The 57,671-nt window shown below is 51.8% G+C and carries 54 protein-coding genes, 2 tRNA genes, 3 rRNA genes and 1 pseudogene (2 of these 60 only partly in view); 23 read left to right on the forward strand and 37 right to left on the reverse strand.

The window, feature by feature from the left end; translation table 11 throughout:
• Both C2U43_RS24865 and C2U43_RS24870 read left to right on the forward strand, forming a co-directional pair.
• Window positions 1-160: the 3' end of an AzlC family ABC transporter permease gene (locus C2U43_RS24865; protein WP_048215195.1), read on the forward strand. The gene continues 500 nt to the left of window position 1, outside the view; the window shows 160 of its 660 coding nt (coding positions 501-660); its start codon lies off the left edge, out of view; the stop codon is at window positions 158-160.
• Window positions 160-483 (forward strand): AzlD domain-containing protein, encoded by a 324-nt coding sequence (locus tag C2U43_RS24870; protein WP_003825260.1) that lies wholly within the window; start codon window positions 160-162, stop codon window positions 481-483. Before C2U43_RS24865 ends, C2U43_RS24870 begins: the two co-directional genes overlap by 1 nt.
• Window positions 484-525: 42 nt before the next feature.
• Here the strand turns inward: C2U43_RS24870 and C2U43_RS24875 are convergent, their stop codons facing one another.
• Entirely contained in the window at window positions 526-738 is a 213-nt protein-coding gene (locus C2U43_RS24875) for a DUF1471 domain-containing protein (protein ID WP_003825262.1), read from the reverse strand.
• Window positions 739-867: 129 nt separating this feature from the next.
• Between C2U43_RS24875 and C2U43_RS24880 the strand changes: the two genes are divergently transcribed.
• Together C2U43_RS24880 and C2U43_RS24885 are read left to right on the forward strand one after the other, a co-directional pair.
• Window positions 868-1,389, forward strand: a complete 522-nt coding sequence (locus tag C2U43_RS24880) for a Crp/Fnr family transcriptional regulator (RefSeq protein ID WP_032945571.1) — start codon at window positions 868-870, stop codon at window positions 1,387-1,389.
• 58 nt (window positions 1,390-1,447) lie between these two features.
• On the forward strand, window positions 1,448-1,954 hold the full coding sequence (locus tag C2U43_RS24885; protein WP_048237092.1) for a YgjV family protein: 507 nt from the start codon (window positions 1,448-1,450) through the stop codon (window positions 1,952-1,954).
• Here C2U43_RS24885 and fdhD read toward each other — a convergent pair.
• Window positions 1,921-2,757: a formate dehydrogenase accessory sulfurtransferase FdhD gene (gene fdhD, locus C2U43_RS24890; protein WP_103285934.1), complete on the reverse strand. Its 837-nt coding sequence runs from the start codon at window positions 2,755-2,757 to the stop codon at window positions 1,921-1,923. The two genes, C2U43_RS24885 and fdhD, sit on opposite strands and share 34 nt — an antisense overlap.
• Before the next feature lie 194 nt (window positions 2,758-2,951).
• Between fdhD and fdnG the strand changes: the two genes are divergently transcribed.
• From fdnG to fdhE, 4 genes are read left to right on the forward strand one after another with little or no spacing between them, the layout of a single operon-like run.
• A complete protein-coding gene (gene fdnG, locus C2U43_RS24900) occupies window positions 2,952-6,002 on the forward strand; it encodes a formate dehydrogenase-N subunit alpha (protein WP_158654566.1) in 3,051 nt (1,016 codons plus the stop codon).
• Window positions 6,003-6,014: 12 nt separating this feature from the next.
• On the forward strand, window positions 6,015-6,917 hold the full coding sequence (gene fdoH, locus C2U43_RS24905) for a formate dehydrogenase O subunit beta (protein ID WP_103285936.1): 903 nt from the start codon (window positions 6,015-6,017) through the stop codon (window positions 6,915-6,917).
• Window positions 6,914-7,549: a formate dehydrogenase cytochrome b556 subunit gene (fdoI, locus tag C2U43_RS24910; RefSeq protein ID WP_003028686.1), complete on the forward strand. Its 636-nt coding sequence runs from the start codon at window positions 6,914-6,916 to the stop codon at window positions 7,547-7,549. Before fdoH ends, fdoI begins: the two co-directional genes overlap by 4 nt.
• Complete coding sequence (fdhE, locus tag C2U43_RS24915) at window positions 7,546-8,475, forward strand: formate dehydrogenase accessory protein FdhE (RefSeq protein ID WP_003028685.1); 930 nt, start codon at window positions 7,546-7,548, stop codon at window positions 8,473-8,475. The genes fdoI and fdhE overlap by 4 nt, the downstream gene beginning before the upstream one ends.
• Window positions 8,476-8,518: 43 nt before the next feature.
• On the opposite strand, the gene nadS is transcribed toward fdhE, so the two are convergent.
• Window positions 8,519-8,806, reverse strand: coding sequence for a NadS family protein (nadS, locus tag C2U43_RS24920; protein ID WP_038635893.1), 288 nt, complete (start codon window positions 8,804-8,806; stop codon window positions 8,519-8,521).
• Window positions 8,807-9,118 (reverse strand): hypothetical protein, encoded by a 312-nt coding sequence (locus C2U43_RS24925; RefSeq protein ID WP_048237094.1) that lies wholly within the window; start codon window positions 9,116-9,118, stop codon window positions 8,807-8,809.
• A gap of 220 nt (window positions 9,119-9,338) precedes the next feature.
• On the opposite strand from C2U43_RS24925, the gene C2U43_RS24930 reads away from it, so the two are divergent.
• From C2U43_RS24930 to C2U43_RS24940, 3 genes are all read left to right on the forward strand, one after another.
• Window positions 9,339-10,268, forward strand: a complete 930-nt coding sequence (locus C2U43_RS24930) for an alpha/beta hydrolase (protein ID WP_103285937.1) — start codon at window positions 9,339-9,341, stop codon at window positions 10,266-10,268.
• An 84-nt stretch (window positions 10,269-10,352) separates the two neighbouring features.
• Window positions 10,353-10,664 (forward strand): type II toxin-antitoxin system HigB family toxin, encoded by a 312-nt coding sequence (locus tag C2U43_RS24935; RefSeq protein ID WP_103285938.1) that lies wholly within the window; start codon window positions 10,353-10,355, stop codon window positions 10,662-10,664.
• A complete protein-coding gene (locus tag C2U43_RS24940) occupies window positions 10,661-11,107 on the forward strand; it encodes a helix-turn-helix domain-containing protein (RefSeq protein ID WP_008786999.1) in 447 nt (148 codons plus the stop codon). Before C2U43_RS24935 ends, C2U43_RS24940 begins: the two co-directional genes overlap by 4 nt.
• Window positions 11,108-11,124: 17 nt before the next feature.
• On the opposite strand, the gene fabY is transcribed toward C2U43_RS24940, so the two are convergent.
• The 10 genes from fabY to yihU all read right to left on the reverse strand — a co-directional run bounded on the left by fabY (window position 11,125) and on the right by yihU (window position 20,800).
• On the reverse strand, window positions 11,125-12,066 hold the full coding sequence (fabY, locus tag C2U43_RS24945; protein ID WP_003825286.1) for a fatty acid biosynthesis protein FabY: 942 nt from the start codon (window positions 12,064-12,066) through the stop codon (window positions 11,125-11,127).
• Window positions 12,067-12,110: 44 nt separating this feature from the next.
• A complete protein-coding gene (dtd, locus tag C2U43_RS24950; protein WP_003825289.1) occupies window positions 12,111-12,548 on the reverse strand; it encodes a D-aminoacyl-tRNA deacylase in 438 nt (145 codons plus the stop codon).
• Window positions 12,545-13,417 (reverse strand): virulence factor BrkB family protein, encoded by an 873-nt coding sequence (locus tag C2U43_RS24955; RefSeq protein ID WP_008786998.1) that lies wholly within the window; start codon window positions 13,415-13,417, stop codon window positions 12,545-12,547. The genes dtd and C2U43_RS24955 overlap by 4 nt, the downstream gene beginning before the upstream one ends.
• Window positions 13,411-14,010, reverse strand: a complete 600-nt coding sequence (yihX, locus tag C2U43_RS24960; RefSeq protein ID WP_103285939.1) for a glucose-1-phosphatase — start codon at window positions 14,008-14,010, stop codon at window positions 13,411-13,413. Before yihX ends, C2U43_RS24955 begins: the two co-directional genes overlap by 7 nt.
• Window positions 14,011-14,100: 90 nt before the next feature.
• Complete coding sequence (locus tag C2U43_RS24965; RefSeq protein WP_103285940.1) at window positions 14,101-14,991, reverse strand: aldose epimerase family protein; 891 nt, start codon at window positions 14,989-14,991, stop codon at window positions 14,101-14,103.
• Window positions 14,992-15,021: 30 nt separating this feature from the next.
• Entirely contained in the window at window positions 15,022-16,347 is a 1,326-nt protein-coding gene (locus C2U43_RS24970) for an MFS transporter (protein ID WP_020996120.1), read from the reverse strand.
• Between the two features lie 104 nt (window positions 16,348-16,451).
• Entirely contained in the window at window positions 16,452-17,885 is a 1,434-nt protein-coding gene (locus C2U43_RS24975) for an MFS transporter (protein ID WP_008786994.1), read from the reverse strand.
• Between the two features lie 69 nt (window positions 17,886-17,954).
• Window positions 17,955-18,965 carry a zinc-dependent alcohol dehydrogenase gene (locus C2U43_RS24980; RefSeq protein WP_008786993.1) on the reverse strand — a complete coding sequence of 337 codons (1,011 nt, stop codon included), beginning with the start codon at window positions 18,963-18,965 and terminating at the stop codon, window positions 17,955-17,957.
• A gap of 31 nt (window positions 18,966-18,996) precedes the next feature.
• Window positions 18,997-19,884 carry an aldolase gene (locus C2U43_RS24985; RefSeq protein WP_008786992.1) on the reverse strand — a complete coding sequence of 296 codons (888 nt, stop codon included), beginning with the start codon at window positions 19,882-19,884 and terminating at the stop codon, window positions 18,997-18,999.
• Between the two features lie 25 nt (window positions 19,885-19,909).
• Entirely contained in the window at window positions 19,910-20,800 is an 891-nt protein-coding gene (gene yihU / locus C2U43_RS24990) for a sulfolactaldehyde 3-reductase (RefSeq protein ID WP_008786991.1), read from the reverse strand.
• A gap of 172 nt (window positions 20,801-20,972) precedes the next feature.
• Here yihU and C2U43_RS24995 point away from each other — a divergent pair, with 172 nt between their 5' ends.
• Together C2U43_RS24995 and C2U43_RS25000 are read left to right on the forward strand one after the other, a co-directional pair.
• Window positions 20,973-21,869 (forward strand): sugar kinase, encoded by an 897-nt coding sequence (locus tag C2U43_RS24995; protein ID WP_008786990.1) that lies wholly within the window; start codon window positions 20,973-20,975, stop codon window positions 21,867-21,869.
• Between the two features lie 39 nt (window positions 21,870-21,908).
• Window positions 21,909-22,697: a DeoR/GlpR family DNA-binding transcription regulator gene (locus tag C2U43_RS25000; RefSeq protein WP_008786989.1), complete on the forward strand. Its 789-nt coding sequence runs from the start codon at window positions 21,909-21,911 to the stop codon at window positions 22,695-22,697.
• A gap of 67 nt (window positions 22,698-22,764) precedes the next feature.
• Here the strand turns inward: C2U43_RS25000 and typA are convergent, their stop codons facing one another.
• Entirely contained in the window at window positions 22,765-24,588 is a 1,824-nt protein-coding gene (gene typA, locus C2U43_RS25005) for a ribosome-dependent GTPase TypA (protein WP_008786988.1), read from the reverse strand.
• 379 nt (window positions 24,589-24,967) lie between these two features.
• Between typA and glnA the strand changes: the two genes are divergently transcribed.
• The 4 genes from glnA to C2U43_RS25030 all read left to right on the forward strand — a co-directional run bounded on the left by glnA (window position 24,968) and on the right by C2U43_RS25030 (window position 29,352).
• Window positions 24,968-26,377, forward strand: coding sequence for a glutamate--ammonia ligase (gene glnA / locus C2U43_RS25015; protein WP_008786987.1), 1,410 nt, complete (start codon window positions 24,968-24,970; stop codon window positions 26,375-26,377).
• A gap of 282 nt (window positions 26,378-26,659) precedes the next feature.
• Window positions 26,660-27,709, forward strand: coding sequence for a nitrogen regulation protein NR(II) (gene glnL / locus C2U43_RS25020; RefSeq protein WP_008786986.1), 1,050 nt, complete (start codon window positions 26,660-26,662; stop codon window positions 27,707-27,709).
• Window positions 27,710-27,719: 10 nt separating this feature from the next.
• A complete protein-coding gene (gene glnG / locus C2U43_RS25025) occupies window positions 27,720-29,129 on the forward strand; it encodes a nitrogen regulation protein NR(I) (protein WP_003825317.1) in 1,410 nt (469 codons plus the stop codon).
• Window positions 29,130-29,241: 112 nt separating this feature from the next.
• Window positions 29,242-29,352 carry a YshB family small membrane protein gene (locus C2U43_RS25030; protein ID WP_020996121.1) on the forward strand — a complete coding sequence of 37 codons (111 nt, stop codon included), beginning with the start codon at window positions 29,242-29,244 and terminating at the stop codon, window positions 29,350-29,352.
• A gap of 87 nt (window positions 29,353-29,439) precedes the next feature.
• On the opposite strand, the gene hemN is transcribed toward C2U43_RS25030, so the two are convergent.
• The 3 genes and pseudogenes from hemN to C2U43_RS29885 form a co-directional block, all read right to left on the reverse strand.
• On the reverse strand, window positions 29,440-30,813 hold the full coding sequence (gene hemN / locus C2U43_RS25035; RefSeq protein ID WP_103285941.1) for an oxygen-independent coproporphyrinogen III oxidase: 1,374 nt from the start codon (window positions 30,811-30,813) through the stop codon (window positions 29,440-29,442).
• A 188-nt stretch (window positions 30,814-31,001) separates the two neighbouring features.
• Window positions 31,002-31,508, reverse strand: a complete 507-nt coding sequence (yihI, locus tag C2U43_RS25040; RefSeq protein ID WP_249424195.1) for a Der GTPase-activating protein YihI — start codon at window positions 31,506-31,508, stop codon at window positions 31,002-31,004.
• Between the two features lie 169 nt (window positions 31,509-31,677).
• Window positions 31,678-31,863 (reverse strand): annotated as a pseudogene (locus C2U43_RS29885) (hypothetical protein).
• 209 nt (window positions 31,864-32,072) lie between these two features.
• Between C2U43_RS29885 and yihA the strand changes: the two are divergent.
• Window positions 32,073-32,705, forward strand: coding sequence for a ribosome biogenesis GTP-binding protein YihA/YsxC (gene yihA, locus C2U43_RS25045; protein ID WP_008786982.1), 633 nt, complete (start codon window positions 32,073-32,075; stop codon window positions 32,703-32,705).
• Window positions 32,706-32,824: 119 nt separating this feature from the next.
• On the opposite strand, the gene C2U43_RS30260 is transcribed toward yihA, so the two are convergent.
• The 3 genes from C2U43_RS30260 to C2U43_RS29890 form a co-directional block, all read right to left on the reverse strand.
• Window positions 32,825-32,872 carry a spot 42 RNA, inhibition of DNA synthesis gene (locus C2U43_RS30260; RefSeq protein ID WP_071892919.1) on the reverse strand — a complete coding sequence of 16 codons (48 nt, stop codon included), beginning with the start codon at window positions 32,870-32,872 and terminating at the stop codon, window positions 32,825-32,827.
• Between the two features lie 166 nt (window positions 32,873-33,038).
• A complete protein-coding gene (gene polA, locus C2U43_RS25050) occupies window positions 33,039-35,825 on the reverse strand; it encodes a DNA polymerase I (protein ID WP_057066644.1) in 2,787 nt (928 codons plus the stop codon).
• A gap of 215 nt (window positions 35,826-36,040) precedes the next feature.
• On the reverse strand, window positions 36,041-36,376 hold the full coding sequence (locus C2U43_RS29890; protein ID WP_233899654.1) for a hypothetical protein: 336 nt from the start codon (window positions 36,374-36,376) through the stop codon (window positions 36,041-36,043).
• On the opposite strand from C2U43_RS29890, the gene C2U43_RS25055 reads away from it, so the two are divergent.
• Window positions 36,270-37,124 carry an acyltransferase gene (locus tag C2U43_RS25055; RefSeq protein ID WP_233899652.1) on the forward strand — a complete coding sequence of 285 codons (855 nt, stop codon included), beginning with the start codon at window positions 36,270-36,272 and terminating at the stop codon, window positions 37,122-37,124. The two genes, C2U43_RS29890 and C2U43_RS25055, sit on opposite strands and share 107 nt — an antisense overlap.
• Before the next feature lie 13 nt (window positions 37,125-37,137).
• Here the strand turns inward: C2U43_RS25055 and dsbA are convergent, their stop codons facing one another.
• From dsbA to C2U43_RS25070, 3 genes are all read right to left on the reverse strand, one after another.
• Window positions 37,138-37,761 carry a thiol:disulfide interchange protein DsbA gene (dsbA, locus tag C2U43_RS25060; protein ID WP_003028621.1) on the reverse strand — a complete coding sequence of 208 codons (624 nt, stop codon included), beginning with the start codon at window positions 37,759-37,761 and terminating at the stop codon, window positions 37,138-37,140.
• Window positions 37,762-37,777: 16 nt separating this feature from the next.
• Window positions 37,778-38,764, reverse strand: a complete 987-nt coding sequence (locus tag C2U43_RS25065) for a serine/threonine protein kinase (protein ID WP_103285944.1) — start codon at window positions 38,762-38,764, stop codon at window positions 37,778-37,780.
• 76 nt (window positions 38,765-38,840) lie between these two features.
• Entirely contained in the window at window positions 38,841-39,110 is a 270-nt protein-coding gene (locus C2U43_RS25070) for a YihD family protein (protein ID WP_003028616.1), read from the reverse strand.
• A gap of 69 nt (window positions 39,111-39,179) precedes the next feature.
• On the opposite strand from C2U43_RS25070, the gene mobA reads away from it, so the two are divergent.
• Entirely contained in the window at window positions 39,180-39,764 is a 585-nt protein-coding gene (mobA, locus tag C2U43_RS25075) for a molybdenum cofactor guanylyltransferase MobA (protein ID WP_103285945.1), read from the forward strand.
• Window positions 39,746-40,264, forward strand: a complete 519-nt coding sequence (gene mobB, locus C2U43_RS25080; RefSeq protein ID WP_103285946.1) for a molybdopterin-guanine dinucleotide biosynthesis protein MobB — start codon at window positions 39,746-39,748, stop codon at window positions 40,262-40,264. The genes mobA and mobB overlap by 19 nt, the downstream gene beginning before the upstream one ends.
• A 268-nt stretch (window positions 40,265-40,532) precedes the next feature.
• Here mobB and rrf read toward each other — a convergent pair.
• The 9 genes from rrf to pepQ form a co-directional block, all read right to left on the reverse strand.
• Window positions 40,533-40,648: ribosomal RNA gene (rrf, locus tag C2U43_RS25085) — 5S ribosomal RNA — on the reverse strand.
• A 91-nt stretch (window positions 40,649-40,739) separates the two neighbouring features.
• A 23S ribosomal RNA gene (locus tag C2U43_RS25090) occupies window positions 40,740-43,646 on the reverse strand.
• 208 nt (window positions 43,647-43,854) lie between these two features.
• Window positions 43,855-43,930: transfer RNA gene (locus tag C2U43_RS25095), tRNA-Ala, on the reverse strand.
• Between the two features lie 105 nt (window positions 43,931-44,035).
• Window positions 44,036-44,112 (reverse strand) — tRNA-Ile (locus C2U43_RS25100).
• A gap of 71 nt (window positions 44,113-44,183) precedes the next feature.
• Window positions 44,184-45,725, reverse strand: a 16S ribosomal RNA gene (locus C2U43_RS25105).
• Together the 16S, 23S and 5S rRNA genes with 2 tRNA genes alongside form the textbook arrangement of a ribosomal RNA operon.
• Window positions 45,726-46,103: 378 nt before the next feature.
• Entirely contained in the window at window positions 46,104-46,649 is a 546-nt protein-coding gene (hemG, locus tag C2U43_RS25110; RefSeq protein WP_032945724.1) for a menaquinone-dependent protoporphyrinogen IX dehydrogenase, read from the reverse strand.
• Between the two features lie 11 nt (window positions 46,650-46,660).
• Window positions 46,661-48,112: a Trk system potassium transporter TrkH gene (gene trkH, locus C2U43_RS25115; RefSeq protein ID WP_003017848.1), complete on the reverse strand. Its 1,452-nt coding sequence runs from the start codon at window positions 48,110-48,112 to the stop codon at window positions 46,661-46,663.
• A gap of 38 nt (window positions 48,113-48,150) precedes the next feature.
• Window positions 48,151-48,765, reverse strand: a complete 615-nt coding sequence (locus C2U43_RS25120) for an IMPACT family protein (RefSeq protein ID WP_003017851.1) — start codon at window positions 48,763-48,765, stop codon at window positions 48,151-48,153.
• On the reverse strand, window positions 48,765-50,096 hold the full coding sequence (gene pepQ, locus C2U43_RS25125; RefSeq protein ID WP_103285947.1) for a Xaa-Pro dipeptidase: 1,332 nt from the start codon (window positions 50,094-50,096) through the stop codon (window positions 48,765-48,767). Before pepQ ends, C2U43_RS25120 begins: the two co-directional genes overlap by 1 nt.
• Before the next feature lie 188 nt (window positions 50,097-50,284).
• Between pepQ and fadB the strand changes: the two genes are divergently transcribed.
• Together fadB and fadA are read left to right on the forward strand one after the other, a co-directional pair.
• The gene (fadB, locus tag C2U43_RS25130) at window positions 50,285-52,474 is read left to right on the forward strand and encodes a fatty acid oxidation complex subunit alpha FadB (RefSeq protein WP_103285948.1); all 2,190 of its coding nucleotides are present in this window, start codon (window positions 50,285-50,287) and stop codon (window positions 52,472-52,474) included.
• Window positions 52,475-52,483: 9 nt separating this feature from the next.
• Window positions 52,484-53,647, forward strand: a complete 1,164-nt coding sequence (gene fadA / locus C2U43_RS25135; protein ID WP_003828895.1) for an acetyl-CoA C-acyltransferase FadA — start codon at window positions 52,484-52,486, stop codon at window positions 53,645-53,647.
• Between the two features lie 213 nt (window positions 53,648-53,860).
• Here fadA and C2U43_RS25140 read toward each other — a convergent pair whose 3' ends face one another.
• The 4 genes from C2U43_RS25140 to ubiD all read right to left on the reverse strand — a co-directional run.
• A complete protein-coding gene (locus tag C2U43_RS25140; protein ID WP_103285949.1) occupies window positions 53,861-54,841 on the reverse strand; it encodes a LacI family DNA-binding transcriptional regulator in 981 nt (326 codons plus the stop codon).
• The gene (locus tag C2U43_RS25145) at window positions 54,838-55,764 is read right to left on the reverse strand and encodes an ROK family protein (RefSeq protein WP_103285950.1); all 927 of its coding nucleotides are present in this window, start codon (window positions 55,762-55,764) and stop codon (window positions 54,838-54,840) included. Before C2U43_RS25145 ends, C2U43_RS25140 begins: the two co-directional genes overlap by 4 nt.
• Before the next feature lie 228 nt (window positions 55,765-55,992).
• Window positions 55,993-56,694 carry an NAD(P)H-flavin reductase gene (gene fre, locus C2U43_RS25150; RefSeq protein WP_003828903.1) on the reverse strand — a complete coding sequence of 234 codons (702 nt, stop codon included), beginning with the start codon at window positions 56,692-56,694 and terminating at the stop codon, window positions 55,993-55,995.
• Window positions 56,695-56,734: 40 nt separating this feature from the next.
• Window positions 56,735-57,671, reverse strand: the 3' portion of a protein-coding gene (gene ubiD, locus C2U43_RS25155; protein ID WP_103285951.1) for a 4-hydroxy-3-polyprenylbenzoate decarboxylase. 557 nt of this gene lie beyond the right edge of the window; the window shows 937 of its 1,494 coding nt (coding positions 558-1,494); its start codon lies off the right edge, out of view — the gene reads right to left on this strand; its stop codon occupies window positions 56,735-56,737.

The following is a 57,671-nucleotide window of genomic DNA, read 5'->3' on the forward strand; positions in this document are numbered from 1 at the left end:
TGCAATTTTATTAGCCTTAGTGGTCCCGGCCTTTAAAAACCGCACCACGCTGATTCGCGCCTGTAGCGGCGCCGGGTTGTCGCTTGCCGCCATCCCCTTTGCGCCGGTCGGTTTACCTGTTCTGCTCTCACTGTTTGGCTTACTGACGAGGAAAAAATAATGGGCAACATGACGCTGTTTATCGTCGGTATCGCCATGTTATCTCTGGGAACATATTTAATGCGTTTAGGAGGAGCGAAGCTTGGGAGCCGTTTAGCGTTCTCGGAACGCTCGCAGGCGCTGCTTTCCGACGCCGCAACGGTATTACTGTTCTCCGTTGCGCTGGCGACTACCTTTTACGAAGGCGAACACTTCGCTGGCATGGCGCGCGTGCTGGGCGTGGCTTTTGCGGTATTTCTCGCATGGCGCAAGATGCCGCTAATCGTGGTGATCGTCGCTGCCGCAGTGGTGACCGCATTGCTGCGAATGGCGGGTATAAACTAAAAAAGCGCCTCAAGGGCGCTCTTTCGACAGTACTAAGGTATCTTATTTCAGCAGTTCGGCGGTCATGTGCACGCGGTTACCGGTGTATGCCTGAGTGATTTTGTAATCGCTGGCGCCTGCACGTTCAGCCTGAGCGGCGATTTTTGCTTCAGCGCTTTCCAGCGTAGAACCGGTTGCGGTCACTGTCTGAGCAGCGAAAGAACCGAAAGAAGTAGCCAGAGCGATAACTGCGACAAAAGTTTTGATGCTTTTCATGATATAGACCCTTTAACTTAGTTGTTTGAGTAAGGCACCGTGCCTTGATGTGATAAATAATAGGCTGATACCCGAACAACTGAAAGCGGAAGGATTTGCCAGTCTTATTCAAATTATTTGAGAGATAAGATGTTACGTAATCAGGAATCACAATGGCTTGCTGGCAGCCGTAGAAAAACGCAACTGGCGGGTAATTGGTTACTTCGTCAGGGTGAACCACAAAGTAAAATTCATCTTTTACATCATGGTGTGGCTCGTGCGGTTTATCACGCGGACAACGGCGTTGAAAGGGTTAAAGAGTTCTACTTTGCCGGGGAATACTGCTTTCTGTACCTGAACTGGCTAACTAACACACCTGCCGATTACAGCCTACAAATGATCGCCGCGGGAGAAACCACTGAAATACCCTTGGCTTTGCTTGATGCGCCGGAAAATCAGGATATTAAGACTCAGCTACTGGTCCAGCAATTGATCTACAAAGAGAAAAAAGAGCAAATGCTGCTGCTCAATACCCCAGAGCAACGCTATCAGTACGTACAAACACACTTCCCGGACTGGGAGTCACAGCTCACCCAGCGCGATCTTGCCAGCTATATCGGCATTACCCCCGTTAGCCTGTCCCGTATTCGCCAGCGTCTTAACAAAGGTTAACGCCTTACGGTGATGCGTCGATTATTGTCCCGTCACTCTTTAATAGATGGCGACCACAATGAACGCATTTCTTCTTTCTCAGATGCTGGCTGGCATCAGCTTCTTACTGGATATTTCCGCTTTTCATTTTCAACGCCGGGCTATCACTTTAACGCTGCTCACCAGTTCTACGTCTCTGTTAGCTATCCATTTCTATCTTTTGGATCAACACGCTGCGGCTGGGTTAATGATCATTGCCGCATGCCGCTACGCGACAGCCATAGTCACCTTTCACCGCTGGGTGATGTGGGGATTTATGCTAGGGTCGCTGCTGTGTAGCATTTATCTTTGGCAAAATCTGTCGAGTATTTTGCCGCTGATGGGAAGCCTGCTGATGACCTTTGCGTCATTTCAAAAACGCAGCGGAAAATTACGGGGATACACCTTGTGTGGCAGCCTGTGTTGGCTGCTGAACAATGTGATTGTTGGCTCGCCAGTTGCCGTAATCATGGAACTGGCATTTTCCGGCAGTATTCTGGCCGCCTGGTGGCGTCACTGCGCGACCAGACGTTGCGGATGCGTATAGATCGTCGCCCTGCCCGGTTTGCAAAAACCCACCAGCGTCAGGTTACAACGTTCGGCAACTTCCACGGCGAGCGTTGTCGCCGCAGAAACAGCAAACAGGATCTCCACACCGCACATCGCCGACTTCTGCACCATCTCATAACTGGCGCGGCTGGAGACTAATACCGCGCCCTGTTGCCAGGTTTCCCCTTCGATTGCACGTCGTCCCAGCAGTTTATCCAACGCAACATGACGTCCAACATCTTCATGCCCGCCCGCCAGATGACCTGACGGCTGTACCCAGGCAGCCGCGTGCGTGCAGCCTGTCAGTTGCCCCACGGGTTGAAAATCGTTGAGATGTCGTAAAGCGTTATCAAGATTCGCCAGATCGAATGTCTGGGTAAACGGCAGCGGCTGGACCGGCTTGCCAATGTCATTGAGCTGCTCCACGCCACAAACGCCGCAACCGGTGCGACCGGCCAGCGCGCGACGACGCTCCTTCAGCCCCATAAAGCGACGGCTGGACAGTTCAACCTGCACTTCCAATCCGTTGCAGGAAGGCACTACGTCCATTCCGTAGATATCCTGCGGGGACTCAATAATGCCTTCAGAAAGTGAAAAACCCACCGCGAAATGCTCAAGATCTTTCGGTGATGCCATCATCACCACGTGCGAAATCCCGTTGTATACCAGCGCTACAGGCACTTCTTCAGCTACCTCATCAGGCTGAGGATGTTGCAAATCCTCGCGTTTCCAGAGGGTCAACTGACGCGATCCTGTCAGAGATGTCACATTCTTGATGTTTTCTTGAATAATCTTATTCACTTTCTTTTAACCATATTGGAACACACATACCAACATTGTGGTATTCTTTACAAACCCCTCCTGGACGGAGGGAAATTCACCCAATTCTGGACCTTTGCGGTCCCGTCCGCAAAGAAAAATAACAACCACTTCCCTCGCGTTCGCGTTATAGAAAAGCGAAGGGAACGTGACAATGTCGAAACAAGGAGCGAACCATGCAGGTCAGCAGAAGGCAGTTCTTTAAGATCTGCGCTGGCGGTATGGCAGGCACCACGGCAGCGGCACTGGGCTTTGCACCCGGCGTAGCGCTCGCGGAAACACGGCAATATAAACTGCTGCGCACCCGCGAAACCCGTAACACCTGCACTTACTGTTCCGTTGGCTGTGGACTGTTAATGTACAGCCTCGGTGACGGCGCAAAAAACGCCAAAGCATCCATCTTCCATATCGAAGGGGACCCGGATCACCCGGTGAACCGTGGCGCGCTGTGCCCGAAAGGGGCAGGACTTGTGGACTTCATCCACTCCGAAAGCCGCCTGAAATTCCCGGAATATCGCGCACCAGGCTCAGATAAGTGGCAACAGATTAGCTGGGATGAGGCATTTGACCGCATCGCTAAGCTGATGAAAGAAGACCGCGACGCTAACTACGTTGCACAAAACGCTGAAGGCGTAACCGTTAACCGCTGGCTTTCCACCGGAATGCTGTGTGCTTCCGCTTCCAGTAACGAAACCGGCTATTTAACGCAAAAATTCTCCCGCGCGCTCGGTATGCTCGCGGTCGACAACCAGGCACGCGTCTGACACGGACCAACGGTAGCAAGTCTTGCTCCAACATTTGGTCGCGGTGCGATGACCAACCACTGGGTCGACATTAAAAACGCCAACCTCGTCGTGGTGATGGGCGGTAACGCCGCTGAAGCTCACCCGGTCGGATTCCGCTGGGCGATGGAAGCCAAAATTCACAACGGCGCGAAGCTGATTGTTATCGATCCACGCTTTACGCGAACCGCTGCGGTGGCTGATTTCTATGCGCCGATTCGTTCCGGTACTGACATTGCTTTCCTGTCAGGCGTTTTGCTGTACCTGCTGAACAACGAAAAATTCAACCGCGAATACACTGAGGCCTATACCAACGCCAGCCTGATCGTGCGTGAGGATTACGGTTTCGAAGATGGCCTGTTCACCGGCTACGACGCGGACAAACGCAAGTATGACAAAACCAGTTGGAACTACGAGCTGGATGAAAAAGGCTTCGCCAAACGCGATGTCACCCTGCAACATCCGCGCTGCGTGTGGAACCTGCTGAAACAGCACGTCTCCCGCTACACGCCGGACGTCGTAGAAAACATCTGCGGTACGCCAAAGGCCGACTTCCTGAAGGTCTGTGAGTACATCGCAGAAACCAGCGTCAAAGATAAAACCGCGTCGTTCCTGTACGCCCTGGGCTGGACGCAACACTCCGTGGGTGCACAGAACATCCGTACCATGGCGATGATCCAGTTGCTGCTTGGCAACATGGGGATGGCAGGCGGCGGTGTTAACGCCCTGCGCGGTCACTCCAACATTCAGGGCCTGACCGACTTAGGCCTGCTGTCACAAAGCCTGCCAGGTTATATGACGCTGCCAAGCGAGAAACAGACTGACCTGCAAACTTACCTTGCTGCCAACACGCCAAAACCGTTGCTGGAAGGTCAGGTGAACTACTGGGGCAACTACCCGAAATTCTTCGTTTCGATGATGAAAGCCTTCTTTGGCGATAAAGCAACAGCGGAAAACAGCTGGGGCTTCGACTGGCTGCCGAAGTGGGATAAAGGGTACGACGTCCTGCAGTACTTCGAGATGATGAACCAGGGCAAAGTGAATGGCTATATCTGCCAGGGCTTTAACCCGGTTGCGTCATTCCCGAATAAAAACAAAGTTGTGGCTTCACTGTCCAAACTGAAGTTCCTGGTCACTATCGACCCGCTCAACACCGAGACCTCCACCTTCTGGCAGAACCACGGTGAGTCGAATGATGTTGACCCGTCGAAAATCCAGACCGAAGTATTCCGTCTGCCGTCCACCTGCTTCGCCGAAGAGAACGGTTCTATCGTTAACTCCGGTCGCTGGCTGCAGTGGCACTGGAAAGGCGCGGATGCCCCGGGGATTGCCGTTACCGATGGCGAAATCCTCGCCGGTATCTTCCTGCGTCTGCGCAAGATGTATGCCGAGCAAGGTGGCGCGAACCCGGAACAGGTGCTGAGCATGACCTGGAACTACTCCACCCCGCACGAACCGGCTTCGGAAGAAGTGGCGATGGAGAGCAACGGTAAAGCGCTGGCCGACATTACCGACCCGGCAACCGGTGCGGTTATCGTCAAGAAAGGCCAACAGCTTAGCTCGTTCGCCCAACTGCGTGACGATGGCACGACCTCCAGCGGCTGCTGGATTTTTGCCGGTAGCTGGACGCCGGAAGGCAACCAGATGGCACGTCGCGATAACGCCGACCCGTCAGGCCTTGGTAATACGCTGGGCTGGGCCTGGGCATGGCCGCTGAACCGACGCATTCTGTATAACCGCGCCTCCGCTGATCCGCAGGGGAATCCGTGGGATCCAAAACGTCAGATCCTGAAATGGGATGGGGCGAAGTGGAGCGGGATGGATATTCCGGACTACAGCGCCGCCGCACCTGGCAGCAACGTAGGGCCGTTCATCATGCAGCCGGAAGGGATGGGGCGCCTGTTTGCTATCGATAAGATGGCGGAAGGTCCGTTCCCGGAACACTACGAGCCGTTTGAAACACCGCTGGGGACTAACCCACTGCACCCGAACGTTATCTCTAACCCTGCCGCGCGCATCTTTAAAGGTGACGAAGAAGCACTGGGTAAAGCAGATAAGTTCCCGTACGTCGGTACAACCTACCGTCTGACCGAGCACTTCCACTACTGGACCAAGCATGCGCTGCTGAATGCCATCGCTCAGCCGGAACAGTTTGTGGAAATTGGCGAGAAGCTGGCGAATAAGCTCGGTATCTCCCACGGCGATACCGTCAAAGTCTCCTCTAATCGCGGCTACATTAAGGCCAAGGCGGTGGTGACCAAACGTATTCGCACGCTGAAGGCTAACGGTAAGGATATCGACACAATCGGTATTCCGATTCACTGGGGCTACGAAGGTGTGGCGAAAAAAGGCTTTATCGCTAACACGTTAACGCCATTCGTCGGTGATGCGAACACGCAGACGCCGGAATTTAAGTCCTTCCTCGTGAACGTGGAAAAGGTGTAACGGAGACGACCTATGGCTTATCAATCGCAAGACATCATTCGTCGTTCCGCCACTAACGGTTTCACCCCCGCGCCTCAGGCGCGGGACCATCAGGAAGAAGTGGCGAAGCTTATCGACGTCACCACCTGTATCGGCTGTAAAGCGTGTCAGGTGGCGTGTTCTGAATGGAACGACATCCGTGATGAAGTGGGCAACAACGTTGGGGTGTACGACAACCCGGCTGATTTGACCGCCAAATCCTGGACGGTGATGCGCTTCTCGGAAGTGGAACAAAACGACAAACTGGAATGGCTTATCCGCAAGGATGGCTGTATGCACTGCGCCGATCCGGGATGCCTGAAGGCGTGTCCGGCTGAAGGCGCAATCATTCAGTATGCCAACGGTATCGTCGACTTCCAGTCTGAGCAGTGCATCGGCTGTGGCTACTGCATCGCGGGCTGCCCGTTCGACGTGCCGCGCCTCAATCCGGAAGACAACCGCGTCTACAAATGTACGTTGTGCGTTGACCGTGTTGTGGTCGGGCAAGAACCGGCCTGCGTGAAAACCTGCCCAACCGGCGCCATTCATTTCGGCACCAAAGAGTCGATGAAAACGCTGGCAGGCGAGCGCGTGGCGGAGCTGAAAACGCGTGGTTACGAAAACGCGGGTCTGTACGATCCGGCGGGTGTTGGCGGTACGCACGTAATGTACGTATTGCACCATGCGGACAAACCGAATCTGTATCACGGCCTGCCGGAGAACCCGGAGATCAGCGCAACCGTTAAGTTCTGGAAAGGCATCTGGAAACCCCTCGCAGCCGTCGGCTTTGCAGCGACATTTGCGGCCAGCATCTTCCACTACGTCGGCGTAGGCCCGAACCGTGCGGAAGAGGAAGAAGACAATCTGCATGATAAAGACGACGAGGTGCGCAAATGAAACGACGTGACACCATCGTGCGCTACACGGCGCCGGAACGCATCAACCACTGGATCACCGCCTTCTGCTTCATTCTGGCGGCGGTGAGCGGGATGGGCTTTCTCTTCCCGTCTTTTAACTGGCTGATGCACATCATGGGCACTCCACAACTGGCGCGAATTGTGCACCCGTTTGTCGGCGTGATCATGTTTGCCTCGTTTATCATCATGTTTTTCCGTTACTGGCACCACAATCTAATCAATCGGGATGATATCTTTTGGGCGAAGAATATTCGTAAGATTGTCGTCAACGAGGAAGTAGGTGACACGGGACGTTATAATTTCGGCCAGAAATGCGTATTCTGGGCGGCGATTATCTTCCTGGTCCTGTTGCTGGTGAGCGGAGTGGTCATCTGGCGTCCGTATTTTGCGCCTGCTTTCTCAATCCCGGTGATCCGATTCGCGTTAATGCTGCATTCATTTGCCGCAGTAGCGTTAATTGTGGTTATCATGGTGCACATTTACGCCGCCCTTTGGGTGAAAGGCACCATTACCGCGATGGTGGAAGGATGGGTTACCAGTTCATGGGCGAAGAAACATCACCCACGCTGGTACCGTGAAGTCCGCCAGAAACAGGAAAAGTCATCTGAATGAGTATTCGCATAATCCCGCAAGATGAGCTGGAGAAGAGCGAGAAACGCACGGCGGATATGATTCCGCCGTTATTATTCCCCAGACTCAAAAATTTGTATAACCGCCGCGCTGAGCGCCTGCGCGAGCTGGCCGAGAACAACCCGCTGGGCGACTACCTGCGCTTTGCCGCGCTGATTGCCCACGCGCAGGAAGTGGTGTTGTACGACCATCCGCTGCAGATGGATCTGACCGCTCGCATCAAAGAAGCGAACGATCAGGGCAAACCGCCGCTGGATATCCACGTTCTGCCACGCGACAAGCACTGGCAAAAACTGCTGCAATCGTTAATTGCTGAGCTGAAACCAGAAATGAGCGGCCCTGCGCTTGCCGTGATCGAAAATCTGGAAAAAGCCTCAGAGCAGGAACTGGAGCTGATGGCCAGCGCGCTGTTTGCCTCTGATTTCGCCTCCGTCAGCAGCGATAAAGCGCCGTTCATTTGGGCTGCCCTGTCGCTCTACTGGGCGCAGATGGCAAGCCTGATCCCCGGCAAAGCCCGTGCGGAATACGGTGAACAGCGTCAGTACTGCCCGGTGTGTGGTTCAATGCCGGTCTCCAGCATGGTGCAAATCGGTACCACTCAGGGGCTGCGTTATCTGCACTGCAACCTGTGTGAAACCGAGTGGCACGTGGTGCGCGTGAAATGCAGCAACTGCGAGCAAAGCCGTGATTTGAACTACTGGTCGCTGGATAACGAACAGGCGGCAATTAAAGCTGAAAGCTGCGGCGACTGTGGGACTTACCTGAAGATTCTCTATCAGGAAAAAGACCCTAAAGTTGAAGCCGTGGCTGACGATCTCGCTTCACTGATGCTGGACGCGCACATGGAGCAAGAGGGCTTTGCCCGCAGTTCCATCAACCCGTTCCTGTTCCCAGGTGAAGGGGAGTAAGTTTTAAGATCTTCCCCCGGCAATTGAACCAAACTGCCGGGGATTATCTTAGTGCCTGAATGACATGTTTTGGATCATTGGCAATAGCACGTAACAACGCTTTTGCTGGACCGGTCGGTGAACGACGCCCTTGCTCCCAATTTCGCAACGTATCCACGCTTACCGATATCAAATCTGCGAAACGAGTCTGTGATAATCCTGAAGACTGGCGAATTTCCTTTATTTTCATGGCGTCAATATGAAAGGTACGGGAAGGTTGTCGCGTTCCTTCAGCGATCTCATTCATCTGAACCATACTTTGAGTTAATCGCTCAAATAGTGCCTTATCCATTTACCACCTCTCATTCAACATACGCAGCAGCACTTTTTCTTGTGGAGTCAGATCATCCTTGATCCCTTTCTGATAAATCAGCAACAATCGAATTTGTGATTTTCTGATTTGATGAAAGTAAATAATCCTCACACCGCTACGTTTGCCTTTCCCTCGCGCTCTCCAGCGAACCTTTCTCAGTTCGCCCGTTTCTTGTATCAGATCGCCACAATCTGGCTGAATCGCAAGGAATATTTGTAATCTACGGTATTCATCATCATCCAGTAATTTTTTGACGTCTTCAGTGAAGATTTCCGTTTCTATGAATAGCATTTTGAGTACGCCATTGGACTATATTAATAGAAATTAACTATACGTCAATGGCGTATAGTGCATTTTCCTCACAATACAGAATTCAAACAGCAGAAACCAATGACGGTATTTAATCTGCGAACCACTTTCCAGAATCATAACCACCCCCATTTTTCCCATTTTCATTCTTAGTTATCCAGGTTATAAACCTGTATATCCATACAGATAAGGAGATGTGAAAATGGCACTGGAAAGCGGGATTGCACAGCTGGTTGAGGCATTTATCGCGGCGGGACGTCCTTCTTCGCGCGAGCAGAATATTGATGACCGGAGAGCAGGCTACATCGCCAGCACGGTACTGGCCGGAGACACTGAAACCCGCGTACAGGTTGAAGATATTGAACTCGATGCCATGATGTTTCGCGTAGTTTCGCCGCGGGGCAGCACGGGAAATCTCCCCTGCGTTATCTATTATCACGGCGGCTGCTTTGTCAGCGGCGGATTTACCACACATGATAACCAGCTAAGGCAGCTCGCGTGGTACAGCGGCTGTCGGGTCATTGCGGTGCAGTATCGCCTCGCACCAGAGCACATCTTCCCGGCAGCACATAACGATGCTGAATCGGGGGCCAATATTATCTGGAAGTATGCCAAGAAACTGGGAGTAGACCGGGACAACATTACGCTGGCTGGCGATAGCGCTGGCGGGCATCTGGCGCTGGTCACCGCACTACGCCTGAAAGCTACCAGGCAATGGCAACCTGCGCAGCTTATGCTGATCTACCCGATGCTGGATGCAACCGCCAGCTTTGCGAGCTATGACCATAATGGACAGGATTACATTATCACCCGCGACACACTCCTGTCGGGCTACGAGATGTATATGCCGCAAACCGATCCATTGCATCCCGAAGCCAGCCCGCTCTGGCGCGAAGACTTCAACGGTTTACCGCCCACGCACATCATTACAGCTGAATTCGACCCACTGCGAGATGAAGGTGAGGCCCTGTATCAACGGTTCCAGGAGCAGGGCGTGGATTGCACCTGCCAACGCTATCTCGGTGTTATCCACGGATTTTTCCAGCTAGCAGGGGTGAGTCAAGCGGCACGAAGCGCAATGCGGGATGTTGCCTGGCGCGCCATAAATTCTACAGCAATAAGACATGCTTAATTAATATAGTGTTTTCATCTTGTAAACTTAATTGCGTTGCGTTATTTTGTTTTCAGGTTGAAAACCTTGTAATGGAACTACACCGTGCATGTTATCAGCCGAAAACCTTTTAACGAGGCAATGCTCATGTATCCAAATCATCAGCTTGCTCTCGCTGATTTACTGAATGTTTTGGAGAAAAAAACATTCATTCAGCCTGAAGAGATGAAGCAGTATATTCCTTCACTGGATAATTTTAAGTACAGAGATAAATGGTGGGTGATTGATGTTTCTGGTAACAGCCTAAGACTCATCTCCTACATAGATTTCAGGTCACATAAGATATTTGTCAAACATATCGTTTCCCATGCCGAATATGACAAACTGACAGCATATTTTCGGGGTAATAAAGAATGAGAACGCATCGTCATATGGATACAGCCAGCGCAAAAAAGATTGTTGATACCTTCAGCGATGCGGTAAAAACCATCCCACTGTTGGGGGAAGACCGAAATGACACTGAGTATCGCAGGGCACTTGCGCTAGTGGAGTATCTGGTCGACCACGACGATCTTGAAAACCCACTATTTGAATTGCTCTGTGCCCGAATCAGTAAATATGAAAAACATGCGCCGGAATTCAAAGCACTCAACCAACACCTGGAGAAAACACCCTCTGGCGTTTCAGTATTGCGTACGCTCATGGACCAATACAGTCTCAAAGCAGCAGACCTTGCCAACGAACTCGGTTCAAAATCGAACGTCAGCAACATCTTAAATGGTCGCAGAGCACTGACTGTAAGCCATATTAAAGCGCTTGCAGAACGCTTTAATCTTCCGGCAGACGCATTCATCGAGTAGAGAAGATACCCTCTGACTTACTCTTCCTCGTTCCCGCCTTCTTCATATGCGCCAAACGGTTTTGCGGGTAGCACAATGTAGGTGCCTTCAAACACCACACCCGGCGTGTCGTCGCCAAATACCCCGACCTGCATCTGAACGCGCGCCTTACGACCTCTTGCCAGACGATCCAGGTCTCCGCTCAGCGAGCCCAGATCGGCGATGGCTGTAGGTTTCCCGGTGATCGGCCTGCTGTACCGTATATGCGCGTCAGCAAGGATTATCGTCCCGCCGAGATGACGCTCGCGCAGCATCAGCCAGATAAGCCCCCAGCCCGTTAGCGTCGCCAGGGAAAACAAGCTACCGGCAAACAGCGTATGGTGCGGGTTCTGATTGCCCGTCTCGGGCATCGTGGTGATAAACTTCTGCCCAGTATATTGCTGAATGCGAACACCCATTTTCTCACTCAATGGAATATGTTCGTACCAGGCTTGCTGTAGTTGTCCGCACCAGTCCCCACGATGGAGAATGTCGTCCAGCGTCGCGATGGGTTTAATCATCAAAAAGTGACGCACCGGCGTGGTTTGCGGCGTGGTGATTTCTCCCTGGCTCACAAACCCCAGCTTGGCGAAAAATTCGACCGCATCTTCACGGGCGCTACAGGTTACGCGCTTTACCCCTTCCTGACGCGCCACAGACTCCAGGGTCATCGCCATCAGCGTGCCCAACCCTTTCTCCTGCACGGAGGGGTCAACGGCCATAAAGCGTATGGAGGCTTCGTTATCCGCATTGATGTACAGACGTCCTACTGCGACCAGATTCCCCTCTTCGTCCACCACCATCTGGTGATGCGCCATCGCATCCCAGGCATCCCGTTCGGAGCCTTTAGGCTGGTGCAACGGTTTACGCAGCATCTCCCAGCGAAACTGGTAGTAACGCTCCAATTCTTCTTCTGTTTGCGGTACTCGAAGGTGATACATCGTCGTATTCTCTCTTGTTGTCCGCGGCCACACCGGTAGCTGGTTCATACTTGTAACCAGAACGTCACGGGGCCATCATTAACCAGTGAAACCTGCATATCCGCAGCGAATCGACCGGTTTGCGTATTCATTTCCTGTTGGCGGCAACGCTCAACAAAGTACTCATACAGCGCCTCTGCACGATCGGGCGCAGCCCCTTTTGAAAACCCCGGGCGCATGCCGCGTTCGGTATCTGCCGCCAGCGTGAACTGTGAAACCACCAGCACGCTGCCCCCTGACTGCTGCACGTTAAGGTTCATTTTGCCTTCGGCATCGCTAAAGATTCGATAGCCGAGTACGCGCTCGCACAGGCGGTTCGCTTTCTGTTCGTCATCATCCCTTTCGACACCTAACAGGACCAAAAGTCCTGGGCCAATTTCACCCGTCACCTCGCCCTCCACGGTGACGCTGGCACGGGTTACGCGCTGAATTAATGCAATCATGGTTGCTCTGCTTCTTCTTGTTCTGCGGCTTGTTTAAGTTTGCGGTATTCCCCGAGAGTGACAGTTATTTCCGCGCCTAGCAAGACGATACACCAGGTCCAGTATACCCAGACGAATAAAATGGGGATCACAGCCAGGACACCGTAAATGAGCTGATAAGACGGGAACATCGTGATATAGAGCGCAAATCCTTTCTTTCCGGTTTCGAACAACACAGCGGCCACAAAGGCGCCAATAACCGCATCACGGTTAGGTACACGTGTAGTCGGTACGATGCTGTAAAGCAGCCAGAAAGAGAGCCAGGAGAGCACCAGCGGGAAAATACGCAGGACGTTATCGATCACCGTATTGAGATCGCTGGCCCAGCGCAATGACAACAGATAAGAGCTGATCGCCAGACTAGCCCCCGCCAGCAGCGGCCCCAGCGTTAAAATCATCCAGTAGACGGCGAAAGAGTAAACTTTGGGGCGAGTACGCTTGCTGCGCCAGATAGTATTCAGCGCGTTATCAATGGAATACATCAGTAATAGCGCTGTCACAATCAGCCCGCACGCCCCAACGGCCGTCATTTTGTTCGAGTTGGCAACGAATTGTTCGATATAACGCTGAATGACATCTCCCGTCGCCGGGATAAAGTTTGCGAAAATGAAATGACGTAGCTGGACGCTGACGTCAGAAAACATCGGAAATGCAGCGAAAAGCGCAAAAACTACGGCAATAAGCGGCACTAATGAGAGCAATGAGACATAGGCAAGATTCCCTGCCAGCGTCGTCATGTTGTCCTCATCAATCCGCTGCCATAGTAGCTTCAGCCAGGCCCGAACAGGACGCGTATGGTGCCTGGCTTGTTGCTGAACATTTTTTAGCATAGCAACTTCGCGAAATAGTCCGGAATGGTCATTTTATCGACAACCTGGATGCTGGTAATCCCTAACCGATTAGCCCCTTCAATATTATCGGCGTTGTCGTCGAAAAATACCGCCTCATGCGCAGAAAAACCTTCAGACTGCAGGACATGCTGGTAAATCCGCGCTTCCGGTTTACGCATGCCCAGATCCTGGGAAAGGTAAATATGGTCAGCAGCCTGACGGATTTCGGGGTATTCGTCCGGCCAAAACGTTGTGTGCAGACGGTTAGTATTCGACAAGACGACCACCCGATGCCCCTGCTCACGCAGATTTTGCATGATGTCGATGACTTCAGGACGCAAGGCAACAAAAACGGCCTGCCAGCCGTGGGAGAACTGCTCATAGCTTAGCGGTAGCGCCATGTCATGACATAGCGCTTCGGCAAAGGCTTCATCCGTTATTTCACCTCGCTCGTGCTGGTGAAAAGCCTCTCCCATGGTGAAACTTTGCTTTAACGAAGCCAGCGGTACACGGCTCAGATCGCTCCAAGTACCTAACACGCGATTGAAGTCGATATCGACAATCACATTACCCAAATCAAAGATATAGAGCATGCCCTTCTCCTTATTCGCCGTGGATGAATAACTGTAGCGGGAAAGGAGAAGTTTGACTATGAGTCCCTGTCGGGATTATTGGCTAAGCCATCAGAATTCCTGTGTAAATTGCCAGCGCGACTCAATCACCAACGGAAGACCTGCACTGACAAACTGCGGTGTCCTATTTATCGCATTTGGCGCCTGAGTAAGCGGATTGACACATGTTGCGTCGGGCTGTTTGTCAAAAACGACTAGGCTTTGCGCACTCGATGTCATCGTCATACTCAGCTTACCTGGCCACTGTAATCTGACATTGAGACCATCATTAAAACCAAAGCAGTCATCCCACGGGCCTGATTGTGGGGGGATTTTATTACCTGTTGGTAACTCATTATTCCCGGCTTCTTCCTGCCAGTCGGCCTTAAAACATACCAGTAATTCATCTTCTTCATTCTGCTGGCCCAGTTGTTTTGCAAACCAGGGGTGCCATCCAGCAGATGCCGGAAAAGTTTCAGACATGGTGTGAATTTCAAGTCGCAGAATTAACGCATCGTCTTCAAGAGTCATCGTCTGCAGGACCTCTCCTTCCCAGGGCCAAGGAGCGCCCAGTGGCATGCGCAGTTTCAAGGTATCCGCTTTATGTTCGACAATTTCCCATGATGAATAACAGGCCATACCATGTAGAGCATGAGGCGGTTTGTTAGCAGGTAATACGTACTGTTTCTCCCCCACGGTCAATGTTGCATCGCCAAGGCGGCCTGCCCAAGGAACCATAGGAAAGCAGCCATACTGAAATGCTTTACGCTGTGGCTCCCATTGACGTAACACTTCAAAACCAAACGCCTGAAGCGAGGTGATTCTGGCACCATCGCGCGGAAAAATTTGCAGACGTAGATGTCCTTTTTCCAGAAAAATAGGTTGGCCGATCGGTCCCGGCCAGGCGGTATCAAAAGCACGTTGTAATGCTTGATAATGCTCAGTATTCAATTCATTGTTCATGTTATTGCTCTCTGATATTTCGGTAAGAAGTTAAATGTTATTAGCGTCATTTTTATTGTCTGAATGTGGCTCGATAAGCCAGACGCAACTGAATGAAAGTATTGAGATAACAAACAGAAACAGTGCTACATACCACGGTTTCCCGCCTCCCAGCGCCAACAAGCTGGAGGCAATGAGCGGGCTTAACCCACCCAGAATTGCTGAGAACTGATAGGCAAAGGAAAGACCCGTATAGCGCACTCGTGTTCCGAACATACGGGTAAATAAGGTGGGCTGTACTGCAAACATCATCGTTGGCCCCAGGTTATAGCCAAGGATCATGCAGCACCAGATGATAAGTGTGCTTTTCGTATCCAGCAGCAGGAAGAATGGGAATGCAAAAAGGATGCAAAAACCAGCGCCAAATAAATACATCTTCCGTTGCCCAACGCGGTCAGAGATCCAACCAATTAATGGACAACACACAATGCCAATGGCTGAGGCGATTAGCATGCCGTTGAGTGGAATATCCCTTGATAATGCCAACTGGCTGGAAATATAGACAATACCAAAGGCATTAATGATGTTCGACGAAACGCTCTCCGCCAGCCTGGCCCCTAGCGCTAACAGAATATTCCGTGGATGCTTACGGAAAAGTTCAATCAACGGTGGTGCTGATTGTTCCTGTGAGACAGCCGTTTTTTGTTTTTTAAAATCCAGTGTTTCTTCAGTATGTAACCGTATGAACATCCCAACAATTAACATGATGGCAGATAGCCAAAAAGGGATACGCCATCCCCAGGCCAGAAACTCTTCCTGAGTCAGGAAGTGATTGCATAATGCAAACACCCCTGTCGCCAGCATTATCCCAACTGAGGCTGCCGTTTGTGGGAGCGAACCTAAAAACCCGCGCTTCGCCTCAGGCGCAGATTCAATAGTCATCAATGCAGCCCCGCCATATTCCCCACCCAGACCGAACCCCTGAACCAGGCGCAGAACCATCAATATGATCGGGGCCCAGATACCAATATCCTGGTATGTTGGAATGAAACCGATTAAAAACGTTGAGGAACCAACTATCGCTAACGTCCAAATCAACGTTATTTTGCGACCGACTTTATCGCCAAAGTGGCCAAAAACAATGCCTCCAAGCGGACGTGACAGAAAACCCACACCAAAGGTGGCGAATGCGGCGATTAAACCAATAAAAGGATCGCTATCAGGGAAAAACAGGGGAGCAAAGACTAGCCCTGCCGCCGTTCCGAAAATAAAAAAATCGTACCATTCCATCAACGCGCCAGCGAAACTGCCCATGACAACGCGTCTCATGGCTTTGCCGGATAGCTCTTTCCCTGGTACATGTTCTATTTCAGCCATAATTTTCCTCTCCGGGTCGGCGAGAAATCTGCGCAATAAAATCACTAAAAAAGCGGCGGATTTATACGAAAAAGCGCGTCGACATGTTGCGACGCGCTTGCTTGTTATTTATCCAGCTCAGCCAGTACCTCAGCGTCTTCAGCGTCAACGTTTGCACCAAGTGGTTCCCACTTAATCAACACGCATGTCAGGAAGCCGAGAAAAGGAACAATTGCCAGCCAATAGAACGCTTCTGTCTTTAATGCACCCCACAACATAGGCCAGAAAATAAGTCCGGCAATCGCCCCAGTACGCATAATTGCACGAGCAAATCCTACGCCTGTCGGGCGAATAGATGGCGGATAAGAAAGTGTGGCAATGGTCATTCCCAGGCCGCCCGGGCCCGCTGAATGGAAGAAAATGATTGCGCCCAACAAACCTAAAGAAAGCCATGGGTTGGTGGTTGCTAATGCACCTAAAGCCAGTAATGCAACCGTTACGACGGCGAAACCATACATCGACTGAAGGCGAGTTCCCAAACGCTGGAGGATAAGAGAACCAATCAATCCACCTGTAATGCCACACAGGGCATTCACTACCGCAGAACCGCTAAGAGCCCCGGTTAATCCACCGCTCAGTATTCCCGCCAAAGTCAGCGGTAAATAAACACCCACGGCGTTATATTGCCAGGCTTGCATCGTCGCCACAACGCAGCCGAGAATAGTGCGTTTGCGATAACGTGAGTTAAATAAAATCCCATAGCCGCCATGAAACTTACTTTCTGTTTTTTCAGCAGAAAAATCATCGTTTTTTGGTTTGGCAGCAACGCGAGCATGAACACCATAGCGTTTAGCCAGAATATCGCAGGCTTTATCATAACGTCCGACTCGTGCGGCCCACATTGCAGACTCACCGATGAAGAAATAACGCAGAATCATGATAATGACGGCAAAAATAGCACCAATGAAAATACCATAGCGCCATAATTGCTCTTCCGCGATACCCGACAACAACAGTGGAAGCAGCACAAGATAGACAACCGTAGTTGATACATACCAAGCCATTTGCCAGAGATTAACTGACGAACCGGTTTTCTTAGATGTTGAGCCGCGTAGTTCTGCCACCGCATTTGTTGCCAGCGGGAAATCAATACCCAAGCCAAATCCCATGATTACGCGACACACCAGCACCCACCAGATGTTCGGGGCTATCGCGACAGCTGCGGCACCTATTGTGCACAGGCCCATTCCGATGATAAATGCACGCTTTTGACCAAAGCGGTTAATCACACGGTTCGCCAGTAATCCACCAATCAGGGCGGCGACTAAAACAGAGGCGTTAACCGTCGCCGCCAGCCCCGGTGAAATACCAAATTGCAATGCGATATATTTATTACCAAAACCCACCATCGCCGCCTGATAGGCATCAATTAGAATGCCACCAAGAGCGATAAAAATGACGCCGACACTGGTGTTTACTGCTGAATGTTTATTAACAATATCAATCACGTCCTGGGGACGACCGATCGAGTAAGGTGTAGGACTGGTGATGTGACTCATCGCAGCATCCTTTTTCATTGTTGTAGGATGGCGCTACCCTTAAGCAGCGCCAGACAGAGGGTTACAGCATCAAACCTCAGCAAATTGCAGCATGACTTTTATAGAGTCATTTTGCTGCGCACGTTCAAACGCCTTATCCGCATCTTCGACAGGGAAGAGATCGGTCACCAGTTCGCTGGTGTCAAACCGCCCATCCGCAAGCCATTCAATCACGGCATCGAAGTCTTCCGGGATGTACATGCCGGAATTCAACAAATCGCGTTCGAAGCGCTGCATCATCGGAAGAGGAATTTCACGTGGGCCACTCGGTACCCCCATGCACACTACCGTTCCGCCAGCATAAACATGGGTAAATGCATCATTCAGCGTGGCCTGGGCGGCAACAACATCAATTGCCCCCGTAAAACGGACCTGTGCATCCAATTCCCCCGGAGCCCAGACTTCCGTGGCACCTAGCTTTAACGACAACGCGCGCTTGGCGGCATCAGGCTCGATGACGGTGATCTTTCCCGCACCCATGATGCGCAATGCTTGAACGATGGATAAACCAATTGTCCCTGCACCAATCACTAATACACTTTCCAATGACGCTTTCGGCATACGGCTCACGCAATGACGCGCGCAGGCTGCGGGCTCAGCGAAAGCTAGTGCTTTTAGTGGTAACGAAGCAGGTGCAACATGGCAGTTTCGTGCAGGTACAATGTGCTGCGAGCGGGCAAAACCCGGCGCCCGGAAGCCAGCAACCTGTGGAGGCTCACACAGATTAAAGCGACCCGCTTTACAAGCACGACACTCCATGCAGGCCATAATTGGGTCGACTACGACATGATCGCCCGGCTTAACATTCGTTACTTCACTGCCCACTTCAGTTACGCGTGCCGCAATTTCATGTCCAGGCACAACCGGAGGTTTTGCAAATGGGTGTCCTCCTTTCAGTACATGCAGATCAGAGCCACATATTCCGTAAAACACCGGAGCAATGCGGACTTCTTGCGGTTTAAGTTCCTGGTGCGGCAGCTCAACATATTGGGTGGTCACCTTCCCAATATCAGAAAATAGAACTTGGGTAATCTTATCCATGGTTCTTCTCCAGATTCGTTAAAATGGGTGATTAACGCTGAGAAATCCCTTCATCGACGATTTCTGCCAGGCGTTGTAAGCGTGGAACCGACACATCACGCAACATTGTTTGCGGATCTTGAGCACCAACAACCGATGCCCAAACGGCACGCCCTGCCAGGAATCCGGAAGCTCCACCCTTCATGGCGATACGGACCGCGCGGCCAAAAATATCCGCATCAACACCAGAAGAAAGAATGACCCACGGCATTTTCATTTGTTCATGCAACTTTTGACACGCAGCAAGTAGGGTCTGTTCATCACCTTTGCCGCCTAATGGCATTTCAGCTTTATAGAGGTCAGCATCGGTGCAGCCGAGTTCAGCCGCTGCGGCAACGATGGCGCTTTCCCGGTCAAATTCCCAGCCGCGACGAGGAGGTCGGACGACCGGCTCAATGATGCTGACCAGCCCTGCGCTACGACAGCGTTGAACAAACTCAGCCACCATAGCCAAACGTTCTTCTGCGGGTTCATCTTCACGCCACAGCACTAACAACTTCATGGCTTTCGCACCCATTTCGCGGGCTTTATGCGGATCAATTGCTCTGTCAATTTCGACACTATCAACCGGAATACCATTACCCGGAACAAAATGGTCAGCCGCCACAATCAGTCCACATGAATCAGCGACTGCACCTTGAGAGACAATCTGATCGAGACAAAATTGTTTATCTGCCAGAACCGCTGAAGCGTAGGGAGACAGAATTTGTGTTGCTGCAACTTTAAAATCAGTCAATACGCTGTCGGCAACAGGTTTAGGATGTCCAGACGCTGCAAACATCAGACGCATTGCTTCACGCTGATCAACGGCCAGCATGGCAAATCCACCGCCAGGGCGAGAAATATCTTTCAGCGTGTATGGGGTATTGTGGGAAGACATAATAACTCCTGTAACTGTTTAAAATTTAGAGTGAATCTGGTCGGCCAGCCTGCTGACGAACCTGAGATAACAGCGCACTCCAGTCCTGACGGCCTCGACCGTTCTCGCTGGCACGGGTGTAATAGGTTTCTGCTGCAATGCCCATATTGAGCGGCGCACCGGTCTGACTAGCGACATCGACGGCAATACGCAGGTCTTTCAACGCGAGGTCCACCATGAATGCCGGAGAAAGGTCTCCTTTAAGTACCTTGCCAGGCCAGGTTGTCGTAAAGTGCCCCTTGCCTGCGGCAGTACCGCTCATGACCTTAATGGCCACATCAAGGCTCAAACCCAATGATTCGCAAAGAACAGCGGCTTCCGCTGACAAGGCGTTCAGCGCAATACTCATATAGTTATTGATGAGCTTTACGCGGATCCCCATACCGGGACCGCCTGCTTCCACCAGCTCATTCCCCATACACATCAGCACAGGGCGAGCACGTTCAACCTGTTCAGGCGTTCCGCCAGCAAGAATCAGCAGCGTGCCGTCAATCGCGTTAACTGACGTCCTGCCCACAGGAGCATCCATCATGCTGATGCCTTTCTCTTTCATCTCATGAATCAACTCATCGGTCTGCAATGGATGAATCGTGGACATGTCAATAACCAGGGCATTGGGGGACAGGCCTTCGCTGACGCCATCTTTACCCAGCAGAACTTGCCGAACGATGTCGCCATTTGGCAGCATAGTGATTATGAATTCGGCACCTTTAGCGGCTTCAGCGGGTGTTTGAGCAGCAGTCGCACCTTTTTGTACTAATTCATTGACTGCCTGTTGGTTTACGTCGAACACACGCAAAGCATGTCCCTTTTGCAACAGATTATTAGCCATTGGGCTGCCCATCTGGCCCAAGCCCAAAAATGCAACGGTTGTCATGAATGCTCTCCTGTGTCAGGTTGACAAAATAATTACAATTAAAAACTCGTTTTCGTCTGTTTTTGAGCATATTTGTAATTTATGACTAAAAACAAGACACGCGTCACTAATTTGATCATTTATGTCATTAAAATGAACAAAAGAAGACAAGATCACACAGGACTAACCAAATATGACCAGAATTGCATGTGTTGGAATCACCGTTCAGGACCGTATTTATTCTCTGAACAACCTGCCCGATGGCGGGGGAAAATATCAGTCAAATCAATATCTGGAGACAGGTGGCGGCCCGGCGGCAACAGCAGCTGTCGCCATTGCCCGGCTTGGTATTGACGTTGATTTTATAGGCCGTGTAGGCGATGACAGTTGTGGGAATACCTTGCTTAACGAGCTTCAGAGCTGGGGGGTCAATACGGCGTTCTGCCGGCAATACCCGAACTCCCGTTCATCCCAGTCCGCAATTTTGGTCGACCAGCATGGCGAACGCATTATCGTGAACTATCCAAGCCCGGATCTCGATACGGATGCAAGGTGGCTGGAGTCGATTGATTTTTCCCGTTATGACATCGTTCTGGCCGATGTACGTTGGCATGAAGGGACGTTGAAATCCTTCGAACTGGCACGTGCCGCCGGAGTTCCAACGCTGTTGGATGCCGATATGACACCACAAGATATAACCCCATTGGTGGCGCTTGCCGATCATGCCGTTTTTTCAACTCCAGGTCTGAAGAGAATGACCGGGCAAGATGATGCACAACAGGCACTTAAACTGGCCGCTGAGCAAACCAATGGTAAAGTGTACGTTACGCTTGGCGGCGAAGGGTCACTATGGATCGAAAATGGTCATATGTGTCAACAGACTGCATTTTCTGTCAATGTTGTGGATACAACCGGTGCAGGCGATGTTTTCCATGGTGCAATGGCAGCAGCTCTTGCAGAGCAAATGCCGACTGACCAGGCGATTCGCTTCGCAAGTGCGGTGGCGGCGATGAAATGCACTCAGGCGGGCGGACGAGCCGGAATTCCTAATCGTGCGCAAACCGAATCATTTTTGTCACTTTATGCGTAAAATAGCCAACAATTACGGGGAAGAAGTCCAGGAGTATTCATGAGCATCATTGAAGTCACCGGTAATCCGCGACACGATCAACTTGTTCATTACATTACAGAACGCGGCTATATGAATATCGAAGAGCTCGCACAATTGCTGGACGTGTCCACGCAAACCGTGCGCCGGGATATTCGTAAGTTAAGCGAACAGGGCTTGATCACCAGACATCATGGTGGAGCCGGACGTGTATCCAGCGTCATGAATACCGCCTTTGAACAGCGAGAGTTGTCCCTTACCCAGGAAAAAGAAGCGATAGCGGAAGCGGTTGCTGATTATCTTCCTGAACGCTGTACGGTATTTATTACCATTGGTACAACGGTGGAAGCCGTCGCACGAGCTTTGCTGAACCGTCGGGATCTTCGCATCATTACTAACAGTCTTCGTGTTGCGCAGATCTTATATAAGAATCAAGATCTTGAGGTTATGGTGCCCGGTGGAACGTTACGTGCTCATAATGGCGGTATTGTTGGCCCAGGAGCAGTGAACTTTATTGAAGGATTTAGAGCCGACTATTTGATTACCAGTATTGGTGCCATCGAGGAAGACGGCACACTATTGGAATTTGACGTTAACGAAGCGCTTGTCGCCAAAACGATGATTAAGCATGCACGTAATACGCTGTTAGTTGCTGATCATACTAAGTTTACCGCCTCAGCCGCTGTATCCATCGGTAATATGCGTAAAATTCGGGCATTTTTTACCGATTCCCAGCCACCAAATTCATTCAAGCAATTGCTTGATTTAGAAAATATTGAGCTAGTCATTGCAGAGCAGGAAACGACCTGATCTTTTAGATAAAAAAAGCCGCTGATAATCAGCGGCTTTTTTGTGCTTACCTGAAAAAGAGCGTTAATTACTCTTCTTTCGCGCCACGCATTGCACGGCGACGATCGTTTTCAGTAAGGTGACGCTTACGGATACGGATAGAGGTTGGTGTTACTTCTACCAGTTCGTCGTCATCGATGAATTCCAGAGCCTGCTCCAGAGTCATCTTAACCGGCGGAACCAGAACCGTTGCTTCGTCAGTACCAGACGCACGCATGTTGGTCAGTTTCTTACCGGTCAGGCAGTTTACAGTCAGGTCGTTAGAGCGGCTGTGAATACCGATGATCTGGCCTTCGTAAACTTCAGCACCGTGACCCAGGAACAGCTTACCGCGGTCCTGCAGGCTGAACAGTGCGAACGCAACTGCTTTACCCTGGCCGTTGGAGATCAGTACGCCGTTCTGACGCTGACCCACATCACCCGCACGAACGTCGTCGTAGTGGCTGAAGGTGGAGTACAGCAGACCGGTACCGGAAGTCATGGTCATGAATTCTGAACGGAAGCCGATCAGACCACGGCTTGGGATCACGTAGTCAAGACGTACGCGGCCTTTGCCATCTGGATTCATGTTTTTCAGGTCGCCTTTACGCTCACCCAGAGCTTGCATCACAGAACCCTGATGCTGCTCTTCAACGTCCAGCGTTACGTTTTCGAACGGCTCTTGTTTACGGCCATCGATTTCGCGGAAGATTACTTTCGGACGGGAAACCGCCATTTCGAAACCTTCACGACGCATGTTTTCGATCAGAACAGATAGGTGCAGCTCACCACGACCGGATACACGGAACGCATCCGCATCTTCGGTTTCTTCAACGCGCAGCGCAACGTTGTGCACCAGCTCTTTGTTCAGGCGGTCAAGGATCTGACGAGAGGTAACATATTTACCTTCTTTACCGCAGAACGGAGAGGTGTTTACGCAGAAGAACATGGTAACGGTCGGTTCATCAACGGACAGAGCTGGCAGCGCTTCAACATTCTGCGGATCGCAGATGGTGTCGGAGATGTTCAGTTCGCCCAGACCGGTGATCGCGATGATATCGCCTGCTTCAGCAATATCACTCTCGATACGTTCCAGACCCAGATGAGTCAGAACTTTACCGACTTTACCGTTACGGGTTTTGCCTTCGCTATCAATGATAGTGATCTGCTGGTTCGGTTTAACTTTACCGCGTTTGATGCGGCCGATACCGATTACGCCAACGTAGTTGTTGTAGTCCAGCTGAGAGATTTGCATCTGCAGCGGGCCATCAAGATCTACGCTCGGAGCCGGTACACGATCAACGATAGTCTGATACAGCGGAGTCATGTCTTCAGCCATGTCTTCGTGATCCAGACCCGCGATACCGTTCAGCGCAGAAGCGTAAACGATCGGGAAGTCCAGCTGCTCGTCGGTAGCGTCGAGGTTAACGAACAGGTCAAATACCTGATCAACAACCCAGTCAGGACGCGCGCCAGGACGGTCAACTTTGTTGATAACAACAATTGGCTTCAGGCCATGGGCAAAGGCTTTTTTGGTCACGAAGCGCGTCTGCGGCATCGGACCGTCCATTGCATCCACCACCAGCAGCACAGAGTCGACCATGGACATTACACGTTCAACTTCACCACCGAAGTCGGCGTGCCCCGGGGTATCAACGATGTTGATACGGTAGTCATTCCATTTGATAGCGGTGTTTTTAGCGAGGATGGTAATCCCACGCTCTTTCTCCAAATCGTTGGAGTCCATCACGCGCTCTTGGGTTTCAGCACGTGCATCGAACGTACCGGATTGTTGGAGCAGCTTGTCTACCAGGGTCGTTTTACCATGGTCTACGTGCGCGATGATGGCGATGTTACGCAAATTTTCGATCACAACTTTGCCTCAGGCATTTTAGAAATAGCGCGTTATTGTACACGGATTAATCGCAGTACAAAACAGGATCACAAACATCCTCCGCAAACAAGTATTGCAGAGTTTCTTTGTGATCACATTCACGGAGCGTTAAAAGGGGTAATCTGACATGCTTTGCACCAATATGGTGCTTAATGTTCACATTAAAGCACTATAATGGTGCAATACAACCTTCATGGTGCAGCCCCTTTGCACGATGGTGCGCATGATAACGCCTTTTAGGGGCAATTTAAAAGTTGGCACAGATTTCGCTTTATATTTTTTATGGCGACACGGCCAATTTTTGCAGAATTGAAGACTTCGTTACCACGACGACAATGACCAATCCGGGAGAGTAAGTATGTCCGCTGAACACGTTTTGACGATGCTGAACGAACACGAAGTGAAGTTTGTTGATTTACGCTTCACTGATACCAAAGGTAAAGAACAGCACGTCACTATTCCTGCTCATCAGGTAAATGCCGAATTCTTTGAAGAAGGCAAAATGTTTGACGGCTCCTCAATCGGTGGCTGGAAAGGCATTAACGAATCAGACATGGTTCTGATGCCAGATGCGTCTACTGCTCTCATCGACCCGTTCTTTGAAGAGTCTACCCTGATCATCCGTTGCGATATCCTGGAACCAGGTACGCTGCAGGGCTACGACCGTGACCCGCGCTCCATCGCTAAACGTGCTGAAGAGTATCTGCGTTCTACCGGCATCGCAGACACCGTTCTGTTCGGACCAGAGCCAGAATTCTTCCTGTTTGACGACATCCGTTTCGGCGCAACTATTTCCGGTTCCCACGTGGCTATCGATGACATCGAAGGCGCATGGAACTCCTCCACCAAATACGAAGGTGGTAACAAAGGTCACCGTCCAGGCGTGAAAGGCGGTTACTTCCCGGTTCCTCCGGTAGATTCTTCTCAGGATATCCGTTCTACCATGTGTCTGATCATGGAAGAAATGGGCCTGGTTGTTGAAGCGCATCACCACGAAGTGGCGACTGCCGGTCAGAACGAAATCGCGACCCGCTTTAACACCATGACCAAAAAAGCGGACGAAATTCAGATCTACAAATATGTCGTTCACAACGTCGCTCACCGTTTCGGTAAAACCGCGACCTTTATGCCAAAACCAATGTTTGGCGATAACGGTTCCGGCATGCACTGCCACATGTCCCTGTCCAAGAACGGCGTAAACCTGTTCTCCGGTGACAAATATGCGGGTCTGTCTGAGCAGGCGCTGTACTACATCGGTGGCGTAATCAAACACGCTAAAGCGATCAACGCCCTGGCTAACCCGACCACCAACTCCTACAAGCGTCTGGTCCCGGGTTACGAAGCACCGGTAATGCTGGCTTACTCTGCCCGTAACCGTTCTGCGTCTATCCGTATCCCGGTAGTTGCTTCTCCGAAAGCGCGTCGTATCGAAGTGCGTTTCCCGGACCCGGCTGCTAACCCATACCTGTGCTTCGCAGCGCTGCTGATGGCTGGTCTTGACGGTATTAAGAACAAGATCCACCCGGGCGAAGCAATGGACAAAAACCTGTACGACCTGCCGCCGGAAGAAGCAAAAGAGATCCCACAGGTTGCTGGTTCTCTGGAAGAAGCACTGAAAGAACTGGATCTGGACCGCGAGTTCCTGACCGCAGGCGGCGTGTTCACCAATGAAGCGATCGATGCGTACATTGCGCTGCGTCGCGAAGAAGATGACCGCGTGCGTATGACTCCGCACCCGGTAGAGTTTGAGCTGTACTACAGCGTTTAATCGTTTGAGTTGCCGTGGAACTTTTAGCCTGCTCAGGCAGGCTTGAGATCGATGGTGAATGATAGGACGCCTGATGGCGCAAACTTATCAGGCCTGGAGGGTAACATTACCTTGTAGGCCGGATAAGGCAAAGCCGCCATCCGGCATCTATGTTTGCCAGTCATCTGTAGCCCATCTCTGGATGGGCTTTTTTCTCCACTAACAACCTGCTTTTTCGCGCTTTTTTGATGTAAAAAGCTATAATGCACTAAATTGGTGCAACACTTTTCAGGAGACTGCTGAATGGCAACCGGCACGCTGCCCGATGCTGGGCAGATCCTAAATTCTTTAATCAACAGCATCTTACTCGTCGACGATGAGCTGGCTGTACATTACGCCAACCCGGCGGCACAGCAGTTGCTCGCCCAAAGCTCCCGCAAACTGTTTGGTACACCGCTTCCCGATCTGTTGAGTTATTTCTCCTTAAACATCGGACTGATGCGAGAGAGCCTGGAAGCAGGCCAGGGCTTTACGGATAACGAAGTGACGCTGGTGATAGACAGCCACTCACATATCCTCTCTGTGACCGCTCAGAGGCTGCCTGATGGCCTTATCTTGCTGGAGATGGCCCCTATGGATAATCAGCGCCGTCTGAGTCAGGAACAGCTCCAGCACGCCCAGCAGATTGCTGCCCGCGATCTGGTGCGTGGTCTGGCACATGAAATTAAAAACCCGCTGGGCGGATTACGCGGTGCGGCGCAACTTCTCAGTAAAGCGCTTCCGGACCCGGCGCTGACCGAATATACCAAAGTCATTATTGAACAGGCGGACCGCCTGCGTAATCTGGTCGACCGTCTGCTGGGGCCACAACAGCCCGGCATGCACATCACGGAAAGTATTCACAAAGTGGCGGAACGCGTGGTGGCGCTGGTCTCGATGGAGCTGCCGGAAAACGTCACGCTAATCCGGGATTACGACCCAAGTCTGCCCGAATTACTGCACGACCCGGACCAGATCGAGCAGGTTTTGCTGAACATCGTACGCAATGCTTTGCAGGCGCTGGGACCGGAAGGCGGCGAGATCATTCTGCGCACCCGCACCGCGTTTCAGCTCACGCTACACGGCATGCGTTACCGTCTGGCGGCACGAATTGATGTAGAGGATAACGGTCCAGGTATTCCCTCGCATTTGCAGGATACGCTGTTCTACCCAATGGTTAGCGGTCGCGAAGGCGGTACCGGCCTTGGATTATCTATCGCCCGTAATTTGATTGATCAACATTCCGGCAAAATTGAATTTACCAGTTGGCCGGGTCATACCGAGTTCTCGGTTTACCTGCCTATCAGGAAATAAGGTGACGTTTATGCAACGAGGAATAGTCTGGGTCGTTGATGACGATAGTTCCATCCGTTGGGTGCTTGAACGTGCGCTCGCAGGGGCAGGGCTAAGCTGTACCACATTTGAAAGTGGTAAAGAGGTACTGGACGCGCTGGCCAGCAAAACGCCGGACGTGCTGTTGTCGGATATCCGCATGCCGGGTATGGACGGCCTGACGCTGTTAAAACAGATTAAACAGCGGCATCCGATGCTTCCGGTCATCATAATGACCGCGCACTCCGATCTGGATGCCGCCGTCAGCGCCTATCAGCAAGGGGCGTTTGATTATCTGCCCAAACCTTTTGATATTGATGAAGCGGTGGCGCTGGTCGAGCGCGCCATCAGTCATTATCAGGAACAGCAGCAGCCGCGCAATGTTCAGATTAACGGCCCCACAACCGACATCATCGGCGAAGCGCCAGCAATGCAGGACGTCTTTCGCATTATTGGTCGCCTGTCCCGGTCTTCAATCAGCGTATTGATTAATGGGGAGTCAGGAACCGGTAAAGAGCTGGTCGCCCATGCGTTGCACCGTCATAGCCCGCGCGTCAAAGCGCCGTTTATTGCGCTGAACATGGCGGCTATCCCGAAAGATTTGATCGAGTCTGAACTGTTCGGTCATGAGAAAGGCGCGTTTACCGGGGCGAATACCATTCGTCAGGGGCGCTTTGAACAGGCAGATGGCGGTACGCTGTTCCTCGATGAAATTGGCGATATGCCGCTGGACGTGCAAACGCGTTTATTGCGCGTATTAGCCGATGGACAGTTTTACCGCGTGGGTGGTTACGCACCGGTGAAAGTGGATGTGCGCATTATCGCCGCCACGCACCAAAACCTTGAACTGCGCGTACAGGAAGGCAAATTCCGTGAGGACTTATTCCATCGCTTGAACGTCATCCGGGTACATCTGCCGCCACTGCGCGAACGTCGGGAAGATATCCCCCGCCTGGCGCGTCATTTCCTGCAGGAGGCAGCCCGCGAACTGGGGGTGGAAGCCAAACAATTACACCCGGAAACCGAGGCTGCGCTCACCCGTCTGGCCTGGCCAGGTAACGTACGTCAGCTTGAGAACACCTGCCGCTGGTTAACCGTCATGGCCGCCGGGCAGGAAGTACTGATTCAGGACTTACCAACTGAGCTGTTTGAAACCTCCGTGCCAGACGCACCATCTCATATGCAGCCGGATAGTTGGGCAACGCTATTGGCACAGTGGGCGGATCGGGCATTACGCTCCGGTCATCAAAACTTGCTTTCTGAGGCCCAACCAGAGATGGAGCGTACGCTATTGACTACCGCGCTACGTCATACCCAGGGGCATAAACAGGAAGCGGCACGCTTGCTCGGTTGGGGTCGTAATACCTTGACGCGTAAGCTAAAAGAACTCGGAATGGAGTGACATATCGTCACTGTGTAAAGATTAATAATTGAGCGCAAATAGCTGCTATTTTGCGCTTTACTGTTCCGATGAGTTAAGTATGATCGTGCCCGACTAACGGGGGGAAGTCATCATGCTGGAATCAATCATTAATCTGCTGTCGAGCGGTGCGGTCGAAAGCCATACGCCACAAACTGCGGTCGCCGCAGTATTGTGCGCAGCGCTGGTTGGACTGTTCAGCTAGCGGGTTCGCCGGGTGGCGCTTCGCTTACCCGACCTACGTATTGAGATTTTCGTAGGCACGATAAGCGAAGCGCCACCCGGAAAAGCGTTAAATCACCCGCGAGAATTGCTGCATCCGCGCTTTCTGGCGCAGATACGCATCGAAGCACATGCAAATATTACGGATCAGCAGACGGCCCTTCGGCGTGACCTGAATCCCCTTCTCATTGACATCCACCAGCCCATCCTTCGCCAGCGGTGCCAGCAGTTTCAGGTCTTCGGCAAAATAGTCAGCGAAGTTCAGATCCCATTGCTGTTCCACAGCGGCATAGTCGAGGCGGAAGTTGCAGATCAGGAGCTTGATAACATCCCGACGAATGCAGTCGTCACGGGTCAGGGCAATTCCGCGCCACAGCGCGTCCCCCTGCTCGTCTACCTGCTGATAATAGCGCTTCAGCTCTTTCTGGTTCTGCGCGTAGTTATCACCAATCATACTAATGGCTGACACGCCCATTCCCAGCAGATCGGTATCACCCTGGGTGGTATAACCCTGGAAATTACGATGCAGCACACCCTTGCGTTGAGCAATGGCCAGTTCGTCATCTGGGCGGGCAAAGTGATCCATGCCAATGAACTGATAGCCAGTTTCGGTCAGTGAAGAGATGGTTTCCTGCAGGATATCCAGCTTCTGCTGCGCGCTGGGCAGGTCGGCATCTTTAATTTTGCGCTGAGCGGCAAACAGCGTCGGCAGGTGCGCGTAGTTAAAGACACTCAGTCGATCTGGATTCAGCTCAGCAACGCGTTTCAGGGTGAAGGCGAAACTTTCTGGCGTCTGTTTTGGCAAACCATAAATCAGATCGATATTCGTTGAAGTAAAACCGATCTCACGCGCATGATTCAGCAGCGCAAAGATGAATTCCTCATCCTGCTCACGGTTCACCAGGCGCTGAACTTCTTTATTGAAGTCCTGCACCCCCATGCTCAGGCGGTTAAAACCTTCAGCGCGTAAATGATCGAGCACATCCAGCTCAATTTCACGCGGATCCACTTCGATCGAAATTTCGGCGTCGTCGTTAAAGTTAAAGTTGCTACGCAGCAGCGACATCAAACGGCTGATTTGCGCTTTATTCAGGTACGTTGGCGTGCCGCCGCCCCAGTGCAGCTGACTGACATGGCGTCCGGCGAACAGCGGTGCGCGATGAATAATTTCTTGTTCTAAGACATCGAGGTATTGGTCGGCTTTATGCTGCTGGCGAGTCACGACCTTGTTACAGCCGCAGAAATAACACAGCTTGTGGCAGAATGGGATGTGAACGTACAGCGAGAGAGGACGCTCAGGATAACGCGCCACGGCCTTTAGAAATGCCTCAGTGCCGTAGTCTTCAGAAAACTCCAGCGCGGTCGGGTACGAGGTATATCGTGGCCCGGAATAGTTATATTTCTGGATCAGGGCCAGGTCCCAGTCTATTAACTGCTCTGACATGCTCACTCCTTCCGATGGCGTCTCTGGCGGGTACGGCGTACCGACTTAACCCCAGTACGGGTGATAAGTCGGTTGCGCAGCCACTTCTGTCGCCGCGACAACCGCTGTAGTTTAACGAATAACCACACCAGATAACATATAACCGGAAGGGTTATAAGCAGGACGGGAAGACCCACGGTGTAAAACCGTTAGTTGCCGCCTTTCAGCAGGCGCATCATGTCTTCCTGCTTTTCTTCTTCCTCTTCTTCCTCGTCATCGTAAGAAAGACCCAGCTTTTGCATCAGCTCATCGATGCGATCCAGCTTGGCATCAACCCAGGACTGATCTTCCGCGCTCAGGGTTTCTCCTGCTTCAAGACGCTCCAGCAGCGCATCCAGGCGCTCATCCGTTTCCAGTAAATCCAACTCAGCCTGTGGTGAAAGCATAGGTTTCTCACTCTTCGGTTTGTGCTGTTTGGTGACTTTTTCGGTCACGCCCAATGGAATGGGGGTTTTGCTGCCAATACGAGGATCTTTTTGCTTATTTTGGTTTCCGCCACCAGATGCGCCTTCGCTACCGGACGCACGGCTACCTGCCGCATGACCACGGTGTTTTTTCTGGCGCTTACGGTCGCGAGCTTCCTGGTTAATTTCTTCGCGTGTTTTACGACGCGCTTTTGCAGGACCTTTACCGCGTGGTGTAGAAGTTGGTTTCATCATGATTCGTCTTTGGCTGTTTTTATTCAGTATATAATTGCGCCGGAATCTAGCAGAAATAAAGAAAAAAGGCGACAGAGTAATCTGTCGCCTTTTTTCCTGACTCTCAACCCTTACGGGCTCTACAATCCCTGTTGGCTATCAACACACCCTGTTTTTCCCTTAGCCTCTAACATTCCGTGTTGTTTCCATTTCCTTTTACTAACGTCTCCGGACGTTTGTCTTCCTGACAATCCTGTGTCTTCGCCTCCTGGCGCTCCTGACCCTCATCCTGAGTCGTCTATCCTTTCAGCTTCCTCGCTATGGACGCTACTTTACCGTTTTGGTTTAAACGTACAAGTAACCTGGGTAACAATTTCTGATTTTAAGAATAGCGCCCAAATGTAACTATATGATTTATTTTAGTTCTTTCATTTTTTACTCTGTCATCTCGTATAGAAACTGTCGGCAATGTCTCACAAAGCGCGAGGTTTTTACTTACACAGCTCACTCGTCGAAAAACCAGCCTTTTGCTGGGGTTCAGGTATAATCGCTGCAAAGCCCTGATTGATGGAGAGGACTGCTTTGACTAACTTGAATTATCAACAGACGCACTTTGTAATGAGTGCGCCTGATATTCGCCACTTACCTTCCGATACCGGTATCGAAGTGGCTTTTGCTGGCCGTTCCAACGCAGGCAAATCCAGTGCGCTAAATACCCTGACGAATCAAAAAGGTCTGGCGCGTACATCTAAAACGCCGGGTCGTACTCAGCTCATCAACCTGTTTGAAGTCGTTGACGGCAAACGCCTGGTCGATTTGCCAGGATACGGTTATGCCGAAGTTCCAGAAGAAATGAAGCGTAAATGGCAGCGCGCGCTGGCTGAATATCTGGAAAAGCGTCAGAGCCTGCAAGGTCTGGTGGTACTGATGGATATTCGTCACCCGTTAAAAGATCTCGATCAACAGATGATCCTGTGGGCAGTTGAGAGCAACGTTCAGGTTCTGGTACTGCTGACTAAAGCAGATAAGCTGGCCAGCGGTGCACGCAAAGCGCAACTGAATATGGTACGTGAAGCCGTACTGGCATTTAACGGTGATGTGCAGGTAGAAGCATTTTCATCGCTGAAAAAACTGGGTGTGGACAAACTGCGGCAAAAACTGGATAGCTGGTTTAGTGAACTGGCACCGGTTGAAGAGGTGCAGGAAGGGGAATAACCCACCGATATGCCGGATGACGCCGCTGCGCGTCTTATCCGGCCTACAGCATGTGCAAAACTTTTCTTTCGCACAATAAAAAACGCCCCAGTCATTACTGACTGGGGCGGCTAAAATATTCAGCCAAATCCGATTACGTGAAGTAAAAGGTCTGAAAGATAGAACATCTTACCTCTGTACCCTACGAGAATAACTTTACTCTTTTTTGAGCAGCTCAGAAAGCACTTTTTGTAATTTTTTTTCATTCCTTACATAGGGAATTCTAATGGACATCACAAAAAGCTCTCTCTTATGTTGCTTAGTTACGAAAAAGGAGCGTTATTAAGTAAACCCTTAGTGCGCCTGATCCCAGTTTTCACCACTCCCGACTTCCACCAGCAACGGCACGTCAATCTGAGTCTCGTTTTCCATCAGTTGGTGGATCTTTTTGGAGACGCTTTCCAGATCATCTTTGTGCACTTCAAACACCAGTTCATCGTGTACCTGCATGATCATGCGCACGCGCGGTTGCTCGGTTTGCAGCCATCCATCCACGGCAATCATGGCTCGTTTGATAATGTCTGCAGCAGTTCCCTGCATCGGGGCGTTAATGGCCGCACGTTCAGCACCAGCGCGACGAGCACCATTACTGGATTTAATATCCGGTAAATAGAGACGGCGACCTTCCAGCGTTTCTACATAGCCTTGCTCTTTCGCCTGCGCGCGGGTGCGTTCCATGTATTCCAACACACCAGGGTAGCGTTCAAAGTAGAGATCCATGTACTTCTGTGCTTCTTTGCGCGGAATATTCAACTGGCGCGCCAAACCAAAGGCGCTCATCCCGTAGATCAAACCGAAGTTAATGGCTTTAGCGCTGCGGCGTTGCTCGCTGGTCACAGAATCAAGCGGTAAACCAAAGACTTCTGCCGCCGTTGCGCGGTGAATGTCTTTCCCTTCGGCAAACGCGGTAAGCAGACCTTTATCACGTGAAAGGTGCGCCATGATACGCAGTTCAATCTGTGAGTAGTCCGCAGAGACAATCAGGTAGTCTTCTGGCGCAATGAACGCCTGACGAATACGACGACCTTCATCATTACGTACCGGGATGTTTTGCAGGTTTGGATCCGTTGAAGACAAGCGCCCGGTGGCAGTAACCGCCTGATGGTATGAGGTGTGCACGCGCCCGGTTTTCTTGTTAATCATCAACGGAAGCTTATCCGTATAGGTCGACTTCAGTTTTGCTAAACCACGATATTCCAGGATCACTTTCGGCAATGGGTAATCCAGCGCGAGCTCTTCCAGTACCTCTTCCGACGTTGATGGCGCGCCGCCAGGGGTTTTCTTCAACGGCTTAATACCCTGCTTTTCAAACAGGATAGTTTGCAGTTGCTTAGTGGAAGAGAGGTTAAACGCTTCTCCGGCGATCTCGTGCGCTTTTTGCTCCAGCTCATTCAAACGCAGCGTCAGCTCTTCTGAATGCTTGTGCAGAACAGCCGGATCGATTTTCACACCGTTGCGCTCAACGCGAGACAAAACCGGCACCAGCGGCATATCGATATTTTCAAAGACGTTCAACGGCCCTTTATGCTGCTGCAATTCTGGCCACATCTTCAGATGCAGCTGTAGCGTAACGTCGGCGTCTTCCGCAGCGTAACGACCAGCCTCTTCCAGTGCTATCTGGTTAAAGGTCAGCTGGTTTTTGCCTTTTCCGGCGATCTCTTCAAAGGTGATGGTTTTATGTTTCAACCAGCGGTCCGACAGGCTGTCCATATCGTGTCGTCCAGCGACGCTGTTAAGAATGTAGGATTCGAGCATGGTGTCAAAGGTGATGCCGCGCAGCTCGATGCCATAGTTCGCCAGGATGCCGCGATCGTACTTCAGGTTTTGCCCGACTTTGTGCGCGTTCTCATCTTCCAGCAGCGGCTTCAGCAGCTCCAGCGCGCGGTCGCGCGCGATCTGGTCAGGGGCATCCAGGTAATCGTGGGCAACAGGAACATACGCCGCCACACCCGGTTCAATGGCAAAAGACAGGCCAACCAGATTCGCGGAAATGTTGTCCAGGCTGTCAGTTTCAGTATCGAAGGCAAAGACTGGTGCTTTTTTCAGCTTAGCGATCCACTCTTCCAGCGTCGCTTCGTCCAGAATCGTCACATAGTTTTCATACGAAAGAACCGTGGCCGGCTCCTCAGGCGTTTCATCGACGACAATAGTTTCTTGCGGTTTTGCCGCCGGCTTCGTCCCTTTCGCCTGTAGCCATTTACCCGCTTCAACGTCGGTAACCCAACGTTTAAATTCATACTGTTTAAACAGGCCAAGCAGTTCTTCTGCAGCGGGCTGACGCACTTCAAGCTGCTCACAGGTCAATTCCAGCTCAACATCCGTTTTGATGGTAGCCAATTGATAAGAGAGGTACGCCACCTCTTTGTTCTGCTCAAGTTTGCCTGCCATGGTTTTCGCACCACGGAAGGTCAGCCCCGCTATTTTGTCTGATTCGGCATAGAGGGTATCCAGCCCACCCAGCCCCTGCAGTAGTGCCTGAGCGGTTTTTTCGCCTACGCCTGGAACGCCAGGAATGTTATCTGAGGAATCCCCCATCAGCGCCAGGAAATCGATGATCAGTTCCGGCGGGACGCCGTACTTATTCACCACTTCCTCCGGGCCGAGGATCGTATTGGTCATGGTGTTGATTAGGGTGATATTCGGCGTCACCAACTGAGCCATATCTTTATCACCGGTGCTAATCAGCACCGGGCGACCGATCTTCTCTGCTTCCCGCGCCAGCGTACCGATAACATCGTCCGCCTCCACGCCAGAAACAGCCAACAGTGGCAACCCCATCGCCTTTACCATCGCATGCAGAGGTTCAATCTGCGCACGCAGATCGTCCGGCATCGGTGGGCGGTGAGACTTATAATGTTCGAATAATTCATCACGGAAGGTTTTACCCTTGGCGTCGAATACCACCGCTGCATGGGTTGGTTGATATTGCAGAATCAAGCTACGCAGCATGTTGAGGACACCGTACATCGCGCCCGTAGGTTCTCCTGCGCTGTTAGTCAGCGGTGGGAACGCGTGGTATGCGCGATACAGGTAAGATGAGCCATCTACAAGGATAAGTGGGTTTTCTGGGATCTGAACCATAATGTCCGTGCCTGTTTATCAGATTATGGGTAAAGGATGCCACAGACAGGATGAAAACATGAGTTTTTCGCCGCATTTGTCGAAAAACTTTTGCAGATCTTCTGCTTTGCTCGCAAAGATAGCTGTGGATAACTTTGTGAATAAATAATTTTCAGCTCTTTAAATATAGCAAGGCAATTAATGCTCCATTGTATTTATACAACATTTTCAATTAGTTAAATAAACTCACGGCATTTTATTCCATTTTTACAGCTTATATCCTGATGTGGATAGATATTCTCTTTTTTTCTATTCAGGGAAGATCCATCATTTGGTTCGTTTTCTGATAAAATCAGCCCCTTGCGCCTCTTTCGCGCACTGTCTATGGCTAACCTTTTGAATAATTTAATTATGACGAGAATACTCGCTGCGATAACGCTGTTGCTGAGTATCGTATTGACCATATTGGTCACGATTTTTTGTTCTGTGCCGATCATCCTTGCCGGGGTTGTGAAACTCCTTTTGCCCATTCCTGTCATCTGGCGCAAGGTTTCTGTCTTCTGTAATTTCATGATGTACTGCTGGTGTGAAGGTCTGGCGCTACTGCTGCACCTTAATCCACGGCTGAAGTGGGATGTTGAAGGGCTGGAAGGTCTTAGCAAGAAAAACTGGTATCTGCTCATTTGTAATCATTACAGCTGGGCCGATATCGTTGTGCTTTGCGTTCTGTTACGTAAGCACATCCCGATGAATAAATATTTCCTCAAGCAGCAGTTGGCCTGGGTGCCCTTTATTGGCCTGGCTTGCTGGGCTCTGGATATGCCGTTTATGAAACGCTATTCACGTGGCTATCTGCTTCGCCATCCGGAACGCCGTGGTAAAGATGTCGAAACGACGCGTCGTTCCTGCGAGAAATTTCGTGCGCACCCGACAACCATTGTGAATTTTGTCGAAGGTTCGCGGTTTACTCATGAGAAGCGTGAGCAAACCCGTTCTCCTTATCAAAACCTGCTCCCACCCAAGGCGGCCGGTATTGCGATGGCATTAAATGTGCTGGGGTCACAGTTCGATAAAATGCTGGATGTCACGTTGTGCTATCCGGAAAACAGTAGCCGACCGTTCTACGATATGCTGAGCGGTAAGCTAACGAGGATTGTCGTGCGGGTGAATCTGGAGCCAATCCATGAAGAGTTACACGGTGATTACGTGAACGATAAGGCATTCAAGCGCCGCTTTCAGCTGTGGTTGAATACGCTGTGGAGTGAGAAAGACGCGCAGCTCGACGCGATTAAAGCCGCAAATAAAAAAGCCGGTCAGTGACCGGCTTTTGCTTTTACTTCTGACCGACCAGGTATTTCACGGTATCCGCATACTGTTGTACAAAGATATCCATGCTGCTGGTATCCATGCCCTGCGGGTTGACCTGATATTTGCCATTCACGAACATCGCCGGAACGCCCTGCAGCTGTAAATCAGCCGCTGCTTTTTCCTGCTGTGCCACGAGAGATTTCACTACGAAGCTGTTCCATGCCGCATCATAGTCTTCGCCTTTAATACCCGCATCGACAAACACTTTACGGATGTCAGCAACAGACTGAACGGTCTGCGTTTTCTGAACGCCTTCAAACAGCGGAACAGTAACCTGATCTTCTACACCCAGCGCCATAGCAACCGCCCATGCCTGCGTCAGATCTTTGCCCAACGGCCCGAGAAACTCGACGTGGTATTTGGTCATCTTGGTGCCTTCCGGCAGTTTTTTCTTCACGTTATCAGATACATGAAGCACTTCTTCAAACTGGTAGCAGTGCGGGCAGTAGAAGGAGAAGAACTCCAACACTTGCGGTTCACCCGCAACAGGCTTCTCCAGGGTGATGTATTGTTTACCATCCTGGAACTGCGCTGCAGATGCGCTAAAAGCTAAGACCATACCAGCCAGCGCCAGCCATATTTTTTTCATGTTCAAGTTTCTCCGATTAATACATTGGCGTTAATTGTAAGGGGGGCTCTTGCAGAATTTTTGCCTGCTCAATAAAGGTCGCGGTCTGACGATGCCAGTAATCTTCCCCGGTTAACCACGGGAAGTTTTTTGGGAACGCAGGGTCAGCCCAACGTCGAATCAGCCAGGCAAGATAATAAACTAAACGCATAGCGCGTAAAGGTTCTATCAGTCCGATTTCAGAGATGTCGAACTCACTAAACTCTTCATAAGCCTCGATAATGGTTTCTAGCTGCATGCGTTGTTCAGCTTTATCACCATTGAGGAGCATCCATAAATCCTGAATAGCCGGACCATTGCGGGCATCATCTAAATCGACAAACATCGGGCCATCGCGCCACAGAATATTACCGGCATGACAATCACCGTGCAGGCGTAACGTAGTAAAACGCGTATGCCAGCGATCGGTAACCACCGCGATAAGCGCATCCGTTACCTTCAGGAAAGCCGCTTTTTGCCCTGATGGGATAAGCTGTGCGTGTTCAAAAACTTTACGCGGCTCAGTCAGGTATTCTTCAAGGCCAATCGTCGGTCGGAAGGCAAAAGTACACTTGGATCCGGTCTGGTGCATACGCCCGAGATCGCGCCCGACCGCCTCCATTTGATCGATGTTGTCGGCCTCAAACTGGCGCCCACCGACGCTGGGGAAGATCGCATAATGGAAACCCTGGTGGCTTAACAGCGTTTGGCCGTTCAGTACCAACGGCGCAGCTACCGGGACTTCATCGCTTACCAGTTCCAGAGCAAACTGGTGCTCTTCCTGGATCTGATCGACAGACCAACGTTCAGGGCGATAAAACTTAACGACAAAGCGTCGACGGTCTTCGTCCTGGAATTGATAGACACGGTTTTCATAGCTGTTAAGCGGGGTAAGCCCGGAATCCACCCGGATCCCCTGCTCAAACAGTGCATCCATGATGGTATCCGGGTGTAGCGTCTGGAAATTAAAAGCGTTGTCGTTCATCCCATCATCCGGAAAATACTACGAATGATTCAGGATATCATTTCGCAGCGCTTTCGGTGGCGGCGATTACAAGCTTTTACTCTTTAATTACACCACGAGCGCGGAGTAGTGCGGTTTTAAAATCTTCTTCATAATCTTTCTGAATACCAGGGATGACAGCATCCTTCGCTGAGTCTCGCATTTTCAGGTGATAGATCAGAATGTCATCAGTTAAATCCGCCAGTTCGCCGTCAAAACCTGACTCTTGCGCCAGTTTCTGCAAAAATTGCATCAGGTTAAGATCGGGTTCCTTCTGCCAGGCAGGCTGGAGGAGTTCAATAACTTCATTCAGACGTTTACATTTCATGGTTGTGCTCCTTAGGCTCAATACAGATACGTTAGCAGGGTCAATCCCACATTAAAAGAGGCGATATCAGTGATTCTGGATAGTGCAATAACAGGGGTTGTGCTGGCTGGCGGTAAGGCCAGACGGATGGGTGGAACCGATAAAGGTCTGCTTGAACTGGACGGTAAACCTCTTTGGCGGCATGTGGCCGACATTCTCGCTTTGCAGGTCGAAACCGTGGTGGTTAATGCCAATCGCCACCGGGATATATACCAGCAAAGCGGCCTGAAAGTTATTCCCGATTCCTTGGCCGATTTCCCTGGCCCACTGGCCGGGATGCTATCGGTATTCCTGCAGCAAACAGGGGAGTGGTTTCTGTTTTGCCCGTGCGATATGCCCTATATTCCTCACAATCTGGTCGCTCGTTTAAAAGAACAGCGCAAAGCTGCACCGGTTGTCTGGGTGCATGATGGGGAAAGAGATCACCCAACCATTGCGCTGATGCACCGCTCTATGCAGCCTTTGCTGCAGGATTATCTTCAGTCCGGTGAACGACGCGTTATGGTCTTTATGCGTCTGGCTGGCGGTCATGCTGTCGATTTCAGCGATCATAAAGATGCGTTCGTAAACGTGAACACCCCCGAAGAGCTCGCAAAATGGCAGGAAAAATCATGATCCCATTACTCGCCATTGCGGCATGGAGCGGCACGGGAAAAACCACGCTGCTCAAAAAGTTGATCCCGGAGCTACGTGCCAGAGGTATACGTCCCGGATTGATTAAACATACTCATCACAATATGGATGTCGACAAGCCCGGTAAAGATAGCTATGAACTGCGTAAAGCCGGTGCAGCACAAACGCTGGTCGCCAGCCAGCAACGTTGGGCATTAATGGTAGAAACACCGGAAGAGCCCGAACTGGATTTAGCGTATCTGGTAAGCCGGATGGATGCAGCAACGTTGGACCTGGTGCTGGTTGAAGGGTTTAAGCATGAACCTGTCGCTAAGATCGTGCTTTTTCGCGACGGTTGCGGGCATAGTCCTGATGAATTGGCGATAGACGAATATGTTATCGCGGTTGCCAGTGATGTTCCGCTGGCGGTAGATGTTCCATTTTTAGATATCAACGACATACAGCAAATTGCTGATTTTGTTACGCAATGGATAAGATGGTAACCGTGGTGTTGTGATGAGCCTGATGCGCTGCGCTTATCAGGCCTACAAAATACGTTCAGCCCGGCCTCTGTAGGCCGGATAAGGCGGCACGCCGCATCCGGCAATGTACCGCCGCGTTGCCTGATGCGCTGCGCTTATCAGGCCTACAAAATACGTTCAGCCCGGCCCCTGTAGGCCGGATAAGGCGGCACGCCGCATCCGGCGGTTTTCATTCCACACAGACGTAAAAAAGCCCATCCGTCAGGATGGGCTTCTTCACTAAATTAATGCCTGGCAGTTCCCTACTCTCGCATGGGGAGACCCCACACTACCATCGGCGCTACGGCGTTTCACTTCTGAGTTCGGCATGGGGTCAGGTGGGACCACCGCGCTACAGCCGCCAGGCAAATTCTGTTTATCAACACGCTTTTGCATGTCGATGTTATCTGTATCAGGCTGAAAATCTGTCTCTTCGCCAAAACATCTTCGGCGTTGTAAGGTTAAGCCTCACGGTTCATTAGTATCGGTTAGCTCAATGTATCGCTACACTTACACACCCGACCTATCAACGTCATCGTCTTTAACGTTCCTTCAGGACCCTTAAAGGGTCAGGGAGAACTCATCTCGGGGCAAGTTTCGTGCTTAGATGCTTTCAGCACTTATCTCTTCCGCATTTAGCTACCGGGCAATGCCATTGGCATGACAACCCGAACACCAGTGATGCGTCCACTCCGGTCCTCTCGTACTAGGAGCAGCCCCCCTCAATTCTCCAGCGCCCACGGCAGATAGGGACCGAACTGTCTCACGACGTTCTAAACCCAGCTCGCGTACCACTTTAAATGGCGAACAGCCATACCCTTGGGACCTACTTCAGCCCCAGGATGTGATGAGCCGACATCGAGGTGCCAAACACCGCCGTCGATATGAACTCTTGGGCGGTATCAGCCTGTTATCCCCGGAGTACCTTTTATCCGTTGAGCGATGGCCCTTCCATTCAGAACCACCGGATCACTAAGACCTGCTTTCGCACCTGCTCGAGCCGTCACTCTCGCAGTCAAGCTAGCTTATGCCTTTGCACTAACCTCCTGATGTCCGACCAGGATTAGCTAACCTTCGTGCTCCTCCGTTACTCTTTAGGAGGAGACCGCCCCAGTCAAACTACCCACCAGACACTGTCCGCAACCCGGATTACGGGTCTACGTTAGAACACCAGCCATTAAAGGGTGGTATTTCAAGGATGGCTCCATGCAGACTGGCGTCCACACTTCAAAGCCTCCCACCTATCCTACACATCAAGGACCAGTGTTCAGTGTCAAGCTATAGTAAAGGTTCACGGGGTCTTTCCGTCTTGCCGCGGGTACACTGCATCTTCACAGCGAGTTCAATTTCACTGAGTCTCGGGTGGAGACAGCCTGGCCATCATTACGCCATTCGTGCAGGTCGGAACTTACCCGACAAGGAATTTCGCTACCTTAGGACCGTTATAGTTACGGCCGCCGTTTACCGGGGCTTCGATCAAGAGCTTCTCCTTACGGATAACCCCATCAATTAACCTTCCGGCACCGGGCAGGCGTCACACCGTATACGTCCACTTTCGTGTTTGCACAGTGCTGTGTTTTTAATAAACAGTTGCAGCCAGCTGGTATCTTCGACTGATTTCAGCTCCATGAGTAAATCACTTCACCTACATATCAGCGTGCCTTCTCCCGAAGTTACGGCACCATTTTGCCTAGTTCCTTCACCCGAGTTCTCTCAAGCGCCTTGGTATTCTCTACCTGACCACCTGTGTCGGTTTGGGGTACGATTTCGTGTTACCTGATGCTTAGAGGCTTTTCCTGGAAGCAGGGCATTTGTTACTTCAGCACCGTAGTGCCTCGTCATCACACCTCAGCGTTAAAAGGTACCGGATTTACCTGGAACCTCCGCCTACATGCTTAAACCGGGACAACCGTCGCCCGGCTAACATAGCCTTCTCCGTCCCCCCTTCGCAGTAACACCAAGTACAGGAATATTAACCTGTTTCCCATCGACTACGCCTTTCGGCCTCGCCTTAGGGGTCGACTCACCCTGCCCCGATTAACGTTGGACAGGAACCCTTGGTCTTCCGGCGTGCGGGTTTTTCACCCGCATTATCGTTACTTATGTCAGCATTCGCACTTCTGATACCTCCAGCATGCCTCACGACACACCTTCAACGGCTTACAGAACGCTCCCCTACCCAACAACACATAGTGTCGCTGCCGCAGCTTCGGTGCATGGTTTAGCCCCGTTACATCTTCCGCGCAGGCCGACTCGACCAGTGAGCTATTACGCTTTCTTTAAATGATGGCTGCTTCTAAGCCAACATCCTGGCTGTCTGTGCCTTCCCACATCGTTTCCCACTTAACCATGACTTTGGGACCTTAGCTGGCGGTCTGGGTTGTTTCCCTCTTCACGACGGACGTTAGCACCCGCCGTGTGTCTCCCGTGATAACATTCTTCGGTATTCGCAGTTTGCATCGGGTTGGTAAGTCGGGATGACCCCCTAGCCGAAACAGTGCTCTACCCCCGAAGATGAATTCACGAGGCGCTACCTAAATAGCTTTCGGGGAGAACCAGCTATCTCCCGGTTTGATTGGCCTTTCACCCCCAGCCACAAGTCATCCGCTAATTTTTCAACATTAGTCGGTTCGGTCCTCCAGTTAGTGTTACCCAACCTTCAACCTGCCCATGGCTAGATCACCGGGTTTCGGGTCTATACCCTGCAACTTAACGCCCAGTTAAGACTCGGTTTCCCTTCGGCTCCCCTATTCGGTTAACCTTGCTACAGAATATAAGTCGCTGACCCATTATACAAAAGGTACGCAGTCACACCCCAAAGGGTGCTCCCACTGCTTGTACGTACACGGTTTCAGGTTCTTTTTCACTCCCCTCGCCGGGGTTCTTTTCGCCTTTCCCTCACGGTACTGGTTCACTATCGGTCAGTCAGGAGTATTTAGCCTTGGAGGATGGTCCCCCCATATTCAGACAGGATACCACGTGTCCCGCCCTACTCTTCGAGTTCACAACACATGCACTTTTGTGTACGGGACTTTCACCCTGTATCGTGCGACTTTCCAGACGCTTCCACTAACACACATGCTGATTCAGACTCTGGGCTGCTCCCCGTTCGCTCGCCGCTACTGGGGGAATCTCGGTTGATTTCTTTTCCTCGGGGTACTTAGATGTTTCAGTTCCCCCGGTTCGCTTCATTACGCTATGTATTCACGTAATGATAGTGTGTCGAAACACACTGGGTTTCCCCATTCGGAAATCGCCGGTTATAACGGTTCATATCACCTTACCGACGCTTATCGCAGATTAGCACGTCCTTCATCGCCTCTGACTGCCAGGGCATCCACCGTGTACGCTTAGTCGCTTAACCTCACAACCCGAAGATGTTTCTTTCGATTCATCATCGACTTGCAAAAATTTGAGAGACTCGAACACACCATTTTTCATTTCTTATTACGGAGAAATGAAACAGTGTGTCGTTTCAATTTTCAGCTTGATCCAGATTTTTAAAGAGCAAAACTTCGCAGTGAACCTTTTCAGGTACACTCTGAAGTTTTCTTGTGTTTTTGCAGTAAGGATGGTGGAGCTATGCGGGATCGAACCGCAGACCTCCTGCGTGCAAGGCAGGCGCTCTCCCAGCTGAGCTATAGCCCCATCGTAGTTATCTCATTCACCTTAATTCTTGCTGAGACAAGGCGTGGAACGGTGAAGCATACTGAAGTATGCGAGTCGTTTCACAACGCGGTATCAGAAAGAATTTGGTAGGCCTGAGTGGACTTGAACCACCGACCTCACCCTTATCAGGGGTGCGCTCTAACCACCTGAGCTACAAGCCTGCAGAGATTTTCTTACTGCTAATTTTCATCAGACAATCTGTGTGAGCACTGCAAAGGTCGGTTCTTTAAGGTAAGGAGGTGATCCAACCGCAGGTTCCCCTACGGTTACCTTGTTACGACTTCACCCCAGTCATGAATCACAAAGTGGTAAGCGCCCTCCCGAAGGTTAAGCTACCTACTTCTTTTGCAACCCACTCCCATGGTGTGACGGGCGGTGTGTACAAGGCCCGGGAACGTATTCACCGTGGCATTCTGATCCACGATTACTAGCGATTCCGACTTCATGGAGTCGAGTTGCAGACTCCAATCCGGACTACGACATACTTTATGAGGTCCGCTTGCTCTCGCGAGGTCGCTTCTCTTTGTATATGCCATTGTAGCACGTGTGTAGCCCTACTCGTAAGGGCCATGATGACTTGACGTCATCCCCACCTTCCTCCAGTTTATCACTGGCAGTCTCCTTTGAGTTCCCGGCCTAACCGCTGGCAACAAAGGATAAGGGTTGCGCTCGTTGCGGGACTTAACCCAACATTTCACAACACGAGCTGACGACAGCCATGCAGCACCTGTCTCAGAGTTCCCGAAGGCACCAAAGCATCTCTGCTAAGTTCTCTGGATGTCAAGAGTAGGTAAGGTTCTTCGCGTTGCATCGAATTAAACCACATGCTCCACCGCTTGTGCGGGCCCCCGTCAATTCATTTGAGTTTTAACCTTGCGGCCGTACTCCCCAGGCGGTCGACTTAACGCGTTAGCTCCGGAAGCCACGCCTCAAGGGCACAACCTCCAAGTCGACATCGTTTACGGCGTGGACTACCAGGGTATCTAATCCTGTTTGCTCCCCACGCTTTCGCACCTGAGCGTCAGTCTTTGTCCAGGGGGCCGCCTTCGCCACCGGTATTCCTCCAGATCTCTACGCATTTCACCGCTACACCTGGAATTCTACCCCCCTCTACAAGACTCTAGCCTGCCAGTTTCGGATGCAGTTCCCAGGTTGAGCCCGGGGATTTCACATCCGACTTGACAGACCGCCTGCGTGCGCTTTACGCCCAGTAATTCCGATTAACGCTTGCACCCTCCGTATTACCGCGGCTGCTGGCACGGAGTTAGCCGGTGCTTCTTCTGCGAGTAACGTCAATTGCTGCGGTTATTAACCACAACACCTTCCTCCTCGCTGAAAGTACTTTACAACCCGAAGGCCTTCTTCATACACGCGGCATGGCTGCATCAGGCTTGCGCCCATTGTGCAATATTCCCCACTGCTGCCTCCCGTAGGAGTCTGGACCGTGTCTCAGTTCCAGTGTGGCTGGTCATCCTCTCAGACCAGCTAGGGATCGTCGCCTAGGTGAGCCGTTACCCCACCTACTAGCTAATCCCATCTGGGCACATCCGATGGCAAGAGGCCCGAAGGTCCCCCTCTTTGGTCTTGCGACGTTATGCGGTATTAGCTACCGTTTCCAGTAGTTATCCCCCTCCATCGGGCAGTTTCCCAGACATTACTCACCCGTCCGCCACTCGTCACCCAAGGAGCAAGCTCCTCTGTGCTACCGTTCGACTTGCATGTGTTAGGCCTGCCGCCAGCGTTCAATCTGAGCCATGATCAAACTCTTCAATTTAAAAGTTTGATGCTCAATGAATTAAACTTCGTAATGAATTACGTGTTCACTCGTTGAGACTTGGTATTCATTTTTCGTCTTGCGACGTTAAGAATCCGTATCTTCGAGTGCCCACACAGATTGTCTGATAAATTGTTAAAGAGCAGCGCCGCTTCGCTTTTTCTCAGCGGCGCGGGGTGTGCATATTACGCCATCCCGCTACGAAGTCAAGCATTTAATTTCGCTTTCTTCGCCGAAGTTCTCAGTGGAACCCCACTGACCCGGCGGCTTGTAATCCGTTGTTCCGTGTCAGTGGAGGCGCATTATAGGGAGTTATTTCAGGCTGACAAGGGGAAATTTAAAATATTCTTCCGAGTGCGTATTTTTTATGCTTTACGTTTATTTTAACAACGCTTTGTTGGTTAATTGGGCTATTTCTCGCGCGAATCTCGCAACCTGTTCCCAATCGGTATACACCACTTCTTTATTCGTATCCGTTTCACCGCCTGACATCTTCATTATCAGTTGGATCATAACGCGGTCATACCAGCGATAGCGTGGATACAGCAAAGCACCCGCAATGACTGCGCTGTGGTCTGGTCGCCACGGCGAACTCATCAGGAACTTACGCGCATAGCTGTTGGTTTGCGGCGTACGTTTCTCCGGTTTACGGGCAACCAGGTTTACGGAGTAGAACGCGCTCGGCATCGAATTCAGCCGTGTGGCATGCTTTTTCACAAACTCCTGAAAAGCAGCATGGTAATGACCGTAGCGAATCGAGGCGCCAATCACCACGCTGTCATAATTTTGCCAGTCAGGCTCCGCGGTACGATGCAAATTAACAACATCTGCCCAAACGCCCAGCTCTTTGAGTTCAGAAGCCAGATACTCAGCGATTTCACGCGTTTGTCCGTCCCGGGAAGAAAAAAGAATCAGTGTTTTCACGTGTTACTCCATTATTCACGCCAGAAGGTAGGGGTAAAGAGCACCAGCAGAGTAAAGACCTCCAGACGACCAAACAGCATATTGGCAATCAGGATCCACTTCGCCACAGGGTTCATACTGGCAAAGTTGTCGGCGACAACCCCCAGTCCAGGCCCCAGGTTATTCAACGTTGCCACAACAGAGGCAAACGCGGAGAAGTCATCAACACCGGTCGCAATAATCGCCAGCATACTGATAATAAAGACCAGCGCATAGGCAGAGAAGAATCCCCATACGGCTTCAAGAATTCGCTCCGGCAACGCACGGTTACCCAGTTTGATACTGTAAACCGCATTCGGATGGACCAGTCGTTTCAATTCGCGGTTACCCTGCTTAAACAGCAGCAGGATACGAATCACCTTCAAGCCACCGCCCGTCGACCCGGCACAGCCGCCGATAAAAGCAGAACACAGCAACAGCACTGGCAGAAACAGCGGCCAGCGGGCAATACTGTCCGTAGTAAATCCGGCGGTCGTCGCCATCGATACCACCTGGAAAAAGGCCTGGTTGATCGTCGTGAGCGCCGAGCCATAGGTATTGTGTATCCATAGCACCAGCGTACAGACTGCCACCAGCGTCAACTGCACGCCGATAAACATGCGGAATTCCGGATCCCGCCAGTAGACCTTCAGACTACGCCCACTTAATAAAGAGAAGTGCAGACCATAGTTACAACCGGAGATCAGCAAGAAGATAGCAATGATGGTGTTAATCGTGGGACTGTCGAAATACCCCACGCTGGCATCGTGTGTGGAAAAACCACCGATGGCGATTGTGGCAAAACTGTGCCCAATGGCGTCAAACGCGGGCATCCCGGCAAACCATAGCGCCAGCGCGCACGCCACCGTCAGTAATACATAGATTAGCCACAGCGTTTTCGCCGTTTCGGCAATACGCGGGCGCATTTTATTATCTTTCAGCGGCCCCGGCATTTCTGCACGATAGAGCTGCATCCCACCAACGCCAAGAATAGGCAGGATAGCCACCGCCAGCACGATGATCCCCATCCCGCCGAACCATTGCAGCATCTGGCGATAAAAGAGAATCGCGTGTGGCAATGAATCCAGCCCCACCAGCGTCGTCGCACCTGTAGTGGTTAATCCGGAAAAGGATTCAAAAAAAGCGTCGGTTATCGTTAGGTTAGGGCTTTCCGCAAAGATGAACGGTAGCGCACCCACACTGCCCAGAACGGTCCAGAACAAAACGACAATCAGAAATCCTTCGCGCGATTTCAGTTCACCCTTCTCTTTACGGTTTGGCCACCACAGCATGGAGCCGATCGCCAGAGCAACGAAGAAAGTTTGGGTGAATGCACGCCCTGCCCCATCGCGGTAGATGAGCGCTACCAGTCCGGGGATAATCATTGTCCCCGAGAATAAGATGACCAGTAGTCCAACGATTCGGGTGATGGCGCGAAAATGCATCTCTGCCGCTTCCTTAGTTCTTTAAAATGAGGTGGGGATTATTCTTCAATCGCTAACAATTGCAATGAACCACGACTAAAATCCGCCAGTTTTGCCGAAAACTCATCCACTTTGGCAAAAGGAAGCGCCACCCTGAGCCGAACAAAAGCCTGGTAATCACTGGCAACGACTTTACCGTCAAACTGCCCCAGCAAGGCTTCAATGCCTGCCAGCTGACCGTACTCACACTGCAAAGTATATTCGGTTAATGGTGTCTTGCGCTGTGTCGTTAACTGGCGCAACGCCTGATTCACACCACCACCGTAGGCTTTTACCAACCCTCCAGTACCGAGAAGGATACCGCCGTAGTAGCGCACGACTACAGCGGTAATCTCGCCGACACCGCTCCCCATCAGCTGCGCGAGCATCGGTTTACCTGCCGTACCCGCCGGTTCGCCATCGTCTGAAAACCCTAGCTGCTGCGAGTCATTGGGCGCACCCGCCACCCACGCCACACAATGGTGGCGGGCGTCCGGGTGTTCCGCTTTGACTGACTCAACAAACGCCTTTGCCGCTTCTACGCCGTCCGTATGGGCGAGCAGCGTAATGAAGCGGCTTTTTTTGATCTCTTCGACGACGCTAACCGGCGCCGCAGGGATTAACCAACTGTCCATTACGCCAGTTTCAAATCCCGCGTCATGTTTTCGATATTGTTTTCGTGGACCACCACGTTGTCTTCAATACGAATACCGCCGAACGGTTTCAGTGCTTCAATTTTCTGCCAGTTGAAGTGCTTGCTGAACTGCCCTTCACGCCACGGCGCCAGCAGAGATTCAATGAAGTAAATGCCCGGTTCGATGGTCAGAACCATGCCCGGTTGCAGTACGCGGGTGCAACGCAGGTAAGGATATTTCGACGGTGCGGCCAGATGAGTACCGCTGTCGTCCTGCATAAAGCCAGCGACATCATGTACCTGCAGACCCAGCGGGTGACCGATACCGTGCGGCATAAACGGCCCGGTAAGATCGTTTTCCACCATCGCCTCTTCACTCATATCGGTGATGATTTGATGCTTACGCAGCAGCTTCGCGATGCGCTGATGGAACTGAATGTGATAATCCACGTAGCTGGTGCCTGCTTTCATGGTGGCAATCAGCGCCAGCTCTTCGTCGTTAACGTCTTTCACCAGATGCGCATAGTCATTGTCGCTTTTCGCCGACCAGGTACGCGTCAGATCTGCCGCATAACCGTTGTATTCCGCACCAGCGTCGAGCAGGAAACTGCGGATTTCAGACGGTGCCTGATGATCCAGCTTGGTGTAATGAAGAACCGAAGCATGCTCGTTAAGCGCCACGATGTTGCTGTATGGCACGTCGGTGTCGCGGTGACCGGTGGCAGTCAGGTAAGCGAGGTTGATATCAAACTCGCTCATTCCGGAACGGAACGCTTCTTCTGCTGCACGGTGTCCATTTACCGCCATTTTCTGCGCTTCGCGCATACAGGCCAGTTCGTATTCCGTTTTATAGGCGCGGTAATAATGCAGGTAGTCGATCACCCCTTTCGGGTTGATGTTGCTGGCCGCGATGTCCAGTTGCAGCGCACGTTCCGGAACCGGGCCGATGTAACCGATATTGCCGCGAGCAGCAGGCAGTTGGCTACCGATACCATCCGCTTTCGGCAGCGCGATGATCTCGATTTCTTCCGTCCAGAAAGAGGTTGGTAGCGGCTCAACGTTGTGCCAGTAATCGACCGGCAGGTAGAACCACAGTTTCGGCTTGTTTACGCCATCCACCAGCAACCAGCAGTTAGGAACCTGTGTTACAGGCACCCAGGCTTTAAATTGTGGATTGACCTTAAACGGATATGGATGATCGTCGAGAAAGACGTTAACAAGTTCGCCAGAGTGAATAAGTAACGCATCCAGTTTGAAGCGTTCCAGCGCGTCGCGCGTCCGTTCCTGTAAGGTAACGATATGATTTTTATAGAGTGCGGCCAGCGATTCCATTTTCTATCCTTCTGTTTTTTGACCTCAAGTCTCCGCATCTTAGCACATCGCTTTGTGAGTGCGTGATTTCTGCCGAGCGTGATCGAATCGTCATTTCTTTAATCATTTGTTTGCATTTTATTAACATAAAACACACACTTCGATTCATCTGGTATGACCAGATCACCTTGCGGATTCAGGAGACTGACATGCTTTACAAAGGCGACACCCTGTACCTCGACTGGCTGGAAGATGGCATCGCCGAACTGGTGTTCGATGCCCCTGGTTCGGTCAATAAACTCGACACGGCCACCGTTGCCAGCCTGAGCCATGCGCTTGATGTGCTGGAAAAACAACCGAATTTAAAAGGGCTGCTGCTGCGTTCTAACAAAGCAGCCTTTATTGTTGGTGCCGATATCACCGAATTCCTTTCACTGTTCCTCGTGCCTGAAGAACAACTGAGCCAGTGGCTGCATTTTGCCAACAGCGTCTTTAATCGCCTCGAAGATCTGCCTGTTCCGACCCTGTCAGCAGTAAACGGCTACGCGCTGGGTGGCGGCTGCGAGTGTGTTCTGGCAACCGATTATCGTCTGGCAACGCCGGACCTGCGCATTGGCCTGCCGGAAACCAAGCTGGGCATTATGCCGGGCTTTGGCGGCTCCGTGCGTATGCCACGTATGCTGGGTGCGGACAGCGCGCTGGAAATTATTGCGGCAGGTAAGGATGTTGGTGCTGTGCAGGCGCTAAAAATCGGCCTGGTCGATGGCGTAGTGAAGCAAGACAAACTGCTTGATGGCGCGATCGCAGTATTACGTCAGGCGATTAACGGCGACCTCGACTGGAAGGCCAAACGTCAGCCGAAGCTGGAGCCGTTGAAACTCAGCAAAATTGAAGCGGCTATGAGCTTTACCATCGCTAAAGGCATGGTGGCACAGACGGCAGGGAAGCATTATCCCGCGCCGATTACCGCGGTAAAAACCATTGAAGCAGCGGCCCGTTTTGGCCGTGAAGAAGCGCTGAATCTGGAAAATAAAAGCTTTGTTCCACTGGCGCACACCAGTGAAGCTCGCGCGCTGGTTGGGATCTTCCTTAACGATCAGTTCGTCAAAGCCAAAGCCAAAAAACTCACCAAAAATATTGAAGCACCGAAGCAAGCTGCGGTGCTGGGCGCGGGCATTATGGGCGGCGGCATCGCTTACCAGTCAGCCTGGAAAGGCGTGCCGGTTGTCATGAAAGATATCAACGACAAATCATTAACGCTGGGCATGACTGAAGCGGCCAAGCTGCTGAACAAACAGCTTGAGCGCGGCAAAATTGACGGTCTGAAAATGGCGGGCGTGATTTCCACTATTCATCCAACCCTCGACTATAGCGGTTTTGAGCGTGTGGACGTGGTGGTTGAAGCTGTCGTAGAAAACCCGAAAGTGAAAAAAGCGGTACTGGCAGAAACCGAAGATCAGGTACGCCCGAACACCGTACTGGCTTCAAATACCTCCACCATCCCAATCAACGAGCTGGCCAGCGCGCTCAAGCGCCCGGAAAACTTCTGTGGGATGCACTTCTTTAACCCAGTACACCGCATGCCACTGGTTGAGATTATTCGCGGCGAGAAAAGCTCGGATGAAACCATCGCCAAAGTTGTCGCCTGGGCAAGCCAGATGGGCAAAACCCCAATTGTGGTCAACGACTGCCCTGGTTTCTTCGTGAACCGCGTGCTGTTCCCGTATTTTGCCGGTTTCAGCCAGCTGCTGCGCGATGGGGCGGATTTCCGCAAAGTCGACAAAGTCATGGAAAAACAGTTTGGCTGGCCGATGGGCCCGGCTTATCTGCTGGACGTGGTGGGAATTGATACCGCACATCACGCGCAGGCAGTGATGTCCGCAGGCTTCCCTCAGCGTATGCAGAAAGATTATCGCGACGCGATAGACGCCCTGTTTGATGCGAACCGTTTCGGACAGAAAAACGGTCTTGGATTCTGGCGTTATAAAGAAGACAACAAGGGCAAGCCGAAGAAAGAAGAGGATGCCACCGTTGACGATCTGCTGGCAGAAGTCAGCCAGCCGAAACGCGACTTCAGTGATGAAGAGATTATCGCTCGCATGATGATCCCAATGGTCAACGAAGTGGTGCGTTGTCTGGAAGAAGGCATTATCGCCAGCCCGGCAGAAGCCGACATGGCGCTGGTGTATGGCCTGGGCTTCCCTCCGTTCCACGGCGGCGCGTTCCGCTGGCTGGATACGCTCGGCAGCGCGAAGTATCTCGATATGGCCCAGCAGTATCAACACCTCGGAGCGCTGTATGAAGTTCCGGCTGGTCTGCGTGATAAGGCGCGCCATAACGAACCGTATTATCCCCAGGTTGAGCCTGCCCGCCCGGTTGGCAGCCTGAAAACGGCTTAAGGAGTCACAATGGAACAGGTTGTAATTGTTGATGCGATCCGTACCCCGATGGGCCGTTCGAAAGGGGGCGCGTTTCGTAACGTGCGGGCAGAAGATCTCTCCGCACACTTAATGCGTAGCCTGCTGGCGCGAAATCCTGCGCTGGAGCCATCCGCGCTTGATGATATTTACTGGGGCTGTGTGCAGCAAACGCTGGAGCAGGGTTTCAACATCGCCCGTAACGCCGCGCTGCTGGCGGAAGTTCCGCACTCAGTTCCAGCCGTCACGGTCAACCGCCTGTGCGGTTCGTCCATGCAGGCGCTGCACGATGCGGCACGCATGATCATGACCGGCGATGCTCAGGCGTGCCTGATTGGCGGCGTGGAGCATATGGGCCATGTGCCAATGAGCCACGGCGTTGATTTCCATCCGGGCATGAGCCGCAACGTGGCAAAAGCCGCGGGAATGATGGGTCTGACTGCGGAAATGCTCTCTCGCATGCACGGCATCAGCCGTGAAATGCAGGATGCTTTCGCCGCACGTTCACATGCTCGCGCCTGGGCTGCAACACAGTCTGGCGCATTTAAAAACGAAATCATCCCGACCGGCGGCCATGATGCCGACGGCGTGCTGAAGCAGTTTAACTACGATGAGGTTATCCGCCCGGAGACAACCGTTGAAGCGCTCTCCACCCTGCGCCCGGCGTTCGATCCGGTTAGCGGAACGGTCACTGCCGGTACCTCCTCCGCACTCTCCGACGGCGCTGCGGCGATGCTGGTCATGAGCGAAAGTCGCGCCCGTGAGCTGGGTCTGACGCCGCGTGCCCGTATTCGTTCGATGGCTGTTGTTGGTTGCGACCCTTCAATCATGGGTTACGGCCCGGTTCCGGCCTCAAAACTGGCGCTGAAAAAAGCGGGACTCTCCACCAGCGATATCGGTTTGTTTGAGATGAACGAAGCCTTTGCCGCTCAGATCCTGCCGTGCATTAAAGATCTGGGGCTGATGGAGCAGATCGATGAGAAGATCAACCTCAACGGCGGGGCGATCGCTTTGGGCCATCCGTTGGGTTGCTCTGGGGCGCGTATCAGCACCACCCTGCTCAATCTGATGGAACGCAAAGACGTACAGTTTGGCCTGGCGACGATGTGTATCGGGTTAGGCCAGGGCATCGCGACGGTATTTGAGCGAGTTTAATCAAAGCATGCCGGGGGCGCTTCGCTTGCCCGGCCTACGAAATGTTATCTCAAAGCCATTGGTGCCAGAACAAGGCGGCAAGTGAATGAATCCCGATGAGCTTACGTATAGTAAGTGATTCGGGTGAATGAGCGCAGCCAACACAGTTATGGTGCCAATGGCGAAGAGAGAAAGTTTAGTTGCCGTTCTTCCCGCCTGTCAGGGGCGGGTTTTTTATTTCTCTGAACTACCACGTACCACTAACTGCACCGGCAACAGCAGATTCTCTTCCTGATTTTCTTCCAGCAATAAACGCAGCGCTTCACGCCCCAATTGTTGTTTATCAACCGCAATGGTGGTGAGTGGTGGATGTGACCAGGCCGCAGCATCGATATCATCAAACCCAACCAGCGCAAGATCTTCCGGGATACGTATACCCTGCTGCGCACACACCCGTTGAACAACCAGCGCTGCCGCATCGTTATAGGCAAAAATAGCGTCGGGCGGCTCTGGCAGACTGAGCAATTCATTCACCGCCTCCACCAAAGATTGCTCGGTATCCAGCAGCGGCGGCGCAATGGCTTCATACTCTGGCGGCATCAGCAAACGGGCCTCATACAATGCCTGACGGTAACCCTTCTCGCGCTGACGGATGCTGTAGTGCGCAAGCGTGCTGGCAAGAAAAGCAATACGGCTGCGACCTTGTGCAATCAAATATTGTGTAGCCAGATAACCGCCCTGGGTGTTGTCCGGATTCACGCAAGGCAGGCCCGGCGCCCAGAGATCCACCAGCACCAACGGCAGCTTCATCTGTTGCAGCAAGCCAAGTAATTCAGGCTCAAAAAATCCGGCACAGATCAGCGCATCAGGCTGGTGCAGCAGCACCTGCTCACTCACTGCATCGCCTGGACCAATGGAGAGAAAGCTCAGCGCAATACCATGGTCACGACAGTTATCTTCTATGCCCAGCAGCAGTTGAGAGTAAAACGGCAATGCCCGGCTGATATTGTGCTGGCGGTGAAGCAAAAACAAGACGCGTTTGATCTTGTCAGTGCGCAGACGGGAAAAATCATAACCCTGCTGCTGCGCCACAGAAATAATGCGCAGCCGGGTGTCTTCACGCAACCCCGGCTGCCCTTTTAGGGCGCGGGAAACTGCGCCAACTGAAACACCACAAGCTTCGGCAATATCTCTGATACGTACAGGTTTCGTCATTTCACTCTCATTGATTCTACTATGGCTTGTTGCGCCCCCAGCCAGGCCGCACCGCGTACGCCGCTGCTGTCGCCGTGACGGGCCCGAACGATCGGTGTGCGGCACTGCTTACCAAATACGTACTGCGCCACTCGCGCCTGCAAACCCGAATACAGTAAACCGATATTGGATACCCCACCCCCAAGCACGATAACATCGGGATCGAGCGTATTCACCACGCCCGCCAACGCACGCGCCAGTTGATCGCAATAACGTTCCCATACAAAGCAGGCATCCGCATCACCCGATTCTACCTGTTGCATAATTTGTGGCACACCCACATGCTGCGCGGTGTGATTCAGGTACTGGCGTTCCAGACCGCTGCCGGAAATAAAGCTCTCAATACAGTTCAACTGTCCGCAATAGCATCTCACTCCAGCCCCGTCCTGAGATTCGTGGTAGCGCGGCAATGCATTATGCCCCCACTCTCCTGCGCAGGCGTTAGGTCCAGAGATCAAGCGGTTATCGATGCATAGTCCGCCGCCGCAACCGGTACCGAGGATCACGCCAAATACCACGCTATGCCCGTGTCCGCTACCGTCCATCGCTTCCGACAAGGTAAAGCAGTTGGCATCATTGGTAACCGGCACTGGCATTCCTGATGCTCGCTCAAGGTCTTGCGCAAAGGCCTGTTGATTGAGCACCAGGATGTTCGAATTCTTAATCAAACCTTCGCTATCCACCGCGCCGGGCACCCCAACGCCAACCGATAAAGGCTGATTAACGGCCAGTCTGGCCTTAGCAATCATCTCCGTCACGGCCTGGAAAAAATCACCGTAACTCTGCTTTGGTGTCGCGCATCGCTCGCGGTAAACAATTTCACCCGCGTTATCAATCACCACTGCTTCGATTTTAGTCCCGCCAATATCCAGTCCGAGCCTCATGGTCTTCCTCGTTTGCGCCTCGCAATTTGATTGTGTCTAGTTTACCAATTTTGTTTACTAAACAAAAAGAGACCTGTCACAAAAGATAAGTTTTGTGATTAATAGATAGGAAAAACATGTTTACTAAAAAACGTGGTGAAAAAGAGAAACAACGAGACCGGGCTTGCACCCTGTTAGAAGAAGTAAGGTTGGTGATGAATGCGCCGGAAGGGCTCCGGCGCACAGCGCTTAAATGAACGCGAAAGCGTCGCCAAACAGGCGATCTTCACGCGCACTGCGCTCATTACAGAAGAGATCGCGCGCGATTTTGGCCATTTCAAAACGCCCGGCAATGTAGATATCATGCTCCGCCAGGGTACCGTAATCCTGCAATACTGCCGTTAACACGGTTCCCGTACGCCCACGCCAGCCGTCTTCAGGCTGTTCCACCACCGGCTCAACGCGCAGATTCGGGTGGTTCACAGACAGCGCTTCCAGCTCGGAGAGATCGTAGAGATGCTTCTCTTCGCGACCGCCCCAGTAAATGGTGATATCGCGGTTTGGGTTGCGCGCCAGCGCGGTAAGCAGAATAGAACGCACGTAAGAGAACCCTGTACCACCGGCAATCAGGATCAGCGGGCGCTCGTCTTCGTCACGCAGCCAGGCTTCGCCATGCGGAATGTCGACCTTGATTTCCCGGTCTTTCAGAATACGGTCCATCACGGCCATGGCGTAAAGATTTAGCTCAGAGGCGCCAACGTGCAGCTCAATGAATCCTTGCTCGTCCGGCGTTGATGCCATGGAGAACGGACGCTTATCCCTTTCATCCATCACGACCATTAAATACTGGCCAGCACGAAAGGAAAACGCCGCGTCTGGCACTAAACGAACGCGATATACGGTGTCAGTGATAGCTTCTACCGAGGTCACTTTACAGCTTAAGGTTGTCATGCGCTCTCTCTGTCGGATCAATAGGCAAAACGATCGCGCCTCAGGCGCTTTTGCCGTCATTAAAGATGGCCAGTTCATCCCAAATTGCGTCAATGCGCGCAGTCACTTCAGGATCCTTTTTAATCGGACGTCCCCATTCGCGTTGGGTTTCGCCCGGCCATTTATTTGTGGCATCCAGCCCCATTTTTGAACCAAGGCCGGAAACCGGCGAGGCAAAGTCCAGGTAATCAATTGGCGTATTCTCTACCAGTACCGTATCCCGGGCCGGGTCCATACGGGTAGTAATTGCCCAAATCACATCATTCCAGTCGCGTGCGTTGACGTCATCATCGCAAACAATAACAAATTTGGTGTACATAAACTGACGCAAAAACGACCAAACGCCCATCATGACGCGTTTGGCATGACCAGCGTACTGTTTTTTCATCGTCACGACGGCCAGGCGATAAGAACAGCCTTCCGGAGGTAGATAAAAATCGACGATTTCCGGGAACTGCTTTTGCAGAATAGGCACGAAGACTTCGTTCAGCGCCACGCCGAGCACCGCGGGTTCATCTGGCGGGCGTCCGGTATAGGTAGAGTGATAAATTGCATCTTCACGCTGGGTAATGTGCGTGACGGTAAAGACCGGGAAGCTATCTACTTCGTTGTAGTAGCCGGTATGATCGCCATACGGCCCTTCCGGAGCAAGCTCGCCCGGTTCAATATACCCTTCCAGCACGATTTCAGCGCTGGCAGGCACTTCCAGGTCGTTGGAAATACATTTAACCACTTCGGTCTTGGTTCCGCGCAACAGCCCGGCAAATGCGTACTCGGATAATGTATCAGGGACCGGCGTCACGGCCCCCAGAATGGTCGCAGGATCTGCTCCTAACGCCACAGAAACCGGGAAGCGTTCACCCGGATGCGCTGCGCACCACTCCTGGTAATCAAGCGCGCCGCCGCGATGGGACAGCCAGCGCATAATGAGCTTGTTT

Source organism: Citrobacter freundii complex sp. CFNIH9 (assembly GCF_002903305.1).
Lineage (GTDB): Bacteria > Pseudomonadota > Gammaproteobacteria > Enterobacterales > Enterobacteriaceae > Citrobacter > Citrobacter portucalensis.

Excerpts from the sequence above, each read along its gene's own strand:
- glnA (WP_008786987.1), top strand. The coding sequence starts at position 24,968 with ATGTCCGCTGAACACGTTTTGACGATGCTGAACGAACACGAAGTGAAG.
- C2U43_RS24985 (WP_008786992.1), bottom strand. The coding sequence starts at position 19,884 with ATGTCTTCCCACAATACCCCATACACGCTGAAAGATATTTCTCGCCCT.
- C2U43_RS29890 (WP_233899654.1), bottom strand. The coding sequence starts at position 36,376 with ATGAAATTACAGAAGACAGAAACCTTGCGCCAGATGACAGGAATGGGC.
- C2U43_RS24930 (WP_103285937.1), top strand. The coding sequence starts at position 9,339 with ATGGCACTGGAAAGCGGGATTGCACAGCTGGTTGAGGCATTTATCGCG.
- C2U43_RS24940 (WP_008786999.1), top strand. The coding sequence starts at position 10,661 with ATGAGAACGCATCGTCATATGGATACAGCCAGCGCAAAAAAGATTGTT.
- fdoH (WP_103285936.1), top strand. The coding sequence starts at position 6,015 with ATGGCTTATCAATCGCAAGACATCATTCGTCGTTCCGCCACTAACGGT.
- yihU (WP_008786991.1), bottom strand. The coding sequence starts at position 20,800 with ATGACAACCGTTGCATTTTTGGGCTTGGGCCAGATGGGCAGCCCAATG.
- C2U43_RS25070 (WP_003028616.1), bottom strand. The coding sequence starts at position 39,110 with ATGAAATGTAAACGTCTGAATGAAGTTATTGAACTCCTCCAGCCTGCC.
- fdoI (WP_003028686.1), top strand. The coding sequence starts at position 6,914 with ATGAAACGACGTGACACCATCGTGCGCTACACGGCGCCGGAACGCATC.
- fadA (WP_003828895.1), top strand. The coding sequence starts at position 52,484 with ATGGAACAGGTTGTAATTGTTGATGCGATCCGTACCCCGATGGGCCGT.
- fdhE (WP_003028685.1), top strand. The coding sequence starts at position 7,546 with ATGAGTATTCGCATAATCCCGCAAGATGAGCTGGAGAAGAGCGAGAAA.
- C2U43_RS24885 (WP_048237092.1), top strand. The coding sequence starts at position 1,448 with ATGAACGCATTTCTTCTTTCTCAGATGCTGGCTGGCATCAGCTTCTTA.
- dtd (WP_003825289.1), bottom strand. The coding sequence starts at position 12,548 with ATGATTGCATTAATTCAGCGCGTAACCCGTGCCAGCGTCACCGTGGAG.
- C2U43_RS25145 (WP_103285950.1), bottom strand. The coding sequence starts at position 55,764 with ATGAGGCTCGGACTGGATATTGGCGGGACTAAAATCGAAGCAGTGGTG.
- C2U43_RS25140 (WP_103285949.1), bottom strand. The coding sequence starts at position 54,841 with ATGACGAAACCTGTACGTATCAGAGATATTGCCGAAGCTTGTGGTGTT.
- C2U43_RS24955 (WP_008786998.1), bottom strand. The coding sequence starts at position 13,417 with ATGCTAAAAAATGTTCAGCAACAAGCCAGGCACCATACGCGTCCTGTT.
- C2U43_RS24870 (WP_003825260.1), top strand. The coding sequence starts at position 160 with ATGGGCAACATGACGCTGTTTATCGTCGGTATCGCCATGTTATCTCTG.
- C2U43_RS24970 (WP_020996120.1), bottom strand. The coding sequence starts at position 16,347 with ATGGCTGAAATAGAACATGTACCAGGGAAAGAGCTATCCGGCAAAGCC.
- C2U43_RS25000 (WP_008786989.1), top strand. The coding sequence starts at position 21,909 with ATGAGCATCATTGAAGTCACCGGTAATCCGCGACACGATCAACTTGTT.
- yihI (WP_249424195.1), bottom strand. The coding sequence starts at position 31,508 with ATGAAACCAACTTCTACACCACGCGGTAAAGGTCCTGCAAAAGCGCGT.
- fre (WP_003828903.1), bottom strand. The coding sequence starts at position 56,694 with ATGACAACCTTAAGCTGTAAAGTGACCTCGGTAGAAGCTATCACTGAC.
- C2U43_RS25120 (WP_003017851.1), bottom strand. The coding sequence starts at position 48,765 with ATGGACAGTTGGTTAATCCCTGCGGCGCCGGTTAGCGTCGTCGAAGAG.
- polA (WP_057066644.1), bottom strand. The coding sequence starts at position 35,825 with ATGGTTCAGATCCCAGAAAACCCACTTATCCTTGTAGATGGCTCATCT.
- C2U43_RS24875 (WP_003825262.1), bottom strand. The coding sequence starts at position 738 with ATGAAAAGCATCAAAACTTTTGTCGCAGTTATCGCTCTGGCTACTTCT.
- C2U43_RS24965 (WP_103285940.1), bottom strand. The coding sequence starts at position 14,991 with ATGAACAATGAATTGAATACTGAGCATTATCAAGCATTACAACGTGCT.
- hemN (WP_103285941.1), bottom strand. The coding sequence starts at position 30,813 with ATGTCAGAGCAGTTAATAGACTGGGACCTGGCCCTGATCCAGAAATAT.
- C2U43_RS24975 (WP_008786994.1), bottom strand. The coding sequence starts at position 17,885 with ATGAGTCACATCACCAGTCCTACACCTTACTCGATCGGTCGTCCCCAG.
- C2U43_RS24880 (WP_032945571.1), top strand. The coding sequence starts at position 868 with ATGTTACGTAATCAGGAATCACAATGGCTTGCTGGCAGCCGTAGAAAA.
- trkH (WP_003017848.1), bottom strand. The coding sequence starts at position 48,112 with ATGCATTTTCGCGCCATCACCCGAATCGTTGGACTACTGGTCATCTTA.
- glnG (WP_003825317.1), top strand. The coding sequence starts at position 27,720 with ATGCAACGAGGAATAGTCTGGGTCGTTGATGACGATAGTTCCATCCGT.
- C2U43_RS24980 (WP_008786993.1), bottom strand. The coding sequence starts at position 18,965 with ATGGATAAGATTACCCAAGTTCTATTTTCTGATATTGGGAAGGTGACC.
- dsbA (WP_003028621.1), bottom strand. The coding sequence starts at position 37,761 with ATGAAAAAAATATGGCTGGCGCTGGCTGGTATGGTCTTAGCTTTTAGC.
- C2U43_RS24995 (WP_008786990.1), top strand. The coding sequence starts at position 20,973 with ATGACCAGAATTGCATGTGTTGGAATCACCGTTCAGGACCGTATTTAT.
- mobB (WP_103285946.1), top strand. The coding sequence starts at position 39,746 with ATGGCAGGAAAAATCATGATCCCATTACTCGCCATTGCGGCATGGAGC.
- fabY (WP_003825286.1), bottom strand. The coding sequence starts at position 12,066 with ATGTATCACCTTCGAGTACCGCAAACAGAAGAAGAATTGGAGCGTTAC.
- pepQ (WP_103285947.1), bottom strand. The coding sequence starts at position 50,096 with ATGGAATCGCTGGCCGCACTCTATAAAAATCATATCGTTACCTTACAG.
- nadS (WP_038635893.1), bottom strand. The coding sequence starts at position 8,806 with ATGGATAAGGCACTATTTGAGCGATTAACTCAAAGTATGGTTCAGATG.
- C2U43_RS25030 (WP_020996121.1), top strand. The coding sequence starts at position 29,242 with ATGCTGGAATCAATCATTAATCTGCTGTCGAGCGGTGCGGTCGAAAGC.
- yihX (WP_103285939.1), bottom strand. The coding sequence starts at position 14,010 with ATGCTCTATATCTTTGATTTGGGTAATGTGATTGTCGATATCGACTTC.
- glnL (WP_008786986.1), top strand. The coding sequence starts at position 26,660 with ATGGCAACCGGCACGCTGCCCGATGCTGGGCAGATCCTAAATTCTTTA.
- fadB (WP_103285948.1), top strand. The coding sequence starts at position 50,285 with ATGCTTTACAAAGGCGACACCCTGTACCTCGACTGGCTGGAAGATGGC.
- C2U43_RS25065 (WP_103285944.1), bottom strand. The coding sequence starts at position 38,764 with ATGAACGACAACGCTTTTAATTTCCAGACGCTACACCCGGATACCATC.
- C2U43_RS24925 (WP_048237094.1), bottom strand. The coding sequence starts at position 9,118 with ATGCTATTCATAGAAACGGAAATCTTCACTGAAGACGTCAAAAAATTA.